General features: G+C 48.2%; 39 protein-coding genes and 1 tRNA gene (1 of these 40 running past the window's edge). 10 read left to right on the top strand and 30 right to left on the bottom strand.

Annotated elements, in window-relative coordinates; translation table 11 throughout:
• Positions 1-541: 541 nt before the first annotated feature.
• Both H065_RS0120400 and H065_RS0120395 read right to left on the bottom strand, forming a co-directional pair.
• Positions 542-2,368 (bottom strand): sensor histidine kinase, encoded by a 1,827-nt coding sequence (locus H065_RS0120400; protein WP_017814942.1) that lies wholly within the window; start codon positions 2,366-2,368, stop codon positions 542-544.
• Between the two features lie 197 nt (positions 2,369-2,565).
• A complete protein-coding gene (locus tag H065_RS0120395) occupies positions 2,566-4,146 on the bottom strand; it encodes a response regulator transcription factor (protein ID WP_017814941.1) in 1,581 nt (526 codons plus the stop codon).
• A 421-nt stretch (positions 4,147-4,567) separates the two neighbouring features.
• Here H065_RS0120395 and H065_RS0120390 point away from each other — a divergent pair, with 421 nt between their 5' ends.
• Entirely contained in the window at positions 4,568-4,945 is a 378-nt protein-coding gene (locus tag H065_RS0120390; RefSeq protein WP_017814940.1) for a YidH family protein, read from the top strand.
• 64 nt (positions 4,946-5,009) lie between these two features.
• On the opposite strand, the gene H065_RS0120385 is transcribed toward H065_RS0120390, so the two are convergent.
• Positions 5,010-6,323, bottom strand: a complete 1,314-nt coding sequence (locus tag H065_RS0120385; RefSeq protein WP_017814939.1) for a diguanylate cyclase domain-containing protein — start codon at positions 6,321-6,323, stop codon at positions 5,010-5,012.
• 353 nt (positions 6,324-6,676) lie between these two features.
• Here H065_RS0120385 and H065_RS26480 point away from each other — a divergent pair, with 353 nt between their 5' ends.
• Together H065_RS26480 and H065_RS0120375 are read left to right on the top strand one after the other, a co-directional pair.
• Positions 6,677-7,945, top strand: coding sequence for a hypothetical protein (locus H065_RS26480; protein WP_017814938.1), 1,269 nt, complete (start codon positions 6,677-6,679; stop codon positions 7,943-7,945).
• Positions 7,942-11,115 (top strand): DEAD/DEAH box helicase, encoded by a 3,174-nt coding sequence (locus H065_RS0120375; RefSeq protein ID WP_017814937.1) that lies wholly within the window; start codon positions 7,942-7,944, stop codon positions 11,113-11,115. Before H065_RS26480 ends, H065_RS0120375 begins: the two co-directional genes overlap by 4 nt.
• Positions 11,116-11,227: 112 nt before the next feature.
• Here the strand turns inward: H065_RS0120375 and H065_RS0120370 are convergent, their stop codons facing one another.
• The 10 genes from H065_RS0120370 to H065_RS0120325 form a co-directional block, all read right to left on the bottom strand.
• The gene (locus tag H065_RS0120370) at positions 11,228-12,055 is read right to left on the bottom strand and encodes an endonuclease/exonuclease/phosphatase family protein (RefSeq protein ID WP_017814936.1); all 828 of its coding nucleotides are present in this window, start codon (positions 12,053-12,055) and stop codon (positions 11,228-11,230) included.
• A 269-nt stretch (positions 12,056-12,324) separates the two neighbouring features.
• On the bottom strand, positions 12,325-13,596 hold the full coding sequence (locus H065_RS0120365) for a family 8 glycosyl hydrolase (RefSeq protein ID WP_017814935.1): 1,272 nt from the start codon (positions 13,594-13,596) through the stop codon (positions 12,325-12,327).
• Between the two features lie 57 nt (positions 13,597-13,653).
• Complete coding sequence (locus H065_RS0120360) at positions 13,654-14,988, bottom strand: 6-phospho-beta-glucosidase (protein WP_017814934.1); 1,335 nt, start codon at positions 14,986-14,988, stop codon at positions 13,654-13,656.
• Positions 14,989-15,078: 90 nt separating this feature from the next.
• Positions 15,079-16,074: an N-acetylglucosamine kinase gene (locus H065_RS0120355; protein WP_017814933.1), complete on the bottom strand. Its 996-nt coding sequence runs from the start codon at positions 16,072-16,074 to the stop codon at positions 15,079-15,081.
• 1 nt (position 16,075) lies between these two features.
• Entirely contained in the window at positions 16,076-17,071 is a 996-nt protein-coding gene (locus H065_RS0120350) for a LacI family DNA-binding transcriptional regulator (RefSeq protein ID WP_017814932.1), read from the bottom strand.
• A gap of 150 nt (positions 17,072-17,221) precedes the next feature.
• Positions 17,222-18,589, bottom strand: a complete 1,368-nt coding sequence (locus tag H065_RS0120345; RefSeq protein ID WP_017814931.1) for an ABC transporter substrate-binding protein — start codon at positions 18,587-18,589, stop codon at positions 17,222-17,224.
• Between the two features lie 14 nt (positions 18,590-18,603).
• On the bottom strand, positions 18,604-19,488 hold the full coding sequence (locus H065_RS0120340; protein WP_017814930.1) for a carbohydrate ABC transporter permease: 885 nt from the start codon (positions 19,486-19,488) through the stop codon (positions 18,604-18,606).
• Complete coding sequence (locus tag H065_RS0120335; protein WP_017814929.1) at positions 19,485-20,378, bottom strand: carbohydrate ABC transporter permease; 894 nt, start codon at positions 20,376-20,378, stop codon at positions 19,485-19,487. Before H065_RS0120335 ends, H065_RS0120340 begins: the two co-directional genes overlap by 4 nt.
• Before the next feature lie 762 nt (positions 20,379-21,140).
• The gene (locus H065_RS27180; RefSeq protein ID WP_017814928.1) at positions 21,141-21,950 is read right to left on the bottom strand and encodes a peptide-methionine (S)-S-oxide reductase MsrA; all 810 of its coding nucleotides are present in this window, start codon (positions 21,948-21,950) and stop codon (positions 21,141-21,143) included.
• A 149-nt stretch (positions 21,951-22,099) separates the two neighbouring features.
• The gene (locus H065_RS0120325) at positions 22,100-22,591 is read right to left on the bottom strand and encodes a PTS sugar transporter subunit IIA (RefSeq protein WP_017814927.1); all 492 of its coding nucleotides are present in this window, start codon (positions 22,589-22,591) and stop codon (positions 22,100-22,102) included.
• Positions 22,592-23,052: 461 nt separating this feature from the next.
• Between H065_RS0120325 and H065_RS0120320 the strand changes: the two genes are divergently transcribed.
• Both H065_RS0120320 and H065_RS0120315 read left to right on the top strand, forming a co-directional pair.
• Complete coding sequence (locus H065_RS0120320; RefSeq protein WP_017814926.1) at positions 23,053-23,688, top strand: chromate transporter; 636 nt, start codon at positions 23,053-23,055, stop codon at positions 23,686-23,688.
• A 12-nt stretch (positions 23,689-23,700) separates the two neighbouring features.
• Positions 23,701-24,237 carry a chromate transporter gene (locus H065_RS0120315; RefSeq protein WP_017814925.1) on the top strand — a complete coding sequence of 179 codons (537 nt, stop codon included), beginning with the start codon at positions 23,701-23,703 and terminating at the stop codon, positions 24,235-24,237.
• Between the two features lie 43 nt (positions 24,238-24,280).
• Here the strand turns inward: H065_RS0120315 and H065_RS0120310 are convergent, their stop codons facing one another.
• Entirely contained in the window at positions 24,281-25,402 is a 1,122-nt protein-coding gene (locus H065_RS0120310; protein ID WP_017814924.1) for a threonine aldolase family protein, read from the bottom strand.
• A gap of 28 nt (positions 25,403-25,430) precedes the next feature.
• Positions 25,431-27,341 (bottom strand): sensor histidine kinase, encoded by a 1,911-nt coding sequence (locus tag H065_RS0120305; RefSeq protein WP_017814923.1) that lies wholly within the window; start codon positions 27,339-27,341, stop codon positions 25,431-25,433.
• 423 nt (positions 27,342-27,764) lie between these two features.
• Here H065_RS0120305 and udk point away from each other — a divergent pair, with 423 nt between their 5' ends.
• Both udk and H065_RS0120295 read left to right on the top strand, forming a co-directional pair.
• The gene (gene udk / locus H065_RS0120300; RefSeq protein WP_017814922.1) at positions 27,765-28,403 is read left to right on the top strand and encodes a uridine kinase; all 639 of its coding nucleotides are present in this window, start codon (positions 27,765-27,767) and stop codon (positions 28,401-28,403) included.
• An 80-nt stretch (positions 28,404-28,483) separates the two neighbouring features.
• On the top strand, positions 28,484-29,047 hold the full coding sequence (locus H065_RS0120295; protein ID WP_017814921.1) for a 5' nucleotidase, NT5C type: 564 nt from the start codon (positions 28,484-28,486) through the stop codon (positions 29,045-29,047).
• A gap of 358 nt (positions 29,048-29,405) precedes the next feature.
• Here the strand turns inward: H065_RS0120295 and H065_RS0120290 are convergent, their stop codons facing one another.
• Entirely contained in the window at positions 29,406-30,221 is an 816-nt protein-coding gene (locus H065_RS0120290) for an FRG domain-containing protein (RefSeq protein ID WP_407944438.1), read from the bottom strand.
• 342 nt (positions 30,222-30,563) lie between these two features.
• Here H065_RS0120290 and H065_RS0120285 point away from each other — a divergent pair, with 342 nt between their 5' ends.
• The gene (locus tag H065_RS0120285) at positions 30,564-30,923 is read left to right on the top strand and encodes a DUF1304 domain-containing protein (RefSeq protein WP_017814919.1); all 360 of its coding nucleotides are present in this window, start codon (positions 30,564-30,566) and stop codon (positions 30,921-30,923) included.
• Between the two features lie 242 nt (positions 30,924-31,165).
• Here the strand turns inward: H065_RS0120285 and H065_RS0120280 are convergent, their stop codons facing one another.
• A complete protein-coding gene (locus tag H065_RS0120280; protein WP_017814918.1) occupies positions 31,166-32,737 on the bottom strand; it encodes a right-handed parallel beta-helix repeat-containing protein in 1,572 nt (523 codons plus the stop codon).
• A gap of 167 nt (positions 32,738-32,904) precedes the next feature.
• Here H065_RS0120280 and H065_RS0120275 point away from each other — a divergent pair, with 167 nt between their 5' ends.
• Positions 32,905-33,096, top strand: a complete 192-nt coding sequence (locus H065_RS0120275) for a hypothetical protein (RefSeq protein ID WP_017814917.1) — start codon at positions 32,905-32,907, stop codon at positions 33,094-33,096.
• 25 nt (positions 33,097-33,121) lie between these two features.
• Here H065_RS0120275 and H065_RS0120270 read toward each other — a convergent pair whose 3' ends face one another.
• The 10 genes from H065_RS0120270 to H065_RS0120225 all read right to left on the bottom strand — a co-directional run bounded on the left by H065_RS0120270 (position 33,122) and on the right by H065_RS0120225 (position 52,177).
• Positions 33,122-33,376 carry a hypothetical protein gene (locus H065_RS0120270; RefSeq protein ID WP_152425948.1) on the bottom strand — a complete coding sequence of 85 codons (255 nt, stop codon included), beginning with the start codon at positions 33,374-33,376 and terminating at the stop codon, positions 33,122-33,124.
• Positions 33,377-33,663: 287 nt separating this feature from the next.
• Entirely contained in the window at positions 33,664-35,055 is a 1,392-nt protein-coding gene (locus H065_RS0120265) for an MATE family efflux transporter (protein ID WP_017814915.1), read from the bottom strand.
• Between the two features lie 175 nt (positions 35,056-35,230).
• A tRNA-Leu gene (locus H065_RS0120260) sits at positions 35,231-35,314 on the bottom strand.
• Between the two features lie 123 nt (positions 35,315-35,437).
• Positions 35,438-37,402 (bottom strand): DUF2961 domain-containing protein, encoded by a 1,965-nt coding sequence (locus H065_RS0120255; protein WP_017814914.1) that lies wholly within the window; start codon positions 37,400-37,402, stop codon positions 35,438-35,440.
• A 297-nt stretch (positions 37,403-37,699) separates the two neighbouring features.
• Complete coding sequence (locus H065_RS0120250) at positions 37,700-40,237, bottom strand: LamG-like jellyroll fold domain-containing protein (protein ID WP_017814913.1); 2,538 nt, start codon at positions 40,235-40,237, stop codon at positions 37,700-37,702.
• A gap of 170 nt (positions 40,238-40,407) precedes the next feature.
• A complete protein-coding gene (locus H065_RS0120245; RefSeq protein ID WP_017814912.1) occupies positions 40,408-44,148 on the bottom strand; it encodes an alpha-L-arabinofuranosidase family protein in 3,741 nt (1,246 codons plus the stop codon).
• Between the two features lie 594 nt (positions 44,149-44,742).
• A complete protein-coding gene (locus H065_RS0120240) occupies positions 44,743-47,538 on the bottom strand; it encodes a glycoside hydrolase family 3 C-terminal domain-containing protein (RefSeq protein WP_017814911.1) in 2,796 nt (931 codons plus the stop codon).
• A 974-nt stretch (positions 47,539-48,512) separates the two neighbouring features.
• Positions 48,513-50,894, bottom strand: coding sequence for a polyprenyl synthetase family protein (locus tag H065_RS0120235; protein ID WP_017814910.1), 2,382 nt, complete (start codon positions 50,892-50,894; stop codon positions 48,513-48,515).
• A gap of 326 nt (positions 50,895-51,220) precedes the next feature.
• A complete protein-coding gene (locus tag H065_RS0120230) occupies positions 51,221-51,448 on the bottom strand; it encodes a helix-turn-helix domain-containing protein (protein WP_017814909.1) in 228 nt (75 codons plus the stop codon).
• Positions 51,449-51,751: 303 nt separating this feature from the next.
• A complete protein-coding gene (locus H065_RS0120225; RefSeq protein ID WP_238558000.1) occupies positions 51,752-52,177 on the bottom strand; it encodes a MerR family transcriptional regulator in 426 nt (141 codons plus the stop codon).
• An 81-nt stretch (positions 52,178-52,258) separates the two neighbouring features.
• Here H065_RS0120225 and H065_RS0120220 point away from each other — a divergent pair, with 81 nt between their 5' ends.
• Positions 52,259-53,146, top strand: a complete 888-nt coding sequence (locus H065_RS0120220; protein WP_017814907.1) for an SDR family oxidoreductase — start codon at positions 52,259-52,261, stop codon at positions 53,144-53,146.
• A 263-nt stretch (positions 53,147-53,409) separates the two neighbouring features.
• On the opposite strand, the gene H065_RS0120215 is transcribed toward H065_RS0120220, so the two are convergent.
• The 3 genes in view from H065_RS0120215 to H065_RS0120205 are tightly spaced (at most 34 nt apart) and all read right to left on the bottom strand, a layout consistent with a single transcriptional unit that may run on beyond the window.
• Positions 53,410-54,444 carry an SPFH domain-containing protein gene (locus H065_RS0120215; RefSeq protein WP_017814906.1) on the bottom strand — a complete coding sequence of 345 codons (1,035 nt, stop codon included), beginning with the start codon at positions 54,442-54,444 and terminating at the stop codon, positions 53,410-53,412.
• 34 nt (positions 54,445-54,478) lie between these two features.
• Complete coding sequence (locus H065_RS0120210) at positions 54,479-55,354, bottom strand: TPM domain-containing protein (RefSeq protein ID WP_017814905.1); 876 nt, start codon at positions 55,352-55,354, stop codon at positions 54,479-54,481.
• Positions 55,351-56,254: the 3' portion of a TFIIB-type zinc ribbon-containing protein gene (locus H065_RS0120205; RefSeq protein ID WP_017814904.1), read on the bottom strand. It continues 128 nt past the right edge of the window; the window shows 904 of its 1,032 coding nt (coding positions 129-1,032); its start codon lies off the right edge, out of view — the gene reads right to left on this strand; it ends in the stop codon at positions 55,351-55,353. Before H065_RS0120205 ends, H065_RS0120210 begins: the two co-directional genes overlap by 4 nt.

The following is a 56,254-nucleotide window of genomic DNA, read 5'->3' as shown; positions in this document are numbered from 1 at the left end:
TTCTTGGCCGGAATTAGAGTATAGCATGCCAGCAATTTAGATGCAACCCCTTTTTCGAATTAAATTTATCGATCGTTTATATCTTCAGGGTACTCTGCTTTATCTCTGTAATTGTCCTGCTTTGGATTATGGTATTGGAGCTGGATCCATTAGCAGGTACAGATCTCTTAATGGATACTAATAGTAATTATAAGATTATTTTCAGACAGCTAATCACCAGCACTCAATGACCTCTATTAAAGATACGCTATATAATAACAGCTACCTTGTTTATCTTCAAAACGAGGTGGCTGTAGTATTACTATTTTTATAATGGAGCTCTATCTATTATTTCTATAGATAGCTTTATTTCCAAACATATCTTTCTAAGCATTAATTCTTTTGGCATATTCGATCTTCATATATCCCAATGTGTACTTTTTTCTATAGTTGCTGTTCTGCTGTTTTAGAGCTTATTCCTTTGACGTTATCCTTTTAGTGGGGTTTCGTTAATCATTAACTGTCATGCTGGTCTATGACTCTTTATTCCTTGGTTGGCTCTTTATTTCATATAACTGTTATCTTCTATAGTATGTTCCTGCTGCTCGACAATCAGGGGCAGGGTGATTTTGACTTTGGTTCCTTCTCCTTTTTTACTGGAGATGGTTACGCCGTATTGCTCACCATATAGAAGGGTGATGCGGTGATGTACATTCTGGATACCAATACCGGTAAATAGCTGGCGTTTGCTTTTGGGATTGGGTAGTACGCTTTGCTCGCCCTGCTCCAGGCCATCCATGCCGTCTCCATTATCGACGACTTCGCAGACCAGCGTATCTTCCAACTTGGAAACTAGAATGTAGATCACACCTGCACCTTTTTCATTAAAAGCATGGAAAAAGGCGTTCTCGATAAAAGGCTGAATGATGAGCTTGGGCACATGATATTCCATACAGTCCGGCGAAACGAAATAATTGACCTGAACTTTGTTGCCATAGCGTACATGGTTGATAAATACATAATTTTTCATATTATTGAGTTCTTGCTCAATCGTGATGGTCTCGCTCACATTGCTGATTGTATTCTGGAGCAGCGAGATCAGGGCATTAATTGTCTCTGCGGCGGTATCCTTATTGCCTTTTTGCACCAGCATTTTGATCGAAGCTAGCGTATTGTACAGGAAATGGGGATTGATTTGCCGCTGTAGAGCAGCCAGCTCTGCATTACGCTGTTCCTTCTGCGTCTGAAGCAAACGCGCAATGTAATCATTCAATTCATCCAGCATATAATTAAAAGCACGGCTCAACTCCTGCACTTCATAACTACCGGTCACATGCACGTAATTACCGAAGTCTTTTTCCGTGATAGTCGACATCTGACGCACCAGCCGAGTCAGGGACTGAGTTAGTCTTCTGGAGATCAGGAAAACGGTCAGTAGTGCCGCCATTACGATACCGATACAAATCAGCGCAATATCGCGCACATTTACAATCTGTCCTACCGCATATTCGCGATCGATCATATTGACCAGGTAGATATTATAGGACGGGATATAGTTGGACAGGATAATATGATTTTTGCCCATAACATCTGCATTGGTATAGCTTAGCTGCTTCTCGTTAATTTCTTTGGCATATCCCAGCAGGTCCGGCGAGAAACTGCCGATCAGCTGTTCCTGGTTACTGGAAATAATACGTCCATTGGCATCCAGAATAAGCACATCACTGCCGGTACTCGTAAAGTTACTATAGAAGCGTTTGAATTCCTGCTCTTTGATGGCGATATAGATTGTACCGTACAGGAAACCGCTGGTACGCTCCATTAAGGCTTTGGAAGCTACGATATATTTGTCTTTGAGCACGCCGGACCGAGCCGATTCTTCATCATATTGATACATGAGACGCTTCGGTTCGGCTATGGTACGTTCGGTGAGTTTGCTTTTGGCGAGCTGTCCCGGATTGACCGGCCAGTATGACCAGTCTGACGAATAGCTGCGTCCATTCACTCCGCTGACAATAATACCTACATCATAAGCATCCACATTCGACTTGATCTGCTTCATCTGCTGACCCATATCAAAGTAGGAACTGGACATTGTAATCGAATCACTCTCGCCGTTGGTCAGATAATCTTTGACCGTACCGTTCTGGGAAGCGTGACTCACTCCATTTACAATAGAGTCATTAAAAGATTCCATGCTGCTCTTGATCTGATTCAGCACTTTGGAATTGGTAATGCTGAATGTCTCGGTAAATAGCCTTTCTGACATGCGTATGGTCACTAGTGAGGTCAGCAGACAGACGGCGATAATACTGACAACCATTACAATGAACAATTTAAAAAATAAACCCTGCTGCTCAAACCGGAGCGCATGCTTCTTCCAATTCATCGGACTTCACACTCATTTTCTGTTCGGGTTATAAAGAGATCGGACTGACCGGCGCCTGCTTAAAATCAGCATACAACAGCCTGACAGCTGAGTATGTATGAACTAAAAGGATGATGAACCAGCAACATCCCTGCAGTAAAAACACAGGGATGTCCTAACACATACATGTCTAACTTCTATAAATACAAAACGGCAAATTAGCCGCGTACATGCTGTCTTCGGTATTGACTGGGCGATAGACCGGTCCACTTTTTGAATACTTTGGTAAAGTAGCTGTGATCCGAATACCCTACCTTGCCGCTGATCTCGGAAATAGAGTACAGATCCGTGCGCAGCATCTCGGCTGCCTTTTCCACCCGGATCTTGTTAAGGTGCTCACTGAATCCTTCCTTGTTATGTGTCGTGAAGTAGCTGGACAGATAGGATGGATTGAAATGAAAGTGCTGCCCCAGTCCAGTCAGGCTCAGCGGTTCGGCATAGTGTTCTTCTATATATTCCAGCAGCATCTTCATATTGGTACTACCGTTCTGGGAAGAACGGGATTGGATCTGCAGATGAATCCTGCTCAGGAATTCGTTCAGTACGGCTATGGTGTCCTGCACATGAACCGCATCATTGATTTCTCTAAAATAATCATACTTTTCTTCATCCAGCTGCCGAACATCATAATCCTGGTTCCCCAGTAGCGTAATAATGTTAAAAATGATATTGCCGAGAAAGGACTTCAGCTCAAAAGGAGTCGCCCGATAATTGCCTGCCATTGCATGGACATACGTATCCAGCTCGGTAAAAGCAGAATCAAAGTTCTCGCGCCGCATTTCCTCGGCAAACTGCTTCAGATTAAACGCTCCCGGCACATGTGCCGGCTCACCAAGTTCTGCCTCTATCATGAATGGGCGATCAGGGAAATAAAAATGATATTCCAGCAGTTTGAGCATTTGCTGGTAGATGACTCCCAATTGATCGATACGTGCAAATTCTTCGCTCATTGCCCATAAGGTCTGCTGATCCTCTGCCGATCCTGCATAAGCAAGCTCGCGTATCCGTGCAATGACAGCTGCCTCATCATCTCTGTTCATATTTAAAAGAAAAACAATCAGCTGGGGATCTGCAGCTACCGGGCGGAAACTGACTGGCACACTAGCAGATTCTATGGACTCTGCCAATCGGCTGCTAATCGCCGATACGTAGCTGCTTTTCTGCTGAAGGGTAAGATCCCCACCAGATGCACGTAGCTGGTGAGGCTGAATTCCCACCAGTATATATTCCCCATATGGAAAATGAACGGCCACCATCTCCGGATCATAATCCATCTCATAACCTGCAATCAGTTTCTCCATAATATGATCGACCGTTATCTGCTCATCCCCGGATGTTTCATCATAAGCAAGAGAAGGAATGCGCCGCGCAGTATTTTGCAGTACCTGCAGCAGCTCCTGTGTCTCCAGCTTGGGCTTGAGAATATAATCTGCTACGCCGCTCTGAAAAGTTGAACGCACATAGCTGAACTCTCCATAACTGCTGAGCACGATCACTTCAATCTGGGGATAGTTTTGCTTGACGATTCGGGTGAATTCTTCGCCATCCATAACTGGCATTACGATATCGGTAATGACGATATGAGGCTGAAGCTCATCGATCAGATCCAGCGCTTCCCGGCCATTGGATGCTTCACCGATGATCTGAAATCCATATTGTTCCCACACCAGATAATGCTTGATTCCCTGACGAACCAGCACTTCATCATCTACAATCAATATTTTGCATAATTCTTTCATTCAGACACTCCCTATATCACCAGATGCCTCAGTTTTAAGTTAATTGTGAGCATGCCGGAAATGGTTCTTTTATTCGCAGCAGGCTATATCTCTACGACTGCAATCTTCACGATGTAGCAGCCCAGTCTATACTCATTTATATTGATAGCGTTTACATTATAGCTGTATACCAAATGTCTGATTTTGTCTTTTTATGCTATCACATAATTCATATTTACGGGACAAAATGTTTTATGTATTCGGCTGTTCTCCCCCTTATGTGCGGAGATAGAAACGCATGGTAATTACTTGAGCCTCTATAAGTAGATTGCAGCGCTTATTCATTTTGCGGTTAATCTTATCTATAAATAAGTATACAGCATCGGCAGAGACTATCTGTGCTAATAACACGCTGCTATGTCTAAAATAAGGAGAGATGACGATGTCGGATTCACCTCATACCGAACCGGTAAACGAATCAAAATATACTCAACAGCATCTTGCAAATGAACGGACTTATCTCGCATGGATTCGCACCAGTCTCGCTATTCTGGGGATTGGCTTTCTGGCGCCAGGGCTTACCTTTCGATCAGAGATGTTCGCGCATACGGGTCATCTGATCGCTTCGGTCGGCGGAATCGCTGCAGTGCTGATGGGCGGTTGTGTGTTTGGACTGGCGACACGCAGCTATTTTCGCAAAAGACAAGGGATCAATAATGGAAGCTTTGAATCCACCGGCGTACTGATCTGGTTTGTCGTAGCTGCGCTGGGATTCATTATGCTGCTACTGATCATGCTGGTCATTCTGATGCTGCTGTAAATTGGAGTATGCAGGACTACAATAACAAACCGCCAGCGTAATATAAGCTGACGGCCCTTTTTATTTATTCATGTTCTTTGTAAAAACATACTTGCGACCGGCCGCGACGTTTGGCTGTATACAAAGCCTGATCTGCATAATTCAGCAGTTGTTCCGCCTCTATTCCATCATGCGGATAGACGGATACTCCGATAGAGGACCCGGTTATGACCGATTGCGATTGAAGATTCCAAGGGTGCTGGAGATGACTGCATATCCGTTCAGCTATTTCGGAAATACGTTTATGAGTGGTGATCAGCGGTAAAATAATAACAAATTCATCGCCGCCAATTCGGGCAATCGTGTCCAAGGGACCCAGTTCTCCGGATATCCGCTTGACCATCTGTACCAGCAATTCATCGCCGGCATCGTGTCCCAGCGTGTCATTCACTTCCTTGAATCGATCAATATCCAGATACAGTACTCCAAGAAGTGTGTCATTATCTATCGCGGTCTGCATATCCTGAGTCATCTGATTCATCAGATAGCGACGATTGGGAACGCCGGTGAGCGGGTCCATATAAGCGAGTGAACGCAGTTGCTGCTCATGGTTTTTGCGCTCCATGATATTACGGGAGACAATGAGTATATAGTCGGTATCACTGCCACTGCGGACTACGTAAGTCATATTCATTTCGAACCATAGATAATGACCTTCCGCATGCTGGTATCTGCATTCGTCTTTGAAACCGACTGCGTGATTAGCCAACGTCTGTTCAAAAGCATCCATAAAATGCTCTACATCGTCAGGATGCAGCAGGGAGAAACGTTCCATTTCACGGAATTCTTCGGGCGAGTAACCCAGCATCGTCTCTAATGAAGGAGATACATATTGAAGCTTCCGTTCAGGTGTCATCATCGTTATTACGTCTGACATATTTTCGGCAATAAGCCTGTACTGCTCCTGGCTGGCGAGTAGTGCTTCTTCCGCTCTTTTGCGCTCGGTTACATCCCGGCTTACAATGACCAGTCGATGGCGGTCTCCGTATTCGTCAAAAATCGGCGTTTTCATTACTTCCCATGTGCGGTGAATACCGTCAGGAGCAACAAATGATTTTTCGACCAGCAGCGGAGAGCCCTTTTCCCAGGCCTGTTCATCGGTCTTGTAATTATATTCAAACAGCGTCGTATAATGTGGCCGATAAGCCGCAATCTCCAGATCAGTATGGTACAAATAATCTTCCAGTTCCAGACCATACATATCCATAACGAGTTTGTTGCATACAAGCCAGCGTCCATCACCGTCTTTTAATACGATAAATTCGGGAATTAAATCAATCAGTGTACGCAACTGGGACTGATCGTTCAGGCTAGAAAGCAGTGACTGGTGAAAATCCATAGGTTGTCCTCCTTTCGGATGAGATAAGATAGCAAACAGGAAAATAGCAACGCTATTGCACATCCTGCTGAATCTCTATCATGCCGTGTTGTTTGTTCATTACCTTATATATCGGTTGAAACCGCAAATATGAAGAGAATAGCGCCTGTTTACGGCATTTTTTTATATTGGATCACAATAGACCCAGCCTATTCTCTTCCAAAAAGGGCAATCCGTGCTATACACCAATCGGATATGCCTGTTTCACGGGATGTAATTTCATATTTTTATCGAATCTTGCCGATTTCGATGCCCTCCCAATGATATAATAAGGGGATACCAATTCTGACTTGATAGCAGGAGAACTGAAACTTATGGAACCTAAAGATAAAACGTATATGGATGCAGATATGCACCCTTCCAACTATTCCATACCTGCCTGGCAGCAGCAGATGAACGAACAGCTGGCTCCGCTGGAAGGCAGTATCCGAAATGTACAATATACCGAGCAGGCACTGGAGATGCTGATGCATCATCAGCCCCGACTGACTCCGGCTGCACAAATAATTTATCGGCTGAATGCACTGCTGTTGATCTATAACCATGTGATGCAGCCTACCCACAAAATCACCGGCTCTAGTCCTCTCTCGCTCGGATATCATACCCGAATGGCTGTAACAGAGATGCAAAATCTGCTGAACCTGGAGCTCAGTCAGTCTCTTCCTGCTTTGCAAAATGAACAGGAATGGCAGCTGCTCACCGATATGCTGGCCTATATCCGGCAAGACATGTTGGCTGAAGTAAGAGATTCCTATGCCCTGCTGTCCTGTTATTATGCATTCTGGCACAGCTGGATTCTCCCGCTGGAACGTGGACAGCAGCTGCTGCGCGATGAACCGATGGCGCTGCAGCAAGCAATACCCGAGGAGGAGCTGCAGCCGGGCATACGCAGACCCGGCAATTCCTTTGCCTATGCTTCCCTTCTACTTGCGCAAAGCTATATTGACTTTCTGTTGGAACAGGACGATCAGGCACTGGAGATTCTGCATGCAGCCGCAGAGCGGCATGACTTTTACCCAGAAAGATTACCGGACATACTGACCCAGCTGGAGCAAAAAGAACAGTGGACGCGGATGGTAAGATGGCTCGTGGAGCTCGCTCCCATTTTGCGCCGACAGTATTCGGATCTGCAAGGCTATGGCGAGCACTGGGAACAGGCAATCCGTCATCAGCCGGAAGCGCAGGCACAGATGTGGACTACACTGGAGAGTCTGCTGCCGCTGGGTGGACGTTTGTATGAAGATAAATTATTGGAATATGGAAAATGGCAGCAGTGGATGGATTATCAGCTCTCTTCCGGCAAAGATCCGGCCAGTTACAAAGTGACCGAGCTCAAACCGCTGGAAATGAATGCACCGGAGATGCTGCTTCCCTTTTACCATCAAGCAGTGGAGCGTCATATGGCCCACAAAAACAGGGATGGCTACAAAGCAGCCGTACGGCTACTCAAACGTCTGTCCAAACTATATAAAAAACTCAAACAGGAAGAGCGCTGGGAACAGTTCATAGAGCAGTTCACCGGACGACACAGCCGTCTGCGCGCTCTTCAGGAAGAATTACGGAAAGGAAAACTGATTCCATGAGCCACTATTTGCAAAACATCACGATTCAGGCAGGGATCAGCGAATACGGCGATGCCCTGATTTACGGTTCCAAGGAAGCCTATGGATTCGTCCCGGCGATCTATCTCAAGCATTTGCTATTTGCCTGGCATGAGCCTTCCTTTTATGGAACAGAGCTGCAAGTGGAGCAGACACCGGAGGTAGAATTGATCATTCTGCCTGCAGAGCAGGTAATTTCTTTTTTTGCCGATCAAAAGCTGCTGCATCATGTGAACTGGAAATGGGAAGGTGAAGCCGCCCAGCTGCATCTGCTGGCTCCCTATCTACTGTCCAGTCTGGACAACAAAAAATATATGCCCAGCCTGACTGCCTATCGTAGAGGCAAGCTGCAATGGAAATGGGATACGGAAGAAGTAATCAAAGCGGCCGGGCGCAAACGGCAAAAAGCCGAAGTACAGGCCCTCCTGAAAGAAGCAGACAGCGACTTCCTGCAGGGACTACAGGCTGCTTACTCGGCGGCGGTATCCGAACGTTACTACAATGATGAAGCCGAAGCTGCGGATCTGCGCCGGGAATATCCGCAGTTATTTGACCGTAACAATAGTACCGCAGGTCTGGATGAGAATACCTGGCTTGTCTCGATTGGCTGGAAAAGCGATATGGCTCCTTTCCGACCGGCGCTGCAGCTGCTGGAACCGGAAGATACCAACAGCGGATGGCGGCTGCGGCTGGTGCTCCAGGACAAAGCGGATGAGACCCATCTGGTACCTGTACGGCTGGAAATGAACGGCTATGCAGAAGGAGATTGGCCAGACGGTTGGGAGCATCATGTACGCGATCGCTCAGCCGGATGGCGGGAGCAGCTGCGCGCGGTTCTGCCGGTGACCCAATTTGCTACGGAACAGGATATGATCGGCCGGACGCTGAACAACGAGCAGGCATGGAAATTTCTGTCCCAGTACAGCAATCGACTACTGCAATCCGGCTGGCTCGTCCTGCTACCAGCTTGGTGGGAAGCGGCCCGCCGCAAGCGGCCGAAGCTCAAAGCCAAAGTCAGCGAAGAAGAGGAAAAACGCACCGGCAAGTCCTTCTTTGGACTGGATGCACTGATTGACTTTGACTGGCGGGTATCGATTGGAGAGACCGAGCTGACCGAAGAAGAATTCGCTGAACTCGCAGAAAAGCAGGAACGACTTGCCCTGTTCCGCGGACAGTGGATTGTGCTCGATCCGGAGCTGTTGGAACAGATTCGCCGCGCAATGAACGGGATTGACCGGCGACGCGGGCTTTCTTTTCAGGATGTGTTACAGCTGCATCTGATGCGACAAAGCCGTGCTGCCAAAGAAGAAGAAAACGAAGCGGAAGAAGAGGAAAATCAGCGGATTGAGATTGAAGTAGAGCTGAATGAGCATCTCGCCGGACTGATCAGCCAGATCAGCCAGCAAAATGATATGCCGCTTATCCCGGTTCCTGCCAGTCTGAATGCCCAGCTGCGTCCGTATCAGCAGGAAGGCTTCTCCTGGCTATCCTTCTTGCGCCGATTTGGACTCGGTGCCTGTCTGGCCGATGACATGGGACTCGGAAAAACGATCCAGCTCATTACCTATCTGCTTCATATCAAGGAAGATGCAGCTTCGGAAACGCTGCGACTGTCCCGTCTGCTCCTGGAAACGGCAGAGGAAGACATGCAGCATACGCAGTTGGCAGCAGCAGCGGATGTACTGCCTGGCAGTATGGATCATCAGGATACAGCTCCCCAAGCAGGTAGTGCCCGATCAACCACAACGGATGACCAGAAGCTGAACGAACATGCGGACAAGGCAGCTGCAGCAATGCTGCAGGTCAGTCCGGCGGTATCCAATCCGACCTCATTGGTCGTCTGCCCGACATCTGTTCTTGGCAACTGGCAAAAGGAAATCCTGCGCTTTGCGCCTTCGCTCAAGGTAGCACTGCATTATGGCAGCAAGCGATTATCCGGCGAGGCTTTTCACCAATTGGTCAGCGATCATGATGTCATCCTTACTTCATACGCGACCGCATCGCTCGATCAGGAGTTGCTGCAGGAAGTCACATGGGCAACAATCTGTCTGGATGAAGCGCAAAATATCAAAAATGCCCAGACCCGCCAGTCCCAGACGGTACGCAGCCTGTCGGCTCTCCATCGCGTCGCGCTGACCGGTACGCCGATCGAGAATCGCTTGGCTGAGCTGTGGTCGATCTATGACTTTATCACGCCCGGTTATCTGGGCAGTATGAAAGGATTCCAGGACCGGTTCGCCCAGGCGATCGAAAAAGAGCAGGACGAGCAGCGTACGCTCGATTTGCAAAAGCTGGTCAAACCGTTCATGCTGCGCCGGACGAAGAAAGATCCGAATATACAGCTTAATTTGCCCGAGAAAAATGAAATGAAAACCTACATTAATCTGACGCCGGAGCAAGGGGTTATGTATGATCAGGCTGTTAACCAGCTCATGCAGCATATGAACGATCTGGAAGGGATGAAGCGCAAAGGAGCCATCCTGTCTGCACTGACCCAGCTCAAGCAGATCTGTGACCATCCGGCATTGCTGCATACCCGTGCCCAGACTCCTGATCCGGAAGAAACCGAAATACAGGATGTACCAGAGGATCTGGAAGCACTGGTCAGCCGCTCTGCCAAAATGGAACGGCTGCTGGAAATGGTACGCGAGCTTCGTTCCAAAGATGAGAAGTGTCTGATTTTCACCCAGTATATCGGGATGGGACAGATCATTCAGCGTGTGCTCAGTGAAGATCTGAATGAGCAGGTCCTGTATCTAAATGGCAGCACGTCCAAAACAGCGCGTGACCGGATGATCGAGCAGTTCCAGTCTCCGGGCGAGCCCAATATTTTCATACTGTCCCTGAAGGCTGGCGGCGTCGGTCTCAATCTGACGGCAGCCAATCATGTCTTCCACGTCGACCGCTGGTGGAATCCGGCTGTCGAGAACCAGGCGACTGACCGGGCTTACCGGATGGGGCAGACCCGGGATGTACAGGTACACAAATTCATTTCGCTCGGTACGTTGGAAGAACGCATCGACGAGATGCTGGAAAGCAAACAGCAGCTCAGTAACAACATCATCTCCACTTCGGAAGGCTGGATCACCGAGCTGTCCAACGACGAGCTGCAAAGTCTGTTCAGTCTGCGGCGGGAATGGGCTGAAGTGTAGGCTGCACATTTACAAGGTTAAAGAGCATAAAAAGCGTGATCTGTCCAGGAGAACAGGTCACGCTTTTTTGTGATTTTCATGCATGCAGTTCGATTAAGAACGTTATGCAGTATTAAATATCCACTACAGCCATTACGCCAAAATGATCTGACACGACTGCACCATTCTCACCATTTAGCGCTACCTGGGAAGATTGTACCTGCACCGGGCGATTGGCGTAGATATAATCGATCCGCAGATTATGCGCATTACCTTCCCAGCCGGCAATCGATTTGACGACGGTATGACCGGCGTCTTTGACCGCTGCAGCTGTGTACGTATCCTGCCAGATCTGCTTCATCATATAGTCGTACCCTTCGCCGCGAATCTCGGCTACATTGTTGAAGTCACCCAGGAAGAACATCAGCTGCTTCTGATACGGTTCAAGCAGCTTCTCGGCTTCATCCCACTGTTGACGGAATGGCTCCAGTTCATCATTCCACCAACCAAAATGTCCGTTGACTAGCCAGACTGGCTGCCCTGAATGTTCGGTCTCTACTGCCAGTATTTTGCGTGTCTTGGAATTGTCATAGTCCAGCAGCTGGGACACATGTCCATGCATATGAGCAGTCAGTGGTGTTTTGGACAGAATCGCCAGTCCCTCATCCAGTGTTTTGCGGGAAGCGGAATGCACAGGAATCCATGTCCAGTAATAATCATATTCCAGCTGCTGGAGCAGTACGTATGCATAATTATTTTGGCGGATTACCGTTTCTGGATCGGCCTCATAATAGCGCCCCAATTCCGACGGAGATACGATCTCCTCGGCTGCCAGCTGATTGACTTCCTGCATCGCAATCACATCAAACTGCTGCTCATTGATAAAATCCGCCAATTGGCCAATTTTCTCCAGCTGATTCTCTTCGTGCCAAGCATGGGTGTTCAGTGTAAGTAGCTTCATTGATGGTCTCCTATCCTTTATAATCGCTCGCTGTTTATTTCATATCTCTATTTACTATAGCATACGGCTGCGTATGTATTGATTAGAGATGTACATTTAAACAAAATCATATGATTAAATAAATAGATCCGCTAAATGTTATTCAGACCAAAAACGCCGCTTTCTTTTGGGAAAACGGCGTTTTTGGTCTGAATATATTCATTATAAGTGTACTGCAGCAGATACTATTTGCCTTCATTGCTGCGCTGCATTTATATACTGCCCAGCCGTTACGGCTTCCACCAATTACCGGAAATAAACAGCAGGTTCAGCATATTATACGAATCACTGAAATAACTTTCCTTGTGCGTGACCATCCAGCCCCAACCTTTGTTGACCCAGGCTTGATTGCTGCTGTCGGTCACCCCTGCCGAGATAAATGGGGCAACAAATACAGCGGTCGCATAACTGCCTCGATCGTTACCGTTTAACTGGTAGCCATCCTTGATATTATCCGGATTACCGCCGGTTTTCTTTTGAATCCATGTTGCCATTTTGCTCGCGATATTCTTGCCGCGTGTGTCACCATAGAGTGCATAATCCATCACGATTCGCAGGGGTACGCGGGAAGAATTGTAATTGTATTCATTGGTCTCCTTGAACTCGTCCAGGAACCATTCTGGCGCAGGCTTCGGCGGATTACCAACGACAAAGTCGGAGATCAGACCGGTCGTTGGCGAATAGGCAGCACTGAATTGGGCATATTTGTTGTACAGATTATTAATGACATTCAGCCAGGTCTGGTCGCCAGTGACATCATAATAAGCACGCAGATGACTGAGCATCCAGTCGGAAGGACGGGTATCATAACTGGACTTGGAATCCCAGTCACCGAGATTGATGCCATTATTGTTCGTAATGTAACTGGACTTGATCGCGCTGATCATCTTTTTGGCTTCGGCGAGATAATTGATCGCACCGCTGGAGCCCCACTGCCGATCTGCCAAAATCAGTGAGTAGGCAATATCCAGATCACCATCGGTTGCAGAACCAAAGTGGCCCTGAGCTCCAGGATCATCTGCTACTACCCAGCCCATTAGCGCAGGATTGCCACTGCTGTGGTAGGCTCTGACCGTTTTGAATAAACCATCGTAGATCGTGCGTGCATTCGTATCATGACCAGCCATCAGTACGGTAATAACCATACCATAGCCCTGCCCTTCCGAAGTACCCAGCGGTTCAAACCCTTCCGCATCACCAGTAATATCACCCCGTACGTAATAGCCGCCTGGTAGCGAAGACAGATCATGCTTTAGATAGGTTGATTTCCAATAATCGTAATAACCGGATACATCCCGGTTCATCTGCGCCTGGGTAATATGGTTCGGCTTGATTACCCCCGGATAATTCACCTGCTGGGGAAAAGGTTTCTTTTCTCCGGCAGCATGAATTGTGCCTGGCATCCCGGTCATCCCCATAGATGCAATAACCATCGCCAAAACAAGAGAGAGATGAGTCAGACGTGCTCTTACCATGTTCCTTTTGCGGATAAGATGTCGCATATTTCTGATTCCTCCTTTATTTTTTTGTGTACGGCAGAGCATGTAATTGGGGAGCTGTTAGACCAGCGCTTTATCTGCCGCAAGAGTCTCTTTCTGGAAAAATTGAGGCAGGTACTGCCGGTTGGCCTCCAGCATTTCTTGCAGAAGTGCTTTGGCAATATCCACTGAAGGAACAAGTGGATGATGCACCATGGCTTGCAGTGCAATGTCCCGATCCCCTGTAATCGCAGCTTCGATCGTCAGCTGCTCATATGTTTTCACTGCGTGGATCAGTCCTTTGATATGCTGCGGAATCGTCGTGAGCTGAACAGGCAGTGGACCGTTCGCAGTAACCACACAGTTCACTTCGATACAAGCTTCATCCGGCAGAAAATCGATAATCCCCCGATTGGGCACATTCAGCGTCTGTACGTCGCCGGTACCATTATATAGAGAGCGCATCAGATTGACAGCTGCTTCGGAATAATAAGCACCTCCGCGCTGTTCCAGCTGTTTGGGCTTCTCCTGCAAATTCGGGTCACTGTACAGCTGGAATAATTCTTCTTCGACCTTTTTCACAACTTCGGCGCGGCTTCCTTCGCCCTGCATCGCCTGTATCTGATCTTCCAGCATCGCAGGAGTCATATAGAAATATTTCAGATAATAAGAGGGAAGTGACCGAAGCGAGTGCAGAAAATCTCCATCCCAATCCTGATGGGATACATTGACTGCCGCGTACTCCTGTCGATTGTCCAGCAGCTCGGTTAGTTTGTCCTGACCGTCCACCTCGATCCGGGTGATCCAGTGCAGATGATTCAGTCCGACAAACTCGGCATATACACGATCCGGGCTGACCTGATATTGGGAAGTCAGCCATTTGATCATTCCGATCGGTGCATTGCATAATCCGACACTGCGTACCTTGCTGTGCCGGGTAATCGCTTCGGTTACCATGCCGGCAGGATTGGTAAAATTAAGCAGCCATGCGTCTGGTGCCAGCTCTTCAATATCCCGGCAAATATCCAATAGTACCGGAATCGTACGCAGCGCCTTCATCATGCCACCTGGTCCCGTGGTCTCCTGACCGATAACGCCATATTTCAGAGGAATACTCTCATCCAGCGCCCGGGCATCCAGCATGCCCACTCGCATCTGGGTACTGATAAAATCCGCGCCCTCGATTGCCGCTCTACGGTCTGTTGTTAGATGAACTTCTATCGGTAATCCCGACGCCAATATCATTCTTTTGGCAAGTTCGCCTACAATATTCAGCTTGTGCAGCCCTGGCTCAATATCGACCAGCCACAACTCCTGTACCGGCAGCTCACTGTAATATCGGATAAATCCTTCCACCAACTCCGGTGTATAGGAGGAACCTCCACCGATCACCGCAATTTTCAGTTTATTTTGCATATTCAATCACATCCTGTCGTATAGTTCAAATCTGGAAATTCACATGGATCAATCTGGATAATCTGCCCATCATTCGAGTCGTTATTTGTTCTAGGGTTCGATGGTCTCTGCCGATACCGGATACAGGCTACCCTGTTCACGTAGCTGGTTGTATACGCTATCATGAACGACGATGCCCGCCTGTTCCATAGCTCGAAGGACTGCCCCAACTACCGGTTCCATATTCAGTCGGACCAGCGAAGCATAAGGAGCACATTCCTGCATTGCCCGTTCAATCCATGGGCTGATCCAGCCCCGGTCTCCACGGGTCAGCAGACTGCCTGCCATCACTACATCGAAAGTCTCATGCTGCATACCGAGCCGGTGGACAATCGCTGTAACCGATCGACCGATCTCGCGCCCTTGATGAGCAAGAATATTCAGTGTCGCCTGATCGCCCTGCGCTGCTGCTACAAATAACAGCTCTGCTACCTGAAGGGGGACCTGCCGCTGATGATCCAGATAATCATTAAACATCGTAGACACATCCGGATAACCGAGCTTTTCCAGTAGCAAACCAGTCAACAGAGTAGGCTGTTCCCTGCCATCCCAGGCACGAATAACCGTACGGAATACCTCGGTACAGAGCATTCCCCCTCCTCCAAAATCTCCATACATATAGTCAAATCCACCACACTGGAAAATCTCACCTTCCGGTGAGACACCAGCACTGTTGGTGCCGGTACCGCAAATGACCGATATACCATACGGTCGATTGGTGCCGGCACGCAGGCCGATAATCGTATCACATACAATTTCATAATCTACAAAGCCAAGATCACGAATCATCGGATGCAGGATATCATAATCGGCCTGCCGATCAGCTCCTGCCAACCCAAAGCAGCTAAACGTCAGCTGCTCCCTCACGATTCCAGCCTGCCTGAGCGCCTGATCGACTGCCTGACCGATATGGTCTGCAGCCAGCTGTCCGGCAATCTGATGATTGCCGTTACCCGCATGGCCGCGGCCGAGCAGACGACCAGACTCGTCGGTGACATAAGCCAGTGTCTTGGTTCCACCGGCATCAATACCCAGGTAATAGTTCACATTATTCACCTCTAGCGGCAGTCGATTGTCGTATAATCAGCTCCGGTTTTAATTTGATTCCATTCATGCGCTTGTTCTGATTCGCCATTTTGCGCAGCAGGATATCGACAGCTGCCAGACCGATCTGATCGGCAGGCTGACGCATCGTTGTCAGCAGCGGATGCAGCTGTGAAGCGAGCATCTGATCATCATACCCGATCACCGACATGTCTCTGGGTACCTGGATTCCTTCTCGCATAAGCGCGTTGATAAATCCGATAGCCATATGATCATCCCCGGCGAATAGCGCTGTTGGCAGCTTGCCGCTTTTCAGCCATCTCTGTGCTGTCTCATAGCCAAATTCCACACCATATACACCCTGTTCCATTGCAAAAGGTTCTATTCCCGCTTCTTTCATGGCCCACAGGAACCCTTGCCGTCTCTCGCGGGTACTGAGGAAGACTTCCTGACCGCTCAGGTGCGCAATCTCCCGGTGACCCAGCTCCAGCAGATGGCGTGTTGCTTCGTAGCCTCCGCTAAAATTATCTACACTGATCGAAGCCGAATTGTTCTCTTGCAGCTGATTGTCGATCAATACATACGGAATATTGCGCTTTTTCAGTTCGGCTACAAAACGGTCTTCCTCGAGTGGAGATAGCAGGATCAATCCATCTACCCGATCTTCCTGAATCAGATAGTGACTCTCTTTATTACCAAATCCACTGGATACCGAGATTGCCAGATAGTATCCCTGCAGGGCAAGCGCATCATTAATCTCTTTGGCTACCGAGTCAAAAAAGGAATCGTGCAGCGTGGTGACGATCAGACCGATTGTTCCGGTCCGGCCGCGAGCCAGTGAGCGTGCCGCTGCACTGGGACGATAATCAAGCTCTTTGATCGCGTCCAGCACTTTCTGGCGATTTTTCTCCCGTACGGTATCCGCACCGTTCAGCACACGGGAGACCGTGACGACGGATAGACCGGAACGTTTGGCAACATCAAATATACTGGCTTTCATTGTGTATTCTCCTAGTTGATGCAGTCTTTCCTGTATCAGCGAACTGAATATGGCTTCCTTCACTGCAGTAAAGCTGACATCCGTTTTTGTGCTCATTATACAGGAAGGAATACAGTACCCACTACAATTGCAGGTATTTATGACAGAATTTTATTTTTTGGAACGGGCGAGAATCTCTTCCATTTTTTGCTGAACCTTCGGCATCACATCCTCTACCTGTGCTGTGCCATTTTGCAGCGGCTGCATTTCGTTGATCATCATATCGTTGATCTGGGAGTAATTTACAATCAGATGATTGAAAGATTCATAGCCATATTGATAAGCGCCTTCATATACATTGCGCAGATCCTTGGGATCAATACTCTGGAAATGAGAGTAATACTCTTCGGCTGCATCCTGGTTCACTGGAGGTGTACCACCGCTCAGTTCAATCGACTGTTTCTGGATATCGGTCTGCAGCAAATATTCAATCCACGCCAGTGCTTCTTTGGGATGCTTGGAATCCTTGAGAATAAAAAGCGGATCGACAAACAATGTACTGCGCACCTTGTCATTGCCGCCTGCAGGCACAGCAGCCACACCTACATTAAATCCAAAATCATTGGCACCCGACAGGTTCCAGGAACCGCCGACCGACATAGCCACCTTACCGGTGACAAACGGATCGCCGCCCTGTCCGGCTACGCTGGCAGACCATTCGGGAGGTGGAGAGACTTTGTCATCGAATACCAGCCCGAAAATTTTCTTGTACGCTGCAATAGATTCCGGGGAGTCAAAATAGGATTCGGACGGTACGCCACCATTGGTCCACGTATCATCGGAATACATCTTGGCTCCAAAATAGAATGGACGGTTATCCAGCTCGCCCCATCCGAACTGCAGGCCATATTGCTGCTTGTTCGGATCGTCCGAAATCACAGTCAGCTTTTTGGCGTCTTCGACCATTTTGTCAAACGTCCAGCTCTTGTCGTTATAATCCGACGGTGGATAGGCTACCCCTGCTGCATCGAACAGATCCTTGTTGTAGAGCAGCAGCGTCACATAAGAGCTGAAAGGAATGCCGTACGTATGACCATCCACCTGGTAAATGTCCATCAGGTTCTTTGGAATCTTGTACTTGTCTGCCTGAAAGCCGGATTCCTTGAGCAGGTCGGTCATATCCAGCAGCATGCCTTTGTTGTAATACTCTGCAAACCCTCCATAGCCAAAATGAGAGGTGATATCCGGAGCATTGCCGCCCGCGATCATCGTCTGCAGCTTGCTGTCAAACTGCTCGTAGGGAGCGGTTGCGACTTTGACCTTGATATTGGGATGCTGCTTCTCAAAGTCCGGAATTAGTTGTTCGACAAAGGTACGGTCCGGCGAATCAATCGTATAATAGGTGATCGTCACTGCATCGCCATCGGCTCCTGCACTGCTGCCACCGCCCCCGCAGCCGCTCAGCATGACTGTAGTAGCGAGTAGGGTACTGAGGACTGTCAGCGTTTTTTGATACCATTTCCTTTTGATATTAACCATGAACCATTCCCCCTTTATTTGATACCTGTCAGCACAATGCCTTCGACAAAGCGCTTCTGGGCCAGGATAAACAGTACAACTATCGGGAGCAACGCCAGCACAGAGGCTACCATTAGTAGGTGCCACGGAGCGACCCGGAATTTGGATGAGGTTAGGGAAGCCATGCCGACCGGCAGTGTGAATTTATCTGCAGAGTTCAGATAGAGCACAGGTGTCAGCAGATCGTTCCAGCTATAAATGAAGGAAAAGATCGCGATTGTCGCCATTGCGGCTCCGGAGAGCGGCAGCGCAATTTTCCAGTACATGCCGATCTCGGTACATCCGTCCATCCGTCCGGCATCGAACAGTTCCTCTGGTAAATTCGCAAAAAATTGGCGCAGTAAGAAGATGTTATACGCAGATCCGAAAAAGGCAGGCACGATCAGAGGCAAAAAGGTATCCACCCAGCCCAGCTTGCTGAACAATACAAACTGCGGAATCATAATCGCCGGATACGGCAGCATCATCGTACTGAGCAGCAGCATAAACATCAGATTGCGACCCTTGCCACGAAAACGGGCAAATCCATAAGCAACGAGGGAGGAAGATAACAGCGTAGCCAGAACTGTAATGACAGCAATCATCAGACTATTCTGATACATCGTACCGAACTGCAACCGGGAGAAAATTTCCGTATAATTACTGAACTGCAGACTGTCCGGGAAAAGGGTCGGCGGATACTGCATCGTCTCCCGCTGGGACTTGAACGAAGTCGTTACCATAAAAGCCAGCGGCATCAGCATGATCAGCGTAATGATCACCAACAGGATAAAGCTGACTATTCTCGTCAGATCTACTCTGCGCCGTGAACGAGCTGCTGTCCATACGCCCGATTCCTGCATTCGGTTGGACGTAATCATCGGCTTTTCCCTCCTTCATAATATACATACCGATTCGACAGCTTCATGATGATATAGGTAACGATGAGAACGACAATGAGCAGCACCCAGGCCATCGCTGAGGAATAGCCTGCACGGTACTCCTTGAAAGCACTCGTATACAGACCGTATACATAGAACCAGGTCGAATAGTTGGGTCCTCCATGTGTCATAACAAAAGCCTGTGTAAACACTTGGAACGACTCAATAACACCAAGAATCAGTTGAAATAACAGAACCGGTGAGATCATCGGCAGCGTCACATGCCAGAAAATCGATAATCGTCCCGCTCCATCCAGCCTTGCTGCTTCCAGCAGACTCGTCGGCACCCCCTGCAGACCAGCGAGAAAAATAATCATCGCACCGCCCACGCCCCAGAATGACATAATAATAAGGGAATAGAGCGCTGTGTTTGGGTCCATCAGCCAGGCAGGTCCTTTGACACCGAACCAGGACAGCATGTAGTTGAACAATCCAATCTGTGGATTGAACGCCCAGTACCAGAGTAAGGACATGGCTACCCCCGATACCATACTCGGAAAGTACATCGCTGTACGGAAAAAGCCTTTGAACGGCAGCTTCTGATTCAGCAGCAGCGCGAAGCCCATCGCCAGCAGCAGCTGAAGTGGCACACTGATAAAGGTATACTTGAGCGTGACCATTACCGAATTCCAGTACAGATCATCGGCGAACATCTCCTTGTAATTGCCCAGCCCGATCCACTGAGGAGAATGAATAATGTCATAATCAGTGAAGCTGTAATAGAGCGAGGCCAGAATCGGAAACAGGGCAAAAACCACAAAGCCAATCACCCACGGAGATATAAAAGCGTACATCAACAACGTCTCACGTCTCATCTCACGAGTCAGCATTTTATCACTTCCCTACTGCTAAATTTGAATAAAGTTATAACGCTTTAACTTTAGAGTTGGATGTATAGGGTCTGCTATTTCCAAAAAGGATAAATCCATCCTTTGCGTGTGTAACAGTAAGCCTCCTTTGATAAGATCAATTTAATACTTTACAGTAAGCAAATAAAAGACAATTAACGGACAGCAGGAGAAAACACTTGTGATTACTTTTTTACGTTCTTTCTGTATGGGTGATAATCATACTTCTGCAAGCTATTACCTTTTCAAAAGTTAAAGCGTTATAACTTTTAATTGGATTTATCATAGATGATCTTTTTGCCAATTACAATACTATTTTTCATTTTTTCGCATTTTTATGTCAGTATATTTGACTGATATACCATTATTAATTCAAAAATAGTTCTTTTATGTTATATTATTTATCATAAATAGTTATATAAATTATTTTCATCCTATTATATTGATTATCCTGTTCAGGATAAATACTATGCTGTATATCCAAAAGGCAAAGCCATGCTTCCAGTTACAACCTACGGCTAATCGCCTGATTGGCTTGGCTTTGAACTTCAAATAACAAGAGTACTAACTTCACCCTCATAATGAATACGCTTACATTAGAAAAGGCCAAATTCCTTTTCGAATTTAGCCGCTGTTATTTTCACCTTGTCTGAATCGTGATTTCAAACCACCTGGAACTTTTTATACTAAATGCTACTGCTACTGCTACTGCTACTGCTACTGCTGATTAATGATAATGAATATTTATCGTTCATTCTGCTGATCTGTCAGCCATTGATCGATTCGTTGCTGCATGGTCTTGGATATGGGCCAGTCAGGAATCTCCTGCCGAATTTGTGCCAGTGTGATATGACCTCGGCTAAAACCATTCAGCCGGGCGGCAAGGGTAGAATGAAATAAATCGTTCTGATCCGGATACAACTCATACAGTCGCTCCATCAGCTGATGCTGACGCTGCAAATAATACTTCTGATGCCTTGCTTCAGCCAGATACCATGCCTGATAAGGCTGGATTTCCGTCAGTCTTCTTCTCTCCAGGACAGCAGGATCGATCGTTTCAGCATTTCCGGCTTCTGCGGAATCAGCAGTATAAGACCTGTCCTTTTGCAAAGAAAATTCATCAGTCTTAGCTGTCGTCCGCTTCATCTGTTGCATCTGTTGCATCTGTTGCATCTGTTGCATCTGTTGCATCTGCTTCATTTTACGATGCTGCTGTTCATTCCGGTAAAATAGCAGCGACTGGTACTGTCGTCCTTTGTATCCGTTGATTACAGAGGGATTATGATGATTCCAGAACAGCTCCAATAACTGCTCCAGTGTAATAATGGATGGATCGAATTCGATCTCTACTGTCTCGGAATGGTCTCCCAGCTGACGGTATACAGGCGCTGGAGTTGTACCGCCAGCGTAACCAGTTCGGGTATGCAGCACACCAGGCAGATGACCAAACAACGCTTCGGGTCCCCAAAAGCAGCCCATTCCCAGCGTGAGTATCTCTGTATCGACTGCTTGGCTGCCTTGCCTTTTTTCAGTACCATCGTTATGGACAGGCATAGCTATCCCTCCTTCCTATCGATATCAACCAGTCTGCGGATCGTTCTACCTAATTGGTTATACAAAAAGAGCAAGTGTGCCTTTATCAGGAAGCAGCACTTGCTCTTTGCTTGCGTTGATTTGTAGTGGTGCTCAGTCGTTATACAGGATCAGGAGACGGTGATAGTCAGTACCTTGTCCTGCGGAGCTGTCACACTGCCAGTGTATTCTTCCACACCCTGAAGTGCATCCTGACCGTCAGGAATAATAACCGGTGTGATGACCGGATAGCCTGCCGCCTGGATCTGGGCAATATCGAATTCCAGCAGCAGCTGGCCTTTTTTGACCTGATCGCCTGTAGCTACATGCGCCTGGAAGCCTTCACCCTTGAGGGAGACGGTATCAACACCAACATGAATCAGCATCTGCACACCAGAGCTGTGTTCCAGCATGAGGGCATGTTTGGTTTTGAACATTTGCGCTACATTTCCATCGAAAGGAGCATATACTTTGCCTTCGGATGGCTCAATAGCGATTCCCTGACCCATCATTTTCTGGGCAAAAGCCGGGTCCGGTACATTGGACAGATCGACTGCGTTCCCTGTAATAGGAGCAGGAATGTCTATGTTTTGTGTCTTGTTTTTTTTGAAAAATGACAGCATGGTGTACTACCTCCTTGTTTTGTGCCGGATCATGAGTGTCCTCTCACAACAGTACGAGTGTACCGATCCATGGCAGCCTGTGTCTCTATATATATGACAGGCGCTGGTATCAATAATCATATAAGGGGGACAATCGCTCTGTCAAACGAGCTATAGAATGGAATGTATTTTACTTTATGCTGCTTCAAATGAATAGCTGGATACAAGACATTCCAGCCTTTATCTTCTTTTCACCAAAATAGCATAAAGTCATCAGCTATTTGTATGATTTAGGGTCTATTTGTATAAATGAATGCTAATTTTTCTGTTCTCTTTGCTATTTCTGTATGATTTACGTCATATGAATGAATAAATTAGATATCCCTCTCCTTTTCACCATCTATATTTATCGTATCATCCAAAGTTAATTTCATTTTGGTTAAAAGATGATATACTGGAAAGAGTGAACAAAGGAGACGGTTATGAAAACATCCTATAGATATCAACTTAAGACATTGCTGGAGTTATTTCTGGTCTTTTTTAAAATAGGCCCTGCCACTTTTGGCGGTGGCTATGCCATGATTCCGATGATTGAACGCGAGATCGTCCACAAGCGCAGCTGGATCAGTGAACAGGAGCTGGATGAGCTGCTGTCACTTGCAGGCTCGGCACCAGGTGGTGTGGGCGTAAATGCTTCTACCTTTATCGGTTATCGGATGGGGCGTATTCCCGGCGCTGTTGCAGCGCTGCTCGGCATTACTTTCCCTACCTTTTTTATTGTTTTCGCGATTAGTATGTTCTATTCCCGATTCGGTGATCTGCATAAGGTACAAGCGGCTTTTCAGGGAATTAAAGGCGCCGTGATCGGCCTGATCGCAGTCGCTGCCTATCGAATGGGCAAAAATGCACTGTTCGACCGGACGACGATTGCAGTAGCCGCTGGAGCGCTAATCCTGCTGCTGGTGACCGGGCTGAATCCAGTCATTCTCATTCTGTGTGGTCTGCTGCTGGGCATTCTGATTATCCGTGTCAAAAAGCATCTGGGACTGAACACACGAACCGAAAAAGAAAGACCTGCCGACCAGGATCGACAGGCACAGATTGAATATTATATTTAAGGAGGTGCTCCGGTGATTCTGTGGCAGCTGTTTATCTCTTTTCTCAAAATAGGCTTTGTTTCTTTTGGCGGTGGTTATGCGGTCATCCCGATGATCCAGCATGAATCCCAGCGTTATGGCTGGCTGACACCGGAGCATTTCCAGCAGACGGTATCGCTGGCAGGCATGTCTCCCGGTCCGATTGCGACCAATAGTGCAACATTGATCGGTTATCAGGCAGCCGGGATCGGCGGTGCATTTGCCGCTACTGCTGGTATTGTGCTGCCTTCGCTGGCGCTGGTGGTACTCATCGCCAGCTTTTTCTACAAAATCAACAGCAGTCCAGCGGTCAAATCATCCTTTTATGGACTGCGGCCGATTATTACCGGCCTCATTATCTACGCAGCACTTCATTTCGGATTCGCCAGCGGCTGGTCGTCCTTGCTGCAGCCGTCGAACTGGCTGGTTCTATTGATCGGGGCAGTTGCCTTTATAGCGATTGTAAAATACAAAACCCATCCACTGCTCGTTATTGCCGGTTCTGCCGTACTGGGTATGGCCTTCTTCTGATGCTTGGTATTAACAGTTTCACAGTACTGGACAATCATCCTGCCTAGCCGGCTGCGCTGCACCGTTCAGCCAGCATGGTGAATGCCTTCTGCAGTTTCTCCTTCGGTACATGGAGATAATTGTCTCCGATACTCACCTCGTAATAGCTTCCACCCTGTTCGTTATTCCGAAGCGCAAGCGCAAAGCCTACTCCTGTCGCCTCGGTTACTTCGGCCAATAGGTGTTCCGCCTGCTCACGTGACAGATCAAAATGCACATGAAACATATTCGATACCGGTACCGACGGATAAACGGTAATTCCGCGGCATGCCCGGAAATATCCTGCCAGCTCTACGGCTCCTTCGTAATACTCCTTCATTCGGCCTTTGCGCTGCTCATAATAGTAATCCGAGCTAATGATATACGGATACAGGCTGATCAAATCGCCACCATGGCGTCTTTTCCATACTTTGGATTCTGCTGCAAAGCCCTCCGGTCCTGCCAGAATCGCTCCGGCAACCCCGCCAATCCCTTTATAAAAGGAAATATACACACTATCAAATAATGCACATACTTCCGCAGCCGTTTTCTCATAGTACGGGAGAATCTCGAATAATCGCGCTCCATCCAGATGCAGCCGGATTCGCTGCTTACGGCAATACGCCGAAATCTGCTCCAACTCTTCAAAAGCAGGCAGCTGACCTCCAATCTCGCGCTGTGGCAGTTCCAACAGCAGACAGGCAGTAGTCGGGTCCATCTTTTGGACATCTTCCAGAGTGATCACACGATCCCGCTCAGCGATCAGCTGCGGCTCCAGATGATGCAGCTCCCGTAATCCATCCTGCTCGTGAATCTCCAGATGACAGAGCGGATGATAGGCTACTTTCCTGCTGCCTTGGTGATCACACCAGATTCGCAGAGCAATCTGCTGTGCCATCGTGCCGCTCGGGAAAAACACTGCCGCCGGCATACCCAGTTCCTGCGCCATCTTGTGTTCAAAGTCATTGATAACAGGTCCATTACCGTACATATCGCTGGCTGTCTGTGCATCGATCTCAGCCATTGCCTGCTGAAGCACTCCGATCTCGCGTTTACCATGTCCGGATAGTGAATACCGGGCCGCACGGAACTGTTCCGAAAGCCCACTTGTTGCAGCCGGAGTGCCTGCATAGGAATCTTTTTTCATGTATTTATTCTCCTTTGGATCATGTGGATTATCCCAGATTCTCTGCCCATAGCAGATCATTATGACGATCTCCATACCGGTTCATTGGAATAATAAAATAGAACAGCGAACCGGTACCTTCCGCAGAACGGACGCCGATTTCTCCATCCATCAGTTCAATCAGATTTTTGCAGATAGCGAGTCCCAGGCCGGTTCCTTCATAGGTACGATTAATCTTGGAATCAATCTGGTAAAAAGGCTGGAACAGCTGCCGCTGGTCTTCCTCACTAATCCCGATCCCGGTATCCTGTACAGTAAAGTTAAACTGCCAGACCGGCTCTTCTGCAGAGACTGATGAATCAGGTGCTGCCTGAACGGCAATATGAATATCGCCCTGGAAAGTAAACTTCACCGCATTGCTGATCAGATTGATCAGTACCTGACGAATACGCTGCTCATCGCCGAGTACGATATCGGGGATCGCATCATCCGAAGAGAAATGCAGCTCCAGATTCTTCTGCCGAACCTGCGCCTTGAACAGACCCGATGTTTCTTCGAGCAGCTGCCGGATACTGAATGGTTCACGTACCAGACTCATTTTGCCGGCTTCCAGTTTGGAATAATCCAGCACTTCATTGATGACATGCAGCAACACGGTTCCACTATGATGAATATGACCGACAAATTCCTTTTGCTCTTCATTCAGATCCATCTCCAGCAGCACATCACTCATACCGAGTACTCCATTCAGCGGAGTGCGCAGCTCATGACTCATCATCGCCAGAAAGTCGCCTTTGACACGAAGTGCTTCTTCCAGCTCCTGCTTGGTCTGCAGCAGATCGCGCTCTGCCCGCTTGCGGCTGGTAATATCCTTGGAAATGGTATAAATATCTTTGACCCCGTCACTCTCCACCCAGGGAACCATGGTAGAACTCATCCACATCTCCCGGCCATCCCGATGACGAAGCATAAATTCGACAGTATGGGAGATCCCGTCTATTGCATCGCGGAAGCAATCCCGGATGATATCCGCATAGGGTTCCATAATCATCTCGACAAAGGAAAGCCTTTTCAATTCATCCATCGAATAACCCATAATCTTCTCTGCTGCCGGATTGGCACGCAGCAGCTGCCCACTGCGATTGAACAACAGCACCACATCCGGATTATGCTCAAAAATCGAATCATACCGGCGCTGATTGATCTGTGCCTGCCGAAGTGCAAAACGTTTGTCGAGAATCTGGCTGATCATCAGCAATAGCAAAATAAGCAGCATCGCGCCGCCAATCATGATCGCAAGCGTATACTTATTTGTCTCATAGGCCGGGCTTTCTATCGGCAGATTGTGCATATTATGAATATGCAGAGCGTTCATCCCGGTATAGTGCATGCCGGCAATCGCACTGCCCAGCAGCAGGGACATGAGCAGCTTGGCTTTGCGGCTGATCGCCTGTTCCAGATGACGGTGTCGCGCCGAGATTTTGAGCGCAGCAAACGAGGCACTCCAGGCGATCAATACCGACAGACAGACCATCCACCAATCATAGTGCTGCTCAAATGGCATATCCATCGCTGCCATCCCGGTAAAATGCATGGCCACAATCGCGAATCCCATCCATAACGAACCCATAAGCAGACTACTTGTTTTCATAAAGTCCACACTGATCATCCAAAATGCAGCCAGTACGGCAATGATGGGCAGCAGCATAGAGACGGTCAGCCAGAGTGGATTATAATGAACATCCGTCGGCAGATTATAGGAGAGAATACCGATAAAATGCATCGACCAAATGCCCAGTCCCATAATGACCGAGCCGAACAGAATCCAGATCAGACGCGAGCGTCCATGAAGCATCAGCACGCGTTCATATATATACAATGCGCAATAAGAAGCAAAAAAGGAAATAAACAACGAAAGTAGAACAAGCGGAATATTATAGGTTCCCTGCAGTTCTGTCATATGCATGTTCCTTCCTGGAGGTTGGTAGACAGCGTTCTACTATAATATCTTCTATTCAATCCGTTTCTTATAAGATTAATTTAACCTAAAATTCGAAATACTCAATACATTTTGGAATGAATTGTAAATGCATCCTGCCTAAATTTATATTTTTCGCATATTTCATGCGTCAACTCTATGAAATCAGGTGAAAATTTTTCAGAGCTATGCTATCCTAAAATATTAGAAGAGATCATTGATTTTGTTAAGCCTATATGAATGTTGTTGGTATGACACGGATACTTGTCGGGTGGTGAAAGATACACCCATTTTGCTGTGCAAACTTCATGTTCGTCCTGTACAAATATTTTGATTTCATAATGCGTTGGTTCTGACGCTGAATTATACTGTGTTTCTAACTTTAGGGAGGTTTATTCAAACGCCATGCTCATTATTGGTATTGCCGGTGGTACCGGCTCAGGCAAAACAACCGTCGCCCGCTCCGTCATCGAACGTATGGGAACGAGAAAAGCAGTTACTTTCATCTCTCAGGACAATTATTATAAAGATCACACGCATCTGAATCTGGAAGAACGGGCACTGATCAATTACGATCACCCTTTCGCTTTTGATAACGAACTGCTGATCCAGCACCTGGAAGAACTCAAGCAAGGCAAAACGGCATATGCGCCGGTCTATAATTTTACGATGCATGCCCGTTTTACCGACCAGACGCTGGAACTTCAGCCCAACAATATTGTAATTATCGAAGGACTTCATGTACTGTCCGACGAGAAACTGCGTGAACAATTGGATATCAAGGTATTCGTGGATACCGATCCGGATGTACGCATTTTGCGCCGCGTACTGCGCGATATCGAAGAGCGCGGACGCAGTATTCAATCGATCCACCAGCAGTACATGACGACTGTCAAACCGATGCACGAAGCTTTTATTGAACCTTCCAAAAAATACGCCGATCTGATCATTCCGGAGGGCGGACATAATGAAGTAGGTATTCAGCTGCTGTCGATTCTGACCGAGAAATACCTGAACGGCGACCGCAAATGGGGCACGCTGTAACACAAATGGACTGCATAACGTATAAAAGCTGCCCGGGCGATGTCCCGGCAGCTTTTTGCATAAGGAGAGGAAATTGATAAATGAACCGTAAAATTGTAGCTGTCGACATGGATGATACGATCTGCCATCTTCTTCCCAAAGCTATTCATTATCATAATGCACTCTATCCCGATCTGCCGCTGACGATGGAGCAGATTATTAACTTCGATCTGAGCCGGATCTGGCATCATGAATGTTCGGAAGAAGTCTTTTTCGGCAGACCCGGGCTGTATGAAGAGTTGGAGATTTTCGACGAACATACAGTGGAGGAGATGCGCCGGATTCATGAACAGCATGACCTGATCGTCGTTACTGCTGCCCGTCCTTCTTCGGTGCCGGAGAAATGGAGATGGCTGCAGCAGCATTTGCCATTTATTTCGTATGAGAATTTCTTTGTAGCCAAACGTAAATATCTGCTGGAGTTCGATGTACTGATCGACGATGGACCGCATAATCTACTGGCAGCTCGTGAAGCCGGCAAGCGTACGATCGGTATCCCGCGTCCATGGAATCTGCCGCTGCAGCAGGACTTTCTGATGAAGGATTCGTGGGAAGGCATGAGTGATCTGGTAAACAAGGTACTGGCGGAACAGCCGAAGAGATAAATTCAAAGCAAGATCGTTTTTATTGCTTCGCCGGCCACTCAGGATTATTGGTCATTATGCTCAATCCTGACGGCTCTCTCGTCGTGAGAAGGCATTCATGCTATGATTATCTCTTTTTAAATACTGGATTAACCTCATAGTAAGCGATCTTTTAATGGGTCAATTAAAAGCCGGATCATTGTGATCTGTTCAACGAACAGACAGCAGTGATCCGGCTTTATTGGTATATAGATGTTATAGAATAATCTGTATCTTATGCCTATTCATACATGTGACTATCGATGAGATGCATAAAGACAATGGAGATATTGGTAATACTCCCCACCACCGGCAGGCGAAAAAGGGATAGATCTACGCCCTACCGCATCAGACGTGTATTGGTACAGTGACGCTTCAGCCAGGCACTAATTCCTTGCAGCCCAGGATAAATGATCCGTTCATTCACATTGGCCTGATCCAGCTTGTCCCTTACCTCCAGCTTTAATTCCGCCGGGATAATAATCTTTTTGTACAGTCCCGGGTATTGCTTGAGCCAGTCGTCCAGTCCGCGATCCCGGTTACTCATGATCGTGAACATGGCGTACTGATTCACAATCCGTTCATCAATCGATGGGGGGTCCAGGCAGATGACAAAGTCATCATCGCCTTTTAATTGTTCAAAATCGTTCATATTCTTGAACAGCTCATCCAGCAGTTCGACAGTAAATACGAGCAGGTCGTCATCATTCAGCCGATGCTTGAGGCTTGGTGGCAAGTGTGCGTGGACCTGATCCGTATCCAGACACCAGACAGCTCCATCTTCATGGTAGCGGGTCAGGTCGGACGTGGCAAAATGCAGCGCCACGTAGGGCGAAAATGACCAATCCAGCATACGCGTCGGCAGTCCATGGTGCTGGGCGACTGCCAGCAGCTCCCAGTCATTGCGCTCGTCTTTGAGTGAAGCACGGGCGAACTTTTTAAAATTACGCAAAAGGTGAGATTCCATCCCTGTATTTTCAATCCTCATCAGACTGGTACTCAGATCAAAAGAAGCACTATCCATTCCCCGGTAGGCATATGGAGAATGAAAGCGGCCATGTTCAGGATGAGGAGGAAAGTTAAACAGTTCTTCATGGAGGTCCAACCAGCTTTCTGCTACGCTTACTCCATCCTCAATTGATTTCAAGCAAAACACCTGCCTATGTGATCTATATTTGACTCCTCTATTTTATTACACTATTTTGGACTTTTTTAATGAGCTTTGAAGGTATTTTTTTACATAATACGATGTATTCAAAATAGCCAACAGCCCTGCTGCCAAAGGAGAAAATGCAATTCCGCTATTCGCCTGCTGCAACCTGTATGCTACACTGATAGATGTAATTCAGCTAACAGGGAATATGCAATATGAATGAGAGCACTTAGAACAGCGTATGATAATTTTTAAATGAGGATGGCTATTTTGTGTATACATACTGAAAGTTCATCTTAGTCCATTCCTCTATGAATGATTGTATTTGAAAAGGAGTGAATAGCAATGCTTGGCAGTATTATGATTGCATTGGTCGCCCTGGAACACCTGTATATTCTGGTTATGGAAATGTTCCTCTGGACAACACCTCGTGTAATGAAGACGTTTGGCACAACATCCGAGCAGGCACAAAGAACCCGCCCGATGGCGGCGAATCAGGGGCTGTATAATGGCTTTCTGGCTGCAGGTCTGATCTGGTCGCTGCTGCACCCGGATGGCAGCATAGGCAGACAGATTGCTTTCTTTTTTCTCGGCTGTGTTCTGGTAGCTGCGCTGTACGGCGGATGGAGTGTCAAAAAGTCCATTTGGCTTATGCAGGGTCTGCCTGCCCTGATCGCTTTGCTGCTGCTCTGGCTGGGGTATTAATCAGCTCATGGAGCATTAGAATGCCTGTTGATTGCATTAAGCATACGATATGCCCAGATCGTCAGAGCGTTTGTTTAGGTTTGGTATATGTAGAGTAGATTACTGATTATGTATAGTGAGCAGCTCTATTGCATATTCCGCTCACAGTATAGGTACTATCAACAAAAAGCCTGCCGACTGCTCCACGTGCAAAAGTATTCAGCACAAGGAACAGACAGCAGGCTTTTTCGGTTGTACTTCATTTATTCATAGGCTCCCATATTTACAGCGGAACCGGAGGTTCTGGGTTGTCCATCCATGTCCTTGCTATTACGTAATCCAGGATCGGTATACCCAGTGTCTACTGCCGGAGAGGAAGATTGCAGATGGTAATCGTTAGTCCCGGCATCGACAAATTGCGGATTGGCAAAAAGCGAATGAGCATCATTGCCGCTGCCTTTACGATAGGCTTGCAGACCACTATATTCCTTGCCTTTCCAGATCCAACTGGAATCGGCACTGCCTCCCTGCGAGAAATATAAATTATGATCTACCTTATTACCGGAATTACGGGTGTATTGATTGTAGATAAGCACACCGCCATCTCCGGCAACCATTATATTATTGCGGATTACATTGCGACGGGTATCATACTGGATCAGCAGCTGTCCATTGCCTGCCCCGAGGGTATCATTATGGTACAGCGTATTATTCACGATCCGGGAATCTGTCGTAGAACCGCGCTGCTCATCATAACCGCCCATGGCGATTCCCGTCTGCCGATTATGATAAATGAGATTACTGCGTACGATCATACCGCTCGTGCTTCTCCCTTTATGCTCGGAAGCAATCTCGATGCCGATATCGTTATCGTAGCTATAATTACGCTCGATCACACTGTTTTTGCCTCCATCCACATAGATGCCGCCTGCCGAGTTGCTGTGGTTGGGCAGCTTTTTGCCATATGAAGGATTGTGATTGGAAGAAACCTGATAGATTCGGTTGCTGCGAACCAGACCATTACGCGCCTGGTCGTATTGTTCATCTGGCGATATACCTTCGAAGCCGATCAGATCAATACCAATATTATCATTATTGTAGATCCGGTTGTTCGTTACAGCGAATCCGTCCACATTGCCATTGATGACCAGTGACTCGCTGCTGCCCAAGACCAGATCATGCAGCTCGTTATGATCGATCGTCACCTGCTTGAGCGCAGCCGGTGCCTGATCGCCATACACGGCAATACCGTGCGCATCACGCCCCGTCAGATCCGGTCCGGATGGAGTCGCCGTATTGGCAATATGATGCACATGATTGCCGGTTAGCTGGATCTGCCGCCCGCTCCCATGTACATAGATACCAATCGGTACGGCATCACGGGATTTTGTTGTATAATTACGCACTTCCAGATCCTGAACGCGCACATAACTGGCATCAGTAATATCGATCAATCCCTGCAGACCACTCACTTTTACCCCGTTGCCATCCAGTATTGCCTGCTCTCCCGGATAACTGGCAAAGGTAATAAAACCTGCCGCTGCCGAGCCAGAACGGCGGATTGTCACTTGCTCATGATACACGCCAGCACGAATATAGATCGTACTGCCAGGTACCGCCTGATCGGCAGCATGCTGTATCGTTCGCCACGGAGAATTTTGACTACCAGACTGGCTATCCCGGCCGTCAGGCGAGACATAATATACTGCTTTCTGGCTGTCCGCTGCAGCTGCCTGTGCATCTTTTCGATGTTCTTGAGAGGAACAAGCTATACTTCCGGCACCCAGAAGGAGTACAACGAGCAGACCGGCTGTTTTTTTAAAATAATGATACAAGAAGCGGCACCCTCTCTTTTAACAAATATTTACTTTTCATTCGATTTGTATATACAATGAAATATATGCTGCAATAGCTCTGGAGGGGACAGTGATCATGTAACCATTCCGATTCCTAAGCGATCATAGCATTCCTTTATTGGAATTCACACTCGGGAGGAATCTTCATGAAACAAGCAATCCTGCAATTTGCCCGTAGAGAGCTCTGGTGGAACCTGCTGGCAATGTGTCTGTTATTTATTGCACTGCCGCTTGCTCTGCATCAATCACTGGGTATACAGCCGCTGATCGGTCTGCTCTTTTTTATCGTGTTATCGATTATTGGTATACGAGGCAAGTATCGACAGAATCAAGCTTGAATGAATAACGATCAGTTGTATTCTTTTACTTGGCTTTTAGTAGATAGGGATAGCGCGCCAATAGACCGTACAAAACCAGCGACGGAATGATCACCCATAATACCCCGAAAGAGCCAAACATCAGCATAACCCACACGACAGCGACAATCATAGTCAACATACCGGTGAGATGGCGCCTGGACCAGCGATACATTACATGACCCAATACTGCGACGAGCAGCGCTAGAACCAGAATAAGCCCTATCATATAAATGGTACCCATAAAAAAGACCTCCTCCATATTGGGATCTGTCCAGTATACCATTCCATTTTACAATTTGTGGAATACATAAATACAAGATTGTACATGCACTCGCACAGAACGTAAGAAAAGAAATAAGAGCAAAGGACGACATTTAAGCCTGGAGATCCCCATTACCTATACCAATTCAGGGATCTCCAGGCTTAACCGGAGGACGTGCTCTTATTCTTTTCTGGAGTGCATGATGTACAATGCGAAGGATACAACGCATTCCCGTTCTTCATTGCACAACGCTCCATACCGCTTTACATGTTCCACTCCATCCGCTAAATAATCCGGTGCTGCAGCCACTTTTTCCCATAAAATCGTTTCATGAAAATAACACCACGTACCGCCCATTCGCAGTCCATTGCGATCCATACCCCGAGGACACCCCAGCCGAGTGTAACACCCAGTACATACCCGAGCACCACCCGGAACAGCCACATCGACAGCATCGATACCATCGAGGTAAACTTGGCATCCCCGGCCGCCCGCAGCGCAGACGGTGTGATAAACCCAATCGCCCACAGCGGAATCTGAGCCAGCGTATTAATGAGCAGCACCCAGAAGATTTCATCCACAATCTCTGCCGGCGGATCGAATAGCGAGATCAGCGGATGGAACAATGGCAGAATAATCAGCCCCATCAATACAAACGACATGGACGCCAGCACCAGGAACGACTTGGTGAACTTGCGTGCTTCGTCGATATTGCCGCTACCGATACACATGCCGACCACGGTAATAATCGTCAGTGACAGTGCATTGGCTGGAATCTGCATCGCGCCTGCCAGTGCGGAACAGATCGCATTGACTGCAATCGCATACGTCCCCATGCCGACAATGAAGATCTGGGTCAGTATTTTTCCGCCGTTAAAAAACATCTGCTCGGTCGCAAACGGAAAGCCGATAAACAGGATCTTTTTGAACATCTCCCATTTGACCTCAAACAGCTCGCGTACACGTACCTTCAGGTTAACGTCCATTTTGAATAAATAATACAGCGCACATGCAGCGCCGCCATACCGGGCAATATTGACGGACAGCGTCATGCCGAGCACACCCATATCCAGTCCATTGATAAAGACAAAATTCAGCAATACATACAGCAGATTCATAATCAATGACAGCATCAGCGAAGCTCTCGTGCTGCCAACACCGCGCAGCGCACCGCAGACCGCTTCCACAATCGCAATCCCGACAAAGGAAATACAGCTCCCGATCAGGTATGTACGTGCATGATTCATAACTTCCGCCTCTGCCGAGCCGAACAGCAGACTGAGCAGCGGCCCGTGAAAGACAATACCGATCAATGCTATAGCCAGTGCCAGCGCAGACACGGACGAGACCGCTCCTGCAGTCGCCTGTGATACTTTCAGTTCATTGCCATTACCCTTGTACTGGGCGACAACAACGGTCCCGCCTGTAGCGACCGCGATAAATACGCTCAGCAGGAAAATATTCAGCGAATCCACCATATTAACCGCACTGACAGCCGCTACGCCTGCCGAACTGATCATGGCGGTATTGATCAGATTCAGTCCCATCACAAACGCCTGATCGATCAGGATCGGAATAAACAGCGCGATCATCTGGCGGTAATTCATTGTTGCTCCGGAAAAATACTTTTCCAGCAGATTATGAGCTCTGCTCCATCTTATGCTGGGGTCTCCCATGTGATTACCTTCTTTATAACTGGATTCATGGCCTGTCCGACGGTTTACATTCTCCACATTATACCGGAATCTCTACAAGATTCCAGTGAAACTCATAATAAAAACGCCCTCCAGGTTAAAATAACTGAAGGACGTAATTGACTGTATGAATATTCACGTTAGAAATAAATAAGAATGCGGTCGAGAGGACTCGAACCTCCACGGGGGTAAGCCCACACGGACCTGAACCGTGCGCGTCTGCCAATTCCGCCACGACCGCAAATGAGTTAGTGAGCTGCATTACGCAATCACAAGGAATAATATATCATGACATTTCGAAAAGTACAAGCTTTTCCACAAAATATTTTAACGCAGCTCTGTATCCCAATCTCTCTGATCTATTTCACGTATTGTACCCGTGCAGACTATACACTTTATATTCAAATTCGTTCCATGCCCGCGTCTCACCGGCCTGCACATATTCGAGCCGAATCGTCACATGATCTTTGCCTGATGTATATCCAGCTGGAATCTCATATTCATCATCCAGCCAGCGCTGATACGGATTACGATCAGCCACATACCAGCTGCGCTCCTGTACCAGCACATTATCCACATACACTCTCGCCTTTTGCCGGCCGGTCATCTGGTCGGATCTTCGCCGCAGACGCACTCCTCGGTTATCAGGATCGATCGATACGACAAATTCACTCCATCCCTCTGTCTCGTGTCCGGTGTCTGTAATCAGCACATGATCCTGATCCCCTTCATAACACGCACACAGGGTATAGTATCCCCGGCTGCCGAATGTACGATAATGATGGATACCTTCCGAAGCCTTGTTACCGATATCCAGTACATCGGTCAGCTCCATGCCCGGCTCATCCACGCCATAGTAGAACAGAATACCCGAGTGGCGCAGATATTGATTATTATACTCGCCGGACTCGATGCCGAAGACCAGTTCCTGCCGAAAAGGATACACATCTCCACTGCACAGCCGCACCATCGACCACGGACTATCTGGCAGGCCGTCATATGCGCTGGATGGATTCATCTCCGGCGGCGTAGGGAATCCCCAGCCGTAATTCACCCAGCTCTCGGAACCGTCGCTCTCCACCTGCGGGGTTAATTTGCCATCGATATGAACACGCACATCTCCTTCACAGCTGATCTGCCCCGTAGTCCGGCTGAAGGCTGTCACCTGTCCGGCTACCAGATGTCCGCGTCCGGTGATACGGCCGATAATGCTGTCTGTTCCTTGCGCAGCCTGTGATGGATAGTAGGCCGAAGAACGGAAGTAACCGGTCTGCTCTTGAGGATACAGATCATTATATTCCGTCGTATAACGGATCTCCCAATAGGCAAAGGTAACTTCCGCCGCTCCCCGATTGATCAGCTCAATGTGCGCACGCTCCCAATACGGCATCGGAAAGTATTGATACAGCATGCCCGCTTCCGTTTGTCCGTGAGACAACAGTCCAATACGGTTGTACCCCAGTTCATTACCAAAAAAAGCACCCAATGGACATTCCACATCCGGCCGCTCATGGTTATCCCATGTCGCTCGTATCCAGATCTGCTGCAGCTCCGGATGCGGAAAATCGTTCAGCGGCGCACCAGAGTCTGCAGCTGACAGAGAAGTATTCATTTCAGCGAGTATCGCGGTAATACTGCCTGCTCCCTGCTCATCCAGCAGAACCACATGCTCTCCACCGCGCAGCGTTAGCTGCTGGCTAACCGCTGATTGTACAGACACATCCGGCTTGGGATCTTCTCCTGTATGGTTCCAGGTGTTCAGCAGAGCATCCAGATGTTCATTGCCTGTAAATGTTGTTATTCCGCTCGCATCCTGGTAAGAGTGGTAAATGACATGCCCCCAGCCTCCATCGCCTTTGGCGGCTCCTTTGAGCCGGATATCCGATGTGATACGGCAGGAAAGCTCATACTCCATTGGTACAAAGCTCCGTACCACCCGGATCGGCCCTCTGCCGTTATCATCCGGACCCATATAAGCATCCGCCAGTGGTGCTACAAAGGGAGCCTTGCGACCAAACTCCGAATGCCGGATACGGAATCTCGGCTCGGCTTCTCCATCAAAATAAAACGAAAACGTCGGCTCTTCACTGTCAGGATACCGGTGCTGCACAAAGTTATAGATACAGCCCGGACCATCCACATCGAAGATCACCCATTCCGATCCTTCCTGGTACAACCACCAGTCCCAGTCGGCATTGCCTCCCTGCTTGTCTATACTGCCTTCATAGTGAACCTGTACTCCTTCACGCAGCAACGGCAGCTGTTCGAACTGCTGCATGGCTTTTAGACCTTTGGGTACGATTTGATCGGATTCCTGGCTTGATCTCATTATGCTGCTCCTGTTCTCTATGTGGATTGACGAACAATACTGAACGACAAGGCTCCTGGCTCATTTGTATAGATCTACTATGCTGTAATGAACATTCCTTCTGTATTCAGTATAGAATGCAGAGTCTTCTGCCGGGATTGAACAATTTTTAGATGAGTTGAACATTATTGCTGTTGAAATACAAAAAGAGACAACGATCCACTAACAGATCGTTGTCTCTCGGTTTATGATATTTGCCACATCTTTTGCTCAATTTCTATCGTATAGCTATCCAGAAATAGTCTCGCAGGGTACTGATTATTTGGAAGACAGCTCCGCCAGTTGGGCTGGAGTCAGTCCGCCTTCGAATACCTGCAGTTCATCCAGTTCGCCTTTGAATGGAGCATCCCAATAGTTCACGCCCAGGCCAAAGCTGGCATTGTCCGCAGCCGAGAAGCGATCCGGGAATCCGCTACCTGTAAAGGTTGCTTTGCCGTTTACATAGACGGTAACGGTGCCCTGATCCACGGTAAACGCCAGATGGCTCCACTCTCCTGCCGGAATCTTCATGCCGGTGCTGGCATCATACCATGGTGTGCTGCCTGCCCATAGCATCGTATTATCGCTGTCTGTTCCGCGCGGTAGCAGGCTGATCCAGTGATCACTGTCTGCTGCACCAAAGAATGCCGGTGAGTAGACACTCAGCTGCTCCGGCTTCACCCACATGGAGACGGAATACGAATTACTGTGAATAAGTCCATTTGGCAGACGGATACCTGTTGTACCATCCAATACAGCCGATTGTCCGTGTACACCTGTGCCATACGTAATGCTACCCACGGTTGCCGGACGATCCAGACGATCGCCGGTCAGTTCACCTGCGCCATGCTGGCCAGTGCTGTCGTTCAGATTCTGGTCGAAGCTGTAACGGGCGGTCAGCTCGGCATTTACATAAGGCATTACGGTTACATCGAATGTTTTGGTACGTGTCTCGCTGCCATGAGCAATACGCGCCGTCAGTGTCACCGGTACTGCCGTACTACCGGATTCCGGACGGGTTACCTGTCCATTTGCAGCAATAATCTGTTCGTTGGAAGACGTCCAGCTGATGGTTGTACCACGGCTTCCAATAGTTGGTAGTTCCAGATTGGCTGTAATGCCACTCGTGCCGCTCAGTTCCAGTTCGCCATATACATCTTCGATTACCTGTTTATCGGGAGCATCCGGCAGACGACTGCCCCAGCCCATGGTTGCCTGGTCGGACAATGCCGTAAAGGTCATTACATACTGTTTGGACATTGGGTCCCAGTCTTTTACGAATACGCCAGTATACCTTTTGCCGTTAATGGTCAATTCTGCATCATTGGTGCCTTTTTTCTTCCAGGTACCCTGCAATTCGCCTGTAATGGTATGGTCTTCATTCAGACGGATATAACTCGCTTTTTTGATTGTTGGTGAAGAATCGCTACCATGATCGACAAACTGATAATCACCGGTGATCATTTTGTCGCTGACTTTGGCTTCCTGCTCGCCTGCATAACGGTATGGCGAGACAACTGGCCAGCCTTCTTTATTGATAAACATCTGGTGGATACGCAGTTCATGCTCTTCTCCACGTCCCGGGAAACGGGTATGGAAGACGAGGAACAGCTGGCCGGTCTTCGGATCGGTATAGACGGAGTTGTGTCCCGGAGACACATAACCGTAATCCTGCTCTTTGCCCGGATCGCCTACTTTGCTGTCGAACAGGAAGTTGCCGATCAGCTTGTTGCCGTATTCATCATTACTGGTATCTGCCGGCCATGTTGCCTGATGCCCTCTAGCGTCTACATAAGGGCCATCTGCAGACTTGGAGCGGAATACACGCATATTGTACCCGCCGTTAGCTGCGAGTCCACCATAAGTCATGTACAGGTAGAAATAGCCGGTATCCTTGTTGTACTGGATATATGGGCCTTCACCAGATTTGCCGTAGCCACCGGCGATTTTCGTGCCAAAGTAGCGGTCGATCATGCGGCCGTCCTTGGTTTTGCCATCTTTACCCGGATAGATCGGTTTGCCTGTCTTCTGGTCCACTTCCAGTACGAAGATACCACCGGACCATGAACCATAGGTCATCCACATTTTGCCTTTGGCATCCTGGAAAATGGTAGGATCGATCGCATTCGGATACTGCTGGTTGGCATATGATCCATTTTCGTTAAACCATGCCGGATTCTCCGCGCTGATTTTTTTCTGGTCAATCAGCGTCTTGATATTGGTATTGGTCCACTTCTTGTCTACCTGACTGTTGGCATCGAATGCCTTGTCTTTGGTGAATCCGGTATAAATGAAGGTATCTGTGTATTCATACGGTCCTTCGATCTTCTGGGATACGGCCATGCCGATCGCGGAGCGGATATACGTAGACGAGGTGGAATAATACAGTGTATACGCGCCTTTGGAGCCGTCTTTGTTGACATATTTGGAATTCCAGATCACGTCGGGTGCCCATACAGCGAACCCGCCTTTGCTATCCGAATCATTCTCTCCCGCCCATTTGAAAGAACCTGCCAGTGTTTTGGACAGATCACCGTACAGTGTGTTACCCGGAGTAGTGTAACCGTTTGCAAAATTCGACCAATGCATCAGATCCGGAGACTTGGCTGCCGAGATATGGGAGCCGAATACATAGAAAGTATTGCCTGTTTTGATAATGGAAGGATCGTGTACGGTAGCATTGGAAAATGTCGGTTCAGCCGGTGTATTATCCGCTTTGGCTGCGGAAGCCTGTTCACTTGTTACACCTGCGGCAGATACCGCCAGTGAGAATGCCAGCGTCGCGACAGCGAGCTTTTTGGTTACATTTTTGCGCATCAGGTAATCCCCTCTCGTCTTGCTCATGAATGGTAATCTATAATGTGTTCCTGCAGATTATGAAATGAACTGCCTCCATAACTCTAAATGATCGAAATAGAATCTATTCTTCTCATACTCGAAGCTTATGAAGGCAGTCATGTACATAACTACCTTGAATCAGGTGATGATCAGTTGTTCAGACGCAGAATAAGTACATTGACCGAGCTTGCCGGCAGATCCAGTACGACTGTAGTACCTTCCAGCTGAATAGTCTGCTCGGATGGAACCACCTGCTCATTGTTTTTCTTGTTCACATTCGGTGTATGCAGGAGCGATGCATCGCCAGTCAGCGTAATCAGCTGTGCTTCTGCCTGTACATTCAGTTCTTCCAGATTCAGACGGGTCGCCTTGTCTGCAGCATCGGCATTGACCAGCTTCACATAGACATGCTGCTCATCACGAGTTACAGAATGGAATACTTCACGGTTATAGGCTTCGAGCTTGTAATCCAGCACTTTGCTCTCTGTCTGGCCATCGGTATAGGAGCAGATCAGATTGCGTCCGGTCTCGCCGCCATAATTGACCGTAATACTATATTCCGTACCGTCCGCAAGCGGTTCATAGCTGGCTGCCCGCAGGTTTCCTGCTGCCGTACTGGAGGAATAATCGCCCAGCGTATAGCCTTCAATGCCCTGCTTGTACACTTTGACGCCGGTAGCATTGCCGTTGTAGTTGATCGCGTATTCGGTCACATCTTTGGTATCCGGATGAATATCCGTCAGTCCGGCACCAATATAGAACCCTTCGGGACCTGTCAGGCGGGTAGCGGTTACTTCCACTTTGTAGTTGGTCCATTCATCATTCAGAATGTACAGACCATTCATTCCGCTGCCCTGTGCAGCAAGTACCAGACCACGCTCCTCATCGACCGTGTAACCGGCTGATCCCGGGATAACCTGCCATGCCGGATTCAGCTCGGCGGTAAAGTCCTGTTCCAGCAGTACACTGCCATCGACATTGGAAGTGACTTTGACATGCTTCACTGCGATCTCGGCATTGCCTGTAGCGATCTCGATCCCACCACGCGGGATCAGATCCAGCTGGCGACCATGCTTGTAGGTCGAGAATGATGTATCCAGCACTTTGTGTCCCAGATATTTGGCGAATAGATGCTGTACATAATAGTTCGGCGTATACCATACGGTCTCATCGTCGAACCAGATACAGTCCGGCGTCCAGCGGTATGTGCCATCCGTCAGCACTTTGTTGAACAGCGGCGCGTAGGCAGCCAGACGAACCACATCGGCATTATTCTCGAATCCGGTCATCACAGCCGCTTCACCAATCGCGCCTGCCAGCGTATTTTTGTCAGTCGATGCATATTCACCAACGAATACTTTGGATGTTTCTTTCCAGTTGATGCTGCCATCGGCATTATAGGCTCTGTAATAATAGTTGTAGCGATCGGCATTGTTGAGCAGGTACTCATTGGAGCGATAGTAGTGCTCATCCGCAATCGTATCCATGTAATTGTCTTCCTTGGCGTACCAGGTAATCGTTTCTTCGATGACTTTGTCCCGGTCGGCAAAGGCAACTTCGGCTGTTCCTTCCAGATTACCACTCAGGAATTTCCAGCCTTGTTGATACGCATCATCATCGGCCTGTGCGCCAACGGTCGAGATAATATTCAGTTCATGATCCGGATAATGCTTGGCCATGTACTCGTCGATCGAGGTCTTGAACACCTCAAAGTTGGCAAAGAACTCGGTACCCCAGTTCTCGTTACCCACGCCCAGATAACGCAGATCAAATGGTGCTTCATGACCCATATGCTTGCGCATTGCTGCCCATTCGTTATGTTCAAAGTCCATACTGATCGCAAAGTCGATCAGATCGGTAAAGTTCTTGATATAGTAGTCACGCAGCTCGCCACCGGCTGGATGCGCATAATCGGAACGTGCCTGACAGAGTACGCCGCAAGCCATAACTGGCAATGGTACTGCATTCAGATCTTCGGCCAGCTGGAAATACTCCATATAGCCGAGTCCCATCGTCATCATGTAGCCCCAGACGTTGAAGTTTTCTTTGCGCAGCTCGATATCGCCGACCGATTCTTTCCAGTCATACACATTCTCCCAGATAAAGGAGCCTTCCGAGATACATCCACCCGGGAAACGCAGGAACGTCGGATGCATGTTCACTAGTGCGTTAACCAGATCCTTGCGCAGACGGTAGTTCGGGTTGCCGGTATAGTTGGCATGGGCAGATGGAGAACCTTCTTCTTCGCCTGCTCCCCATACATCCTGCGGATACAGAGATACCATATCGATCGATATGTCTCCGTCAAAGGTCAGTGCCAGCTGTCCCAGCACTTCGGCAGATCCGGTCAGTGTCAGCTTCGGCTCTACACCATATTTGCGCCAGGTTCCGTCACCTTCCACCTGTACGGTCACCGTATCACTGGCTGGCTGTCCATCCGCTGTCTGCAGCTGCAACGTAATCGTTCCGGCTGCTTCTGCTTTGGCCCAGATCGTAAAGTCGTAACGGGCATCACGCTGGATAAACATGGCGCAATTGTTATTGGTATCGTTAAATCCGCGGTTGATAATCGTTGCACCGCTGGCTACTTTTACATAATAGGAGTTCACATCGGGATCACTGACACCGAAATGTTCATTCAGTCCACCGCTATTCTGCGGAGTCATTTTGTCGGTATCGCCATACCAAGCGAATAATGGCTCACGATTACGACCTGTCGAGCATCCGCATTCACCGGAAGCATGGGAGTACGTATCAAAAGCAAACGATTCAAAGGAGCGGTTCTGCACCATTTCCGCATAGATTCCGCCATCGGCCGCATTGTTGATATCTTCGTAGAACAGTCCGTACATCACTTCGCTGACATCCAGTACTTCCCGGCTGCCATGAATCGTCAGAGTATAAGGCGGCAGATCCTTGGGCAGTACGGATACGTCAAAGCTTTTCTCCAGTGTGCTGCCGCCGCGGGTCATGCTCGCTGTAATCGTCACGCCTTCCGCTTGGCTGACTTCCTGAATCCGGCCGTCATGAGCCAGAATCTCCGGTCGGCTCGATGTCCAGCTGATCTGCACCCGGCCGCCCATCAGAGACTCGGGAAGTGTCAGATCACGCGTAATAATCGTCGTAGGGAAAGATAGATATTTGTCCCGTGCCAGACGAGTAACCTCTTCATCTGTCAGCGAGTCGCACATGACTTCGATCACTTCATCTTCGGACAATCCTGCTTCATATACCCGGAAGTCTGCAATCGCTCCGGTGTAATCATCATCCGCTGCGAACTGGGAACGTCCGATATAATTGCTATTGTAATTGCCTTCTTCGGTAAATGTAGCAAACCAGGCGCGTAGGCGTGCGTAGTTACCGCTCGATGTCTGGCTAATCGTTCCATCTACAGCAATTTCGCCATTTACATAGACGACCGGACCCGCGCTGCTCAGTGTTCCGCCTTCGGTTCCTTTAACAGAGATGGCGACGTGCATCCACTCATCACGGACAAATCCCTTACCAGGGTCGACAGCCAGATCGCCGTCTGCTGTCAGGGTTCCACGCATTTGACGGGTGAGGAAAATAGAGGGCTTGCCTTCTCCGGCACCAAAGTCAAAAATACGTTCCCAAATGCTCACGCCCATACCAAAATTCACCCATGCCGTTACTGTAAGCCCTGTGTTATCGCTTACATCTTTGAGTAAATCAGTAGGCAGCTGTATGTAGGAAGAACCGTTTGCTCCACCGGTAAAGGAAGCTGCATGACGTCCGTATACTTCTTGAACAACAGGCGCACTCTTACCGGAAGCGGTTGCATGATTATCTTTGCCGGAGCTGTCTTTGCCGATCTGATCGGCATTGTCGAATTTGTACTGTGCAATGAGTCGATCCTGGATATGTGTCATATGCAATACTCCTATACTTTTATTGTTAATATTTATATTAATATATTAATGTAATTATATTCTATAAAGTCATACTACTCTATATGAAGGGTGTTTTTCAACTCTTTTTCGGTTCGTCGGTAGATTTTGGGTAAATAGTCGTTTATAGATTTGCTGATGAGTAACAAGGGAGGTAACTTATTAGAGGATGCCACCTGTATATTAAAACGACTGCTTTAGGAGAAGGCAGTAACTTTAGCTGAAGACATTACATAAAATATGGATTACTCTGTTCGCAGGTATTCTTATGATCGCAGGAATATGAATGTTCCTTCCCCTGGTACACCTTCAATCAGGCAGCTTTATTTCACGGGTATCATTACGAATATCGAGAAACTGGACAGCAATATAGATGGTGCCAAGTTATACTATTCAATCACTCCGGATGACGGATCCATTCACTCCATCAGCAAAAAGCCCTTCGCTAATCATACGAAGGGCTTTTTACCAAATGGATAGCAGATATGATGTAATGCTTTGTTCTGTTCATTGAAGTAAGATGCGAATAAACCTGATAGCAGCACTATCTGCACTTTATTACGGACTATCGTATAATTACACGCGCTTGAACTCGATCCATTCCACCTGCATACCCGGCTTCACAAATTCAAATGTCACTTCATAGACTCCACTTGCCAGCTCGGCTTTGACCAGCTTCTGGCGCAACCATCTGCCTTCGGTGCCGTTCGTCTGAATCGTCGTCACAACTTCGCCGTTCAGCATCAGATTGCAGGCACTCTGGGCCAGTTCGGTATCCGGTGACATCACATGGGCGAACAGACGATAGACGCCTGGTTGTTCGACATGGATTAGTGTCGCTGCTGCTGTATCCACTGTTATCTGGCGATCTTCTGTCGCGGGCTGAGCCTGCTCGGCAGAAAGGGCATCATTGGCTGGATAAGCATTCACCGTCTCTTCAATCACCTGGTTGCGGGCAAATACCGGTGCCTGGATTAGGAAGTTACAGATATTAATCGCACTGCGCTGCAGCTCGCCACGGGTAAGTGTGCCATTCGCCAGCGATTCAATCGTATTGTCGCCCCATACATTCGTCTCGGCGCCATAGTTGCTGACGACCATGTACAGATCGTTCTGGGCGCGTACCATGGCATTGGTATTTTTGCGATCGGCTGGACCGCCATTTACAACGTCATTCATGATCGCCCACCAGTCGGTCATCACGATGCCCTGGAAGCCCCATTCACCGCGCAGAATCGTAGTGTTCAGATCATAATTGGAAGCTGCCCAGTGTCCGTTGACCGGATTGTATGAAGTCATGATACAGTTGGAACCGCCTTGCTTGACTGCAATCTCGTAGCCTTTGAGATAAATCTCGCGTAGTGCACGCTCGGATACAACGGCATCGACTTTACTGCGATACTGCTCCTGGTTATTGCAGGCAAAATGCTTCAATGTACCATTCGAACCGCCGCGCATAATGCCGCGTACACAGGCTGCTGCCAGCTGTCCGGTTACGAGCGGATCTTCGGAAAAGTATTCAAAGTTCCGTCCATTAAGCGGACTGCGGTGAATATTCATACCCGGTCCGAGCAGTGCATCGACATTGTTACGCACCAGCTCTTGTCCTTCCAGTACATACATTTCTTCGACCAGCTCTACATTCCAGGTGGATGCCAGCAATGTACCGATCGAGACCTGTGTAGACTTGTCGCCGCTGTCCATCCGGATACCGGACGGGCCATCTGCCGTACATCCTACCGGAATGCCGTAGCCCAGCAGACTGTCGCTAACTCCGCCAAATGCCGATGCTGTGCCAGGTGTAACCAGCGGACTGCTCATGCCTTCTCCACGTACAATCGCAGCCAGATCCTCATCGCTCAGCTGGGCAATAAATTCCTCCATGCTGACCTTTTGCTCCGCTACATCTCTGAGCTTGTAACCGCGATCCCCCGTCTGTTCCAGCTGAGGTGGCATTTGCTGTTCAATCCGTTCTGCCAGCGAAACCTTCTGCTTCGGCACTTCGGTGTATGTGATTTCATACGTACCATTATCCAGTTTCTGTCCCGGCTTGATCCGGTTAAACGTTACTGTCGGTGCCATCGCTTCCTGCAGCTGTTCCACAATCTGCAGCTCGGTCACCTCGTAACCTTCGCCACCGGCATATTTTACAGCCTCCAGCTGACGAATACTGTTGCCTGCATAGAAACGATATATTCCCTCTTCGAGCACATAGGCATGCGCATGTCCGGTAATCCCACTGTCATCGTAGGAAGCCATGCTATGTACCGGGAAAGTAATCACGAGACGCTCCGATTCGCCCGGCTGCAGCAGTCCGGTTTTGCCAAAAGCAGCAAGCGAACGTGCCGGCTGACCCAGTTGTCCCTGTGGCGCTTCGTAGTACACTTGTACGACTTCCTTGCCTGCATAGACTGTACCGGTATTCGTAACCTGCACACCGATCTCAATGTACTCCTGTCCTTCATGGCTTGTCCGCTGCGCTTCCTCCGGCTTCACTTCAAAGGAAGTATAGGATAATCCATAACCAAACGCATATTGTACCTTCTCCGGCGCAAATGTCTCAAAGTAACGATAACCTACGTAAATATCCTCTTCATACAGACTCTGGTGCTCATTGCCATAATTCTTGGTAGATGGATAATCGTCAATGGAATAGGCGATTGTATCCGGCAGTTTGCCGCTTGGCGTCACTTCGCCGACCAGTACGTCTGCAATTGCATTACCGCCCTCCATGCCGCCATGCCAGGAATAGATGACCGCCGAGATTGGATGAATATGACTCTTGTCCTGCACCCAGCTCATGTCCACGATGTTGGATACATTAAGAACGACAACCGTCTGTTCAAAATGAGCCGTAACCTGCTTCAGCATATTCAGCTCATCATCAGTCAGACGGTAACTACCCGGCGCATCCGCATTATCCTTGTCCTCACCGGCGGTACGTCCAATTACGATAATTGCTTTATCCGACTGCTGCCTTGCCTCTGCGACCAGCTCGTCTGTCAGCGTCATCTCCTGCTGGTGCCATGGTTCAGCCGCCCAGCCTCCGCCTCCGTTATCGAACGGATTCTCTTGAATCCACTGCTCGTACACTTGTGCCAGCTGTTCATTGACACGAATATCCGTCTTGCTGCGCAATCCATCCAGTAGATTGGTGGTATACGCTACGTGTACACTACCGCCAGAACCTGTACCACTGCGGTAATAATCGACCTGTACGCGCCCAAAAATCGAAACGCTTTCATTTTTCCGGATCGGCAGAACCTGGTTGTTATTTTGCAATAGTACTGCACCTTCGGCAGCAACCTTACGGCTAAATTCAGCAAAGCCCTCGAGCGGGACTCCGATTTGTGAAGTAGTTGGTGTAGTCAATGTATTCCCTCCTGAATCGTAAATAGTCTGGTGATACACACGATGTCCATAGTTACAATCTGCATACTCTCTTCTACCATTATGTACGTAACGAACTGGAAAAAGCAAAGGCCTGCGCGGTAAATGACCATCCAGTTGTGGCTGATTTGTGAGATACACGGGTATGCAGGTCGTTTGCAGAAGTCAGCAGTAGATATCCGGTATTCATTTAGCTCTTGGTGCTCGGTTGGTGAGTGCCTACTTCCAAACGGGACACTGTTGATATGCTTTTGGTGGTTTGCTGTGTGCTGTTTGTGGTTTGCTGTTCATTATTCTGGCAGGAATAACAATAAGGGAGTGTTTTGTAATTGTGTCTGATGGATGGTCACCGCTCCGGGAAGGGATCATACCGGCGGCCTCCGGTTAAGAATGGATATTTTGAAATACCGCTTATCGCGGTAAATATCCATTCTTAAATGTCGGCCTATGGTATGATTCCCTTCCTGCGCTCCGTGCGTTTTATTGCATTCTTATGTATGCACATTTCATATTTCATATTTTATTTTTATGTGCCGTATGCCGTATGCCGTATGCCGTATGCCGTATGCCGTATGCCGTATGCCGTATGCCGTATGCCGTATGCCGTATGCCGTATAAAATGATACACCACCTTGCACAGAATGCATACGCATAGAACGGAAGAAAGGAAATAAGGGAAATGGACGACATTTAAGCCTGGAGATCTCCCTTTGCTCCTACTATCAAAGATCTCCAGGCTTAACCGGAGGACATTCCCTTATTCCTTTCTGGAGTGGATGAAGCATCCCCCGATCTGCCACACATATCCCCCCCTTACCATTTCAGACTCCAAACAAAAAAGGCACCGTAGCAATAACGGCGCCTTGCATTGGACAACGATGCAACTCCCATAACCATCCAGTTCACAGTATATAGACGATTTCCTGTTCAGCAGCATACTTCAATGAAAATGGTGCTTACCGATCCCGATGCACGATGTAATCCAGCAGATGCTTCAGAAAAGGAACATCCTGCGGCAGGCTACGCAGTGCTTCGATGGCGCAGCAGTAGTGGTTCCACATTTCTTTGCGTGCCCCTTCTTCCCCGAGAATGGAGACGAAGGTGGAATTGTTGTTCTGTACATCCTGACCGACCGGCTTGCCGATGACCAGCACGTCGCCGCCCAGATCGAGCAGGTCGTCTTTGATCTGAAAAGCAATACCGGCGTGGTAAGCGAACGTTTGAAGTGCCTCGATTTCCTTTTCACCTGCTTGTGCGAGCAAGGCTGGCATCACAAGCGAAGCTTCGAAGGCAACGCCTGTTTTGTAAAAGCAGATCGTATTCAGCTGTTCCAGCGTTAGCGCCTGACCGCGGGCATCCAGATCCATCGCCTGGCCAGTGCACAGCTGTTCGGCCTTTTCGGCAGAATACTGCATCAACTTTAGTACGGCTCGGGCATCGAAGTCTTCCATGGAAGACTGTTCGCGGATACTTTTCTGGATCAGGAACAATCCACTCAGTTCGGCCGTCGCGCTGTCATGCACTTCATGAAGGGTAGCTCGTCCACGACGGGTAGACGCGTTGTCCTGGGAAGGCAGATCGTCGAAGATCAGCGAAGCGGTATGCATATATTCGAGTGATCGCAGCAGGGGCATGAGCGCCTGTGCATCCAGACCGTAATGATGCACCCCCATCACCCAGGCGAGAATCGGACGCAACCTTTTGCCGGAGCCTTCGAGGCTGTAATTGGCTGCTTCGATCAGCCGTTTGTTCATTGGCAGCAGATTTTCCTTATTATCCAATAGTAGCGTATCATTGATCTGCTGCCTTACCTCATGCAGCGTCTGCCGGAATTGCTCCTGCTCTTCCCGATCCTGTCTCAGACTATTTAGCATCTGATCACGCAGCAGCTTGTCCAGGAAATCCACATCTTCCGCTTTGCGAACCATCTGCTGGATCAGTTGGTTGAACTGAGGCATGCCTGCTGTGAGAGTATCCATTATCTCATCGTATTTGGCATTCCCCAGACGGACACGGGCACGCTTGAGACCATTAATGGCCCGGTCCAAAATAACTTCGCGAGTCCGGTAATCACTGCCGTATACATTGTGGATCAGATGAGCGATTACCGCCCAGTACAGCTCAAATGGGTTCACCAGATCGCTGCGCTGGCGGTGGTATTTGAGATAATACGTATACGGCGTTACCGAGCCCGCTCTCCTATCATCGAACATATCGGCGAAATCATCTGCCAGTTGGTTATAGATACCATAACAGAATGTACGATGATCGAATCCTTCATCTTCCGGTGCACCGATAATCGAGCGCGCGACCAGCCGGGAACAGGAGGATTTGAGAATTACCGGAATATACAGCTCTTCATTCGTATAGTGATCATGACTCAGATCCCGCGTCCGGTCGATATCCTGGGATTGGAAAAATACATAGGACTGTTCAAAAAACACCTGCTGGGTTCCCGGCTGCTGTCTACTTTTGATATATTCGAACGCCTCACGCAGTTCGGCATGAATATACCGAATTAGCTCCATATGATTTCCCGACCAGTCACCCAGCTTGGGAACCGTACCGGTCAACAATGCAGTACGGATCAGGCGGGAATACTGCTCTTTCTCCTGCACATTGAGCAGTGTCGAATCGAGAATATCGTCCACAAAAGGATAGGTCAGTCCGTAGGAGTAGCCCAGACGCACCGCTTCATCCAGTCGGCGGGCACGCTCCGTCGCAGATAGGGTATCCTCCATTTCCTCCATGGCATGCAGCACCACGCCGACAATAATTTTGATCAACTTGCGCTGGGCCTGTTCGGCACTCAGCTCTTCCGGAATATGGTTGGTTACGCCCTGCAGCTTGTCCATTACCCAGATAATAGCGGACTCAATGCCTTCCTTTTGCGCCCAGCGGTAGACGCCATCCATGCTCATGAACATCGTAATATCGCTCTGTGGACCTGTATCCGGATTCACAAGACGCTTGCGCAGGCTGGCAATCACTTCCTGAATCCGTGCCTCTGTCTCGGGTGCATCCAGTGCCCGTCCCAGATCCCTCATATAAATATACGAGACGCTGCGGTTCAGATAATTATCCAGTTTGCCTGTCAGGTTCAGCCACTGGATATACCGATGATAGTCTCCGGTATCCGGTGCCTTTTTGCGGGAGAAGCGGGACAGCCAGGAATGGAGCGGAATATGATTCTTTTGCCAGAGACGAAAATCGCTGGTTAACGCCAGGATATACGTCTGTGCACGTACCTGTGTATACAACTCTGCAAAATAACCAGCCGCTTTTTGCTCAGCCAGCTGGTAGCCGGTGTCTGCATGATTTACAAATTTTTCATTCATCAGAAATCCCTCAAATTCGATTTAGTCGTCATCCGGTACATATCCGAAATAACCTATCAGATAAGCTTTATGGGTTATAGTCAGCGATTAAGATACGTGGGCATACAGATATCTGATCCTGTATCGATTCGTATGGTTCACATCATGTAGTAGAACTTGGCCGTTCATATGTACAGGGTAATACGGGACAACAGGAGCCGGGTTACGAAATATGCTCTTTCTCCTTATATCGTGAGGAATGCGCAAAGAAACAAGCATTAAATCAACAAAACCACCAACCGGATTGCGGCTGATGGTCTGATGATGGTATAGGGTAACGATAACAGCTAGGCTTGCTTAACAATCTCATCTAGTTCACTTTTGAGTAAAAGGTAACGATGCACACTTCGCATGATCGGCACCTTGGTCAGCTTGTTTTTATCGACGTAGACCTTCATTTGATCTTTGGACATGCCCAGTAGAGCTCCAGCTTCCGAGACGGTTAATACGACTTCATTGCTGGTTGCGTTAAAGGTTTCTTTCACTTTCAGATTCCAGTCCTTGAATACCTGCATAGATGGGCAACCCTTCCTATTCGCATCCAAAATCGTTTCCTGACCGAATCATTCCATTATATCACATTTATGTTGTGTTTTTCTTCAAAATCTGCTGGATCCAAAATTTTTGTAGCATGTGGTCTAAAATGAACGTGTTTGGACGTGTAGATGCTCGTATGAAGTAACACCGCTCCGAAAAGCGATTCTACCACTCCCTCCGGTTAAGAATGGATATTTTGACATACCGCTGATTGCGGTAAATATCCATTCTTAAATGTCGGTCGTTGGTAGAATTCTCTTTTCTGCGCTCTGTGCTTGATACTACAACTTCACTGTGCTGGTCTGCTGCTTCTCGCTCTCGATCCTTTCCCGGTTTCTGAAAAATTCGATTTTATCATCCACTTTCCGTAGTGCGCGCTCCAGTTCCTGCTGCTGCTCTACAATTTTGGCGCGATAGGTCTCCATAAATTCGCGGCGCACCCGGGCCGAGTCGGCTGCGCTGTTATTCATGGCGCTGAACTGCTGCATTTCACGTATAGGCAGGCCCATATCCCGGAAATGCTTGATCACCTGAAACCATTTGATATCCGATTCCGAATACTGCCGGTATCCGTTAGCATCGCGCTGTATTCCGTACACCAATCCCATCTGCTCATAATAGCGCAGGGTATGCACACTTAGTCCTGTCTGCTCGGCAACTTGTTTACTTGAAAAGGTAGTCTCCATTTTTTTAGTATACTCTCGCATTTGGGGTATTGCTATAGAGTGAACTCTATACTTTATGCTGAACCGGTAAGTAGATATCAACTCGACGAGGAGGATTTATCGATGAAAGTATTTGTTACAGGAGCAACAGGATTTGTAGGATCAGCAGTGTTGAAGGAATTACTCCAGGCAGGCCATGAAGTCACCGGTCTCGCACGTTCGGACAAAGCAGCCAACCTGCTGACTGAAGCTGGTGTAGCCGTACATAGAGGCTCGCTGGAAGATACCGATAGTCTGCGCCAGGCTGCGCGGGAAGCAGACGGTATTATTCATCTTGGCTTTATTCATGATTTCTCCAACTATGAAGCAGCCGCCGAGATTGACCGACTGGCGATCGAAGCGATGGGCAGCGAGCTGGAAGGCACGGATAAGCCGATTGTGCTAACTTCTGGTGCCTTGATGGTGGCGCCGGGACGTATCGGCACTGAAGAAGACGAAGCATCCGCACATTCCATCCGGCACTCGGAGACTGCTGCACGTGCACTGGTACAGCGCGGAGTACATGCTTCTGTTATACGCCTGGCCCCTTCTGTGCATGATGTGGGCGATCATGGATTTATGCATACGCTGATTCATATTGCACACAGCAAAGGTGTATCTGCTTATATCGGCGATGGCACCAACCGCTGGTGTGCTGTACATCGTCTGGATGCCGCCATACTGTTCCGCAAAGCTCTGGAGCATGCAGCAGCAGGCAAGATGCTGCATGGTATCGATGAAGAAGCCATTCCCTTCCGCGAGATTGCCGAAGTGATCGGGCAAGAGCTGGGATTGCCGGCAGCCAGCATCAGCGCGGATGAAGCAGCAGAGCATTTTGGCTGGATTCATTTTGCCGTCGCTGCAGATGCACCTGTATCCAGCACGCTCACCCGGGAATGGATGGATTGGACACCTGTACACCACGGACTGATTGCAGACTTGAAGCAGGGACATTATTTTACAGAAGCTTGAGCCGAATAACCGGAATGAATCGGTATACGGATCTGTAGACTATAGAGATTACAGGTTCGCTGACGAATATAGCTATACCAAAAAGCACCCCTTGCATGAACATTGACCAACCCTGAAGGTTCAATAATGTTCATGCATAGGGGGGCTTTTTATTTGTTCGCAGATCCATCTGTCCAGAACGTATAACTCAACTCCGACGATATGAGTAATATGGATACTTTCAACCACATCAATTAACCGTGGGGATCAGGCCCTCCGTCTATTTAGGCGAGCTTGTAGCCGCAGTTCGGACAGAACTTGGAGCCTTCGTTCTTGGTACCGCAGTTAGGGCAGAATTTCGGCGTGATTCCACTTTCGCCGGATGCTGGCGCAGAGGCATCATTTTGCCCGTTATTCGCTGGCTGACCGGCAGCAGGATTCGCTCCCTGACTAGCATTGTTGGCATTTGGATTAGTTGCGTTCATATTCTTCATCATCTCGTTGGCTATGTTCATGCCCATCATCATCCCTGCCATGTCGGCTGCTGTACCGCCGCTTTGCACTTTGCCCGAAGCGATGCCGTCGGTCATGCTGACCTGCTGGTACTTCTGCATATTCCCGATCATCTCGTGGGAAGCGGTCTTGGTGATCATATCCTGAATTTCCTGCGGATAATTGAAGCTCATCACCTGGAAGCCGGTAATCCCGATTCCGATGCTCATCATCTGCATATCGAGATCTTCACGAATACCGTTCGCGATATCCGATGCATTGGCCTGCAGGTTGAACATGTCCTTGCCTTCGCGGCTGATCCACTTCATCAGCAGCTGATCCAGTACAGCCGTAATGCGGATTTTCACATCCTCGACGACATAGCTTTGCTTGATCCCGGCAACCTTGTCGATCAGGGCGACATAATCACTGACTTTGAAAGTAAACGTACCGTTCGCACGAATCGGCATTCCGCCCGGCAGCTGCGGAGCTGGGATCAGGACCGGACTCTGCGTTCCCCATCTCACGGTAAATTCCTTGGTATTGACGAAGAGCACTTCCACCCGCATGCCGCTGTTGAATCCGAATTTGAACCCTTTGAGTGTCGACAGGAACGGAATAATATCCGAATCCACATCAAAAGAACCTTCATCCTCAAAAATACCTTCTACCTTGCCGTTATTCAGAAAAATAGCATCCTGACCGGAGCGAATAATCAGCTTACTGCCTTTTTTGATCTCCCGATTGTTCCATTTCCAGAAGATCATATCGTCTCTGAACTCTTCCCATTCCACTACATTGGCAAATTGATTTTTGAAAAATCCCATATTTCCGCACCCCTTCTATATGTAGCTTGTATAATTAAAAAGAACCTCTGCTTCCACTGTGCGAATTACCTCCGCTGCTGGTTCCCCCGCCTCCACCACTGCTGTTGTTGCGCTCAATCTTGGTCTTGGTTACGGTCGTATGCAGATAACGATCCTGTTGGTCCAACAAGCTTGAAGTTTCGGCCTCTTCATATGTGGAACGGTTGACAGTGACTCTGCCGCCAGCACCTGCCAGCATAATCCAAACTACGATAATACCGATCACTACAGCGATGAGCAGCTGGAACCAGAATTTGAATAGCAGATTATCTGAATCCCTGTCTGTATGATAGTTATCATAATTATTATAGTTATTAGACGTTCCTCCCGAGGAGTAATCACTATAACCTGCACTGTTTCCTGCTGAATCAGCTACGATATACCGGGCAGACAGTTTTATATATTGTTCAAAAGCACTGGCGTAATCACCCGAAGACAGATTGCCGGTGATTTGTTCGCGTATAGCGTCCAGCTTCTGGCTGTCCAGTGTATACTGAGCTTCGCCATAACCAGCCAGGTAAATATCGCGGTTACGCATATCCATGACGAGCACGACAGCATCGCCAAATTTTTGGTTATATCCAAACCCTTTGTCATCATACAAATCTTCGTTCAGGATCTGTACATCCTTGTTATTCGGGTTATTGGTTGTATAAATAATAAAATCAGTCTGTCGCTTGGCACTATATTCTGCTGCAAGCCGATTTAGGTGATTCTTTTCCTTCGCAGTCAGCAGACCCGCATCATCATAGACATAATTTTTACCGGTGCTGGAAGATGCAGCTGCAGTATGAGCGTCTAGAAAAGGAACAGATACAAAGACAAGCAGCATAATCAATAATGGGATACATCTGGATGTTAAACGCTTCATAGGAAGCCACCTCCCATCCCCCAGGCAACCAGCTTCACAGCGAGCAGCGATACAGCCGTTACACCAGCAAACCAGCTACTTACTTTTAATTTGCTGATCGGTGGTCTGCCTACGACTTTACCAGTCTGTCCATTCATCGCAAACATATACTCTTTCCCGTTATAATCATAGTTTACCATCCATACGGGGAATAACGCATAATCTGCCCGCTGCACTGTCGTGTCTACTTGTTTTCCCGAATAACTCACACTGCTGTAACCTGTGACGGTCGAAGCGACTGCTGAATCGATATAAGGAAGAATCTTATTTTTAGCTCGTGAGAACAGTTCTTGATCGTCAAAACTGTATTTTTCGGCGATATAGCCAGCCAGATACGGTGTCTTGAATTCTTTTAACTGCGTATGCGGAAATGGCTCCAATCGATCCATCAGCTTATCATCCATCTTTTCCGAAGCATCCAGTGGCAGATTCACATAGTTAAGACGCATCTTACGATAAAACTCATAATGAGACGTTTCTGTATACTGGTAATCCCCTTGCGTATAACTTCTGACTTTGGTCGCTCGCCCATGTGCCTCTACCATATTATGTAGGTCATATATCCAAAAAGGTACGTAAATTCCGGTTAAACTTTTAATCCGATCCGCAGTCATAAAGCCAGATGGCGTAAGTAACCCTTTACGGCACCATTTTACAAAAGCTTCTTCTGCCTGCTTCTTGCTGATCGCAAACGGAAGCACACTCTGAGGTGCCAACTCTCCGCTTAAACGATCACTAAGTACAACAGCAGATCCGCAAAAACTGCAAGTGGTCGCACTGGTCTCTGGTTCTGTAACAATGTCTGCACCACAGTTTGGACAGTGATACTGCTTGATCTCATCCGGCGTGAATACCTGTTTT

This window comes from Paenibacillus shenyangensis, assembly GCF_000346635.1.
Taxonomy (GTDB): Bacteria; Bacillota; Bacilli; order Paenibacillales; family Paenibacillaceae; genus Saccharibacillus; species Saccharibacillus dauci.
This window is presented reverse-complemented; position numbering and strand designations above follow the sequence as displayed.

Excerpts from the sequence above, each read along its gene's own strand:
- H065_RS0120265 (WP_017814915.1), bottom strand. The coding sequence starts at position 35,055 with ATGGGAGACCCCAGCATAAGATGGAGCAGAGCTCATAATCTGCTGGAA.
- H065_RS0120285 (WP_017814919.1), top strand. The coding sequence starts at position 30,564 with ATGCTTGGCAGTATTATGATTGCATTGGTCGCCCTGGAACACCTGTAT.
- H065_RS0120320 (WP_017814926.1), top strand. The coding sequence starts at position 23,053 with ATGAAAACATCCTATAGATATCAACTTAAGACATTGCTGGAGTTATTT.
- H065_RS0120390 (WP_017814940.1), top strand. The coding sequence starts at position 4,568 with ATGTCGGATTCACCTCATACCGAACCGGTAAACGAATCAAAATATACT.
- H065_RS26480 (WP_017814938.1), top strand. The coding sequence starts at position 6,677 with ATGGAACCTAAAGATAAAACGTATATGGATGCAGATATGCACCCTTCC.
- H065_RS0120210 (WP_017814905.1), bottom strand. The coding sequence starts at position 55,354 with ATGAAGCGTTTAACATCCAGATGTATCCCATTATTGATTATGCTGCTT.
- H065_RS0120350 (WP_017814932.1), bottom strand. The coding sequence starts at position 17,071 with ATGAAAGCCAGTATATTTGATGTTGCCAAACGTTCCGGTCTATCCGTC.
- H065_RS0120360 (WP_017814934.1), bottom strand. The coding sequence starts at position 14,988 with ATGCAAAATAAACTGAAAATTGCGGTGATCGGTGGAGGTTCCTCCTAT.
- H065_RS0120335 (WP_017814929.1), bottom strand. The coding sequence starts at position 20,378 with ATGCTGACTCGTGAGATGAGACGTGAGACGTTGTTGATGTACGCTTTT.
- H065_RS0120340 (WP_017814930.1), bottom strand. The coding sequence starts at position 19,488 with ATGATTACGTCCAACCGAATGCAGGAATCGGGCGTATGGACAGCAGCT.
- H065_RS0120270 (WP_152425948.1), bottom strand. The coding sequence starts at position 33,376 with ATGGAGGAGGTCTTTTTTATGGGTACCATTTATATGATAGGGCTTATT.
- H065_RS0120365 (WP_017814935.1), bottom strand. The coding sequence starts at position 13,596 with ATGCGACATCTTATCCGCAAAAGGAACATGGTAAGAGCACGTCTGACT.
- H065_RS0120305 (WP_017814923.1), bottom strand. The coding sequence starts at position 27,341 with ATGACAGAACTGCAGGGAACCTATAATATTCCGCTTGTTCTACTTTCG.
- H065_RS0120375 (WP_017814937.1), top strand. The coding sequence starts at position 7,942 with ATGAGCCACTATTTGCAAAACATCACGATTCAGGCAGGGATCAGCGAA.
- H065_RS0120385 (WP_017814939.1), bottom strand. The coding sequence starts at position 6,323 with ATGGATTTTCACCAGTCACTGCTTTCTAGCCTGAACGATCAGTCCCAG.
- H065_RS0120400 (WP_017814942.1), bottom strand. The coding sequence starts at position 2,368 with ATGAATTGGAAGAAGCATGCGCTCCGGTTTGAGCAGCAGGGTTTATTT.
- H065_RS27180 (WP_017814928.1), bottom strand. The coding sequence starts at position 21,950 with ATGCCTGTCCATAACGATGGTACTGAAAAAAGGCAAGGCAGCCAAGCA.
- H065_RS0120395 (WP_017814941.1), bottom strand. The coding sequence starts at position 4,146 with ATGAAAGAATTATGCAAAATATTGATTGTAGATGATGAAGTGCTGGTT.
- H065_RS0120220 (WP_017814907.1), top strand. The coding sequence starts at position 52,259 with ATGAAAGTATTTGTTACAGGAGCAACAGGATTTGTAGGATCAGCAGTG.
- H065_RS0120225 (WP_238558000.1), bottom strand. The coding sequence starts at position 52,177 with ATGCGAGAGTATACTAAAAAAATGGAGACTACCTTTTCAAGTAAACAA.
- H065_RS0120215 (WP_017814906.1), bottom strand. The coding sequence starts at position 54,444 with ATGGGATTTTTCAAAAATCAATTTGCCAATGTAGTGGAATGGGAAGAG.
- H065_RS0120295 (WP_017814921.1), top strand. The coding sequence starts at position 28,484 with ATGAACCGTAAAATTGTAGCTGTCGACATGGATGATACGATCTGCCAT.
- H065_RS0120245 (WP_017814912.1), bottom strand. The coding sequence starts at position 44,148 with ATGACACATATCCAGGATCGACTCATTGCACAGTACAAATTCGACAAT.
- H065_RS0120255 (WP_017814914.1), bottom strand. The coding sequence starts at position 37,402 with ATGAGATCAAGCCAGGAATCCGATCAAATCGTACCCAAAGGTCTAAAA.
- H065_RS0120345 (WP_017814931.1), bottom strand. The coding sequence starts at position 18,589 with ATGGTTAATATCAAAAGGAAATGGTATCAAAAAACGCTGACAGTCCTC.
- udk (WP_017814922.1), top strand. The coding sequence starts at position 27,765 with ATGCTCATTATTGGTATTGCCGGTGGTACCGGCTCAGGCAAAACAACC.
- H065_RS0120370 (WP_017814936.1), bottom strand. The coding sequence starts at position 12,055 with ATGAAGCTACTTACACTGAACACCCATGCTTGGCACGAAGAGAATCAG.
- H065_RS0120310 (WP_017814924.1), bottom strand. The coding sequence starts at position 25,402 with ATGAAAAAAGATTCCTATGCAGGCACTCCGGCTGCAACAAGTGGGCTT.
- H065_RS0120275 (WP_017814917.1), top strand. The coding sequence starts at position 32,905 with ATGAAACAAGCAATCCTGCAATTTGCCCGTAGAGAGCTCTGGTGGAAC.
- H065_RS0120325 (WP_017814927.1), bottom strand. The coding sequence starts at position 22,591 with ATGCTGTCATTTTTCAAAAAAAACAAGACACAAAACATAGACATTCCT.
- H065_RS0120250 (WP_017814913.1), bottom strand. The coding sequence starts at position 40,237 with ATGCGCAAAAATGTAACCAAAAAGCTCGCTGTCGCGACGCTGGCATTC.
- H065_RS0120235 (WP_017814910.1), bottom strand. The coding sequence starts at position 50,894 with ATGAATGAAAAATTTGTAAATCATGCAGACACCGGCTACCAGCTGGCT.
- H065_RS0120230 (WP_017814909.1), bottom strand. The coding sequence starts at position 51,448 with ATGCAGGTATTCAAGGACTGGAATCTGAAAGTGAAAGAAACCTTTAAC.